This is a genomic window from Pseudoalteromonas sp. ABE4_541 (assembly GCF_056312285.1).
On sequence record NZ_JBSVEM010000015.1, the window covers coordinates 1 to 55,934 of the forward strand.

Consider the following 55,934-nt stretch of genomic DNA (forward strand, 5'->3'; position numbering starts at 1 on the left):
GATATTAAGCGAAATATCATCATTGGATGTCGAAATAGTTGCAATGTTTCTATTGCTAGCTATCAAAACTCTTATCCGCAGCTGAGGTTAATTAGCATCTTTCTACTTCAATTTATCAGTCTCTTTGTCTCTATCACTATTTAAGAGTTCGAGTAAGGGCAATCATTTTTAGTGCTTACTCAGTGGCTTTTCACGTAAACGAAATAACAACATTTTTAAGCTGTCAGTTCTGACACCTCATAACGGCTGGATATGTCATTTCTGACAGCATCCAACTTTTCAATTTCGCGGTATTGTATTTTTAGCGACGCAGGATATGCGCAAAACTTTTGTTTCCACTTTTAGGATTAACGTAATGAATTTCACTGAAAGAACTGAAAACGACATTGTGAAGTTGATAAAGGAACAGGCCAATCAATTAGAGACGCCAGCATATATCTATTCAACCGAGAAAGTCGAGAATAACTACACGCAACTGAAAGCGAATCTAGGCACTCCTTTAGTCGTGTCAATTAAAGCAAACCATTGTCCTGAATTGCTTTCTCGCACTGCGTGTATTTTTGAGGACGGCTATGAGGTTGCTTCACTGGGAGAGTTAAGGTTGCGCTCAGGTACAAAGCAACGTGTATTTGTGAATACTCCAGCGTACACAGAAAAGTTTATTGAAGTGACATCACGTTATAACGCGGTATTGATCATCGATCATGTAGCGCAGTTCGATTTAATTGAGCGTGTTAAGCGTAAGCGTGCCGTCAATAACCCTGTACTGTTACGAGTGAATCTAGATGCAATTAGCAAAGGCGCTGAGGCGGTTCCGGGTGATCATTTCGGTATGGATGAGTCGGGCTTAAGGCAAGCCTTAGAGCGAGCGAAAATGCTTGAAATGAAGGTTGCTGGACTACATGTATTTTGCGGCTCAAATAACTTTGTTAAGCGTGCCCATGACTGTGTTGAAGTCATTAGTAATTTAGTCGATAGAGTGAATGAGTCGTTAGGTTACGAGCTGGAAATATTAAACCTAGGCGGCGGTTTTCCTGCCAATTGGGCATCGTTAGACATTGACTTTGCAGCTTACCGACAAGCCATTGCACCACTGCAAGCAAAAGCCGAAGTAATCCATGAATCTGGCCGCGGTATTTTTGGCTCTGCCGGCTATTTCTTAACTGAAGTGATTAGTCAAAAACAGATCAACCACTCTCACTTTCTCGTCTGTGACGGAGGCATGGCGCAGAATTTTCTACTCGCTAAAACCGAGCATGTTATCCGCAAATTTGATCAGCCAATCGTGCTATCTGAAGGTCAAGCCTGTGCGCCTGTTAGTTATAAGTTGGTTGGTGCATCGTGTAATCGTGACGATGTGATTGGCGAACTAAAGGCTTATTCAAAAACACTTTCGATTGGAGACAAAGTCTTGTTTAAAGACTGCGGGGCATACAACGCGCTGTACACCGTAAATAAGTTTTTGGCACTCAAAGAATACAAAGAATATATCGTTTAATTTAGCAGGTACCGATCGTGAAACTCGAACAAAGCATCATCCAAGGTTTATCTCAATTTGCAGAAATAAGCCCGTATTTAGAAAAACTGATTTACAACGGCGTTGTATCTACCGTGGATACACAAATGATCATTGACCATGATGACTTTCATGGCATTGAGCAAGGCAAAGTAATCGCACTGGAAAAGCAGCAACCACTTTCTGAGGCTGAAACCAACATCGAAAATATTTTAGCGGACTTTCCTCAAAAAGGACTTGTCGATGGCAACTTTCATGAGTTGGTGAGTAGCTTCGGTAAATTATTGTTTTCATATATTGCAAGCAAGGAACAAATTGCTCAGGTTGATGACTGGCATGCGCAAGGAATCGCTCAATATGGGGGCTTTTTAATGGCCGATGCTGGCGGGCCTTCAATTGAGCAATGGAACAGCGTATTTAAAAAAGAGGGGGATGATTTAACGGTCAATGTCGACAAGGTGTGGATCATTGAAGGCCATCGTTTGGACTATGGTTCGGTCTCAGCAGCGTCAACCCAAAAACTTTATCCTTCATCCATTTTGATCCCACCTTCGCAGTTCAAGCATCTGAAGAAAAGTAAAGTGGGTTTACCTTTTCTGGATGGCAGCTTACAGCTGGGTAACGTGAGTGGTGAAGTGACGGTGCATAAAAGCAATATGCTAACAGGTGGAGGATTGGCAGCAACGTCGGTGTTTTTATCGAAAGTTCGTCCTCGTTTTGTGCGTTCACTCATGGGTCATGTGCAATGGTTGCAGTCACAAGGTAGAGCCAACTTAAGCGCCGAACAGCTTGATGCAGTGAAAACCTTAGAAGGCATCGCCAAAAATTACTGTATGAGTCTACTTGAGCGTCAACCAAGTTTGCCATTGGCTTTGGCAATTAAATTTACCTCAAACCGTATTTTACTCGACCTCGTTTTGTCTGGCGCGGTTCAGGGGGTGATGGATCAGCGAGATTTGATGGCTTTCACACGTATGGAAGGTAGTTCCTACCGCTGTCTGTTTGAAATATATGCCAAGGCGAAAGTGAGATAGCTATGCATAGCCTCGAGATAAAAAGTATCCGTATTGAATCTAGTAAAGCCTTGCGAGGGATCACTCCTGAGCAGTTCACTGCACGGCTTTGCGAGCAGATACATGGGCAAATCGAGGCTGCGAAGTCGCTTCATTCTGTGACAAGTGCGGCGCATTACTTATGCAGTTCAACGCTTGATATTGTCAGCTCTGGTGGCTGGATAGAGCCGCATGCAATGTGTCAGCAGCTCAGTAAAAAAACAGCTTTGCCGAGTAGTTTTTCCAACGCGATGCAATGTGCAACTTGGGGGAGTTTAGTGCGTCAACACTTGCTCAATAAGCCACAGATAAAAGATATTTTTTTATCTGTAGTAGATGCAAACCCGCTCCAAATGCGCTTTTGGGAAGAGAACGAATCGTGGGGGAGAACGAGTCACCGAGTCACACTGGTGCATTTACGTCTACCAGAGTTAGAAGGCGCACAAATGCCAGCGCTATTGCAACTGGGCAAGTGCAACCCCGATGTCATGTTGTATGAATATGGCGCTGAATTACAAAAGGCAGCACAGAATAACGAAGGCTTTACGGTATGTGTTCCTTACTTTGCTGAAAAAATGCGAAAGGGTATTAAGCGGGCTCTCAGAGGCTACCCTCTACTGGCTGATAGGTACGAACAGTTCGGCCATGTATGCGGCTCTGATCCTTGGATTTCGGTCGCTTTAGAACAAGTCGATGGCGTGTGTAAAGCGCAGCATTACTTGCTCTCTTCCATCGCATCACACGGGTATTTTTGCTTTTTGAAAGCATGCACCTCAACAACAACACATGTCCAAATAGAAGAGTAATAACACCATGTATATTGAAGGATTTAAAGGAATTTTAAACCGCCATAAGCGAGAGAGAGAAGTGATCCCCGCATTACTAGGCAACGCCTTACTTGCGGAGGACGAGCTGCATATTGCTATGCAATTAGAGTTCAACGAGCGCTTACCCATCGTTATGTCATTTTATGAGTACTACCGTTTTGTTGATACGGCTGTGAACAAAATTCTAGAGGCACAAATTAGCGACAAACTTCTAGTAAGAATAAAAATGCCATCGACCATCGCTTTACCCAAGTCATTGTTAGACCCGCGTGTTGCTCTTTTTCATGATTTGGATGTAGAAAGCGCCGCTTTAATCGAGCTTGGTCATGATCATGTATGCATTGATGCCAACTTTAAGTTGTACTCCTGGTCTGCTGGGGATAATCATTTCGAGATCAAATATGTGAGCCCATCTTCATGTGCATTAAGTGAATCTCAAAAAGACATTTTAAAGTCACTGGTTGCTTTGTTACCGGCTGACACTGAGTACTTTTCGCACTCATCAAAAATGCAAGGATAAAAGTATGTTGGAACTTGTTGATGTGAGTAAAGCGTATCGCAATGGCAGTGTTAAGTCACTGGCTGTTAACCAAGCAAGTTTACGCATCGCCAAAGGTGAGTTGCTGTGCTTAACCGGTAAAAGTGGTAGCGGTAAAAGTACCTTGTTAAGCATGCTGGGATTAATCAATCGCCCAAGTTCTGGAGAGATCTTGTTTAACGACATGGATGTGACAACGCAAAGTGATAGTGCTTTAGCGCATATCCGACGTGACAAAATAGGAATTGTTTTTCAACAGTTCAACTTACATCCGGCGTTGTCGGCGTTAGAAAATGTGATGTATCCCTTGTATTTACTCAAAGACCCTGATGCTAAAGACAAAGCACACCAAGCGCTAAAAGAAGTTGGCATGGAGACGTTTGCAAAACGTCGTCCAAAGCAAATGTCAGGAGGCCAAATGCAACGAGTTTCAATTGCTCGTGCTTTTGTCAAAGATCCTGAATTGATCATTGCCGATGAGCCGACGGCGAATCTGGATAGCGAAAATACGCAGGTGGTGTACCAGCTGTTACAAAAGCTTAATCAAGAAAAGCAAGCCACAGTGGTGGTTGCGACTCATGACCAAGACTTTGCCACTAGTGGCGTGCGTAACGTGATTATGTGTGATGGTCAGATCATTTAAGGAATAAAAAGAATGTTCAAACGAATTGCATTGGCAGCCGTTGTGGTTGCTCTAACAGGGTGCTCGCAACCACAAGTGACGGAGCAAAGTTTTAATCCAAGCAGCTTAATTCAAGGTGAGTTGACAGCACAAAGCTACCTTACCTCAGCACAACAACTCGTTACGCAAGCGAGTCAGTTGATGGTGAATAAGGAGCTCACTTTAACGCAATTGCAGCTGCATATTACAAAGGTGAATGCCTTACTAAAAATGATGGACGAGTTAGAACAAGATCCCGCGCAGCTTTATGGCGCAGAATTGCTGTCAACTTTAGGCTCTCTGTATGCCAAGCAAGCCGTGTTTTACAGCAACAACGCCAAGCTAGCGGGGAGCTCTGCTGCAAAGGGGTTTCGCTATCTTGATAAAGCGGTTAGCCGCTATCCCAACAACATGACTGCGCGACTAAACAGAGGGCTTGTTTCGGCAATGGTACCTGAATTCATGAATAAGACCTCAGTCGCAAGAGCGGATTTAGAGTTTGTTGTGAATAACGCACAGTTTAGTGAATTACACGCTAATACACAGCAATCGGTTCGCACCATGTTGGCAAAAATGAACGCAAGGGTACAAGGATAAAGCGCTTGCTGGCGCAGGAGGTTGTAAATGTATATCACTTTTATCACAAAACTCATTTTACTCAACGTGCTACGAGATTGGCGTAAAAACTCAATTGCCTGTATAGCTATTTTGATTGGCACTGTCAGTTTGGTTTTGTTTGGCGGTTATGTCGCACAGATGTATGAAGGCATTCGCTTAGGCAGTATTTATTCGCAGCTAGGTCATTGGCAAGTCCAAGCACAGAAGCACTCTACAAGCGAGCAAGCATACGCAAAAGTGTTTATTGAGCCTCAGCAAGCGGATGAAGTTGAACGTCGTTTAGGGTCTCTTGATGAAATCAAGTTAGTGAGCCGACGAGTAGAAGCGCAAGGTTTAGTGTCTTTTGGTGACAGCGCCGTTGGTGTTATGGCCTATGGCGTGGAAGCTGATGAGGATGCACAGATCAGCGAGGCCATTTCCATTGTGGCAGGGACTGGACTATTCAGTGAGCAACAAGAAGGTGCCTTGATAGGTAAGGAGTTACTCGAGGAGCTAGGGGCACAGGTGGGTGATGTGCTGACATTCTTAACCACCACAGATTCAGGCGCAATTAATGCGCTAGATATTGTGGTTGTGGGTGTCATGGATACCGGCGCAAAAGAACTCAACAAACGTTTCATCAAGATTAATTTAAGTTTGATGCAAGAGTTAATGTACTCGCAAGCCGTAACTAGCCTTGTTGTACTGGCAGATGAAAATAAGCTGCGCGAAGACAGCGATCAGCGAGTACGAGCAGCGCTGTCAGGTGTCAGTGGCCTAGATGTTAAGTCATGGTCTGAGCTGTCTGATTCATATCATCAAATTGTGGCCATGTTTAACAACATATTCGGTTTTGTTACTGCTTTGGTCATCATCATTATCTTTGCTGCTATTTTCAACACGATGACCATGGGCGTAATGGAGCGCGTTACTGAACTGGCTACAAGCCGAGCGTTGGGGGCATCACGAGCAGAAGTATTATTAATTGTATTAATTGAAGGGCTTGTGGTCGGGGTTCTTGCCATCACGATAGGTGTGCTGGTGGGCGTGTTGATAAGTCAGGGTGTCAATCATGCAAACATCATTATGCCGAAGCCACCAGGGTCAACCTTTTCTTATCCACTGCGCATTTTAATTGATAGCCAAGTGGTGTTACTTCCAGCTGCATTAACGCTTATTGCGACGGCGCTGGGGGGACTTTTCCCAGCATTCAAAGCCGGTCGTTTACCAATCAATGAAGCAATGCAGCGCTAAGGCGACAAAGGAGAAATGTATGAAGATGAAATTATTAACATACGCATGTTGTTATTTCGGGTTTACCGCTTTGCCTGCAATGAGTTTGGCTGACTCATTACCAACTACTGAGCAAGCGGCACAGCATAGCGTTGAACATCAAGCCAGTAGCGAAATTGGTATGGAGAAAATTAGCGAAGTACTAGAGAGCATGGAGTATTTACGTGGATTTAAAGACTCTGGGTTTAGCTTCGTATCGGAAGTGCTGACGGTAAAAAACAACGAAGTAGTTGGCAAGCACCTTTTGGATGTGAAGATCAGTGAGCAAGGATACGCGTTGGTAGAGATTGAATCACCACGCACAGAGCGAGGCCGAAAAACGCTGATCCGTGATTCTGATCTATGGCTGTACTTGCCCTCTAGTTCCAACGTGATCCGTATCGCGCCGCTGCAAAGAGTTTTTGGTTCAGCCTCTATTGCAGACGTGTTGAACACCTCCTTTTTAAATAGCTACGAGGTAGAGCGCTACGAGCTAAATACGCAACGACAACTTGAAGTGACCTTGCTCAGCAAAACTCGGCAAAGTACCTACGCAAAAATAGAGTTGGTTTATGACCTAGATGCAGATCAACCCATTGCCACTCGCCACTTTACGGCATCGGGTCGGCTGTTAAAAACCATTGAGTACAAGTCATTTAAGCGCGGCACTGATGGCCAGAATAAAGTCGAAAAAATAGCAATCTATGACAGTTTGCGAAAGGACTCTGCGGTGTGGATCAAGATGAGTGAATACCAAACAGGTAATTACCCAGATGCATTATTCACAAAATCGGGTTTGACAAAAGTTTAACGTTAGGAGTACCGCACGTGCAAATGAATGAACAAGAATCCCATAGTTATATCAGTGGGTTAGCACAAACTGCGCCATTCAGATTTGTTGATCGCGTGGTATGGAAAACAGAACGTAAAATAATCACAGAACTAAATAAAGGAGGAATGCCGAACAGGTTTGCTGAGGCCGACTGCGTAGATACTTATGTGATGCTGGAGTATGTCGCACAGTCTTCGGGCCTGTTATTGAGAGAGAGAAAAGGCAAGGAACGGGGTGTGATCGCCTCTTTTAAGAAAGTAGAAAGATTGGAATTCAAGGAGATTGCTTTTCCAATTCGCTTGGAGTCCGTCTTAGTAGAAGAACGCGCACCTATGTATACATTTGATTTTACGGTTTTTTCTGAAGAGCAATGTGTTCTCAGAGGAACCACCAGCATATTTATTGGTGGCTAACATGCAGTGCATAGATCTTGATTCTCATTTGAGACAAACCGACCCATTTCGCTTTGTTGACGAGGTGAGCTTTTGTGAAGAACAAGGGTTAATCAAATCAGTGAGGATGTATATGGGTGATGAAGCCTTTTTCGAAGGGCATTTTCCCGGTGATCCCGTGGTGCCTGGTGTGATCTTAGTGGAGAGCATGGCGCAGTCATGTCGCGCTTGGCTCAATTCGCAGGTGGGCGATAAGGCCGGTGGCTTTATTGCGTCAATTGACCGAGCGAAGTTCATTAAGCCAGTCAGACCCGGTGATGTGGTGATCATAGAGTCGAAACCGCTCAATGATGTTTCAGAACTTCAACAAGGCGCAGCTCGCTTTTGTCGCTTTTCGTGTGTATCGAAATGTGGCGGTGAAGCTGTCGCGAAAGTGAGTTTGACACTTTACCAAAGCAACTAACTAAACATATAAAAATTAAGGAAATAATTATGAATATTCAACGTGCAGAAATTTTTGATTTTATCGTCAATTCAGTATTGCTAGATCGTTTAGAACTTGGCGATGAAGGGTACAGCGCTGACGATTTTAATGAAGATACGCTGATACTAAGTGATGAGGGACTGGGTCTTGATTCAGTGGACGTGCTGGACCTTATCGTTGGTGTTGAGAAAAAGTACGGGTTTAAGCCGATCGAAATCGATAGCGGCTACATCGAGGAAACCTGTGAAAAGGTATCAACCGTTATTGATATGGTTTTAGAACGCTTAAATCAGCAAGCGGCGTGATAGGGCAAGGAGCTAACATGTTGGATCTAATCATTAACAGTCAAGGTGTGACAGCCACATCTTTGATTGCCAAGCTGGAATCTAACGGTCATCACGTAGACACTCTGGCGTTGCCAGAGTGTCAGGACGACCTGCAGAGCGTGAAAGCGAAGTTCGATGCAATGACCGAAGCTGGTACTTACTATCGTAATATTTATCTGAATTTGACTGATGGTGTGTGTGAAGTTCAGCAGTTCAATCAAGATTCTGTGACGGCAATCGATGGTTTACAGAATCGGCTTACGCAGATCCTGAAAACATTGAAATACGGATCACAACATTTAGCTCGCACGGATGGGGGTCGAATTTGGGTGATGTGTTACGACCACAGCATTAAAAGCAGTATTGATGCGCCGTGCAACCCTATTGTCAATAACGCGGTGGTGGCGGCTGTGCAAAGTGTTGCCAAAGAAGTTGCGCGTTTTGACGTTAAGGTGAACGTGTTTTTGATCCATCCACCAAAAGAAAGCTTAGAGCCCGCTCAGTGGCGCGCTGCAAAAGGCAACTTGAAGGTCTACAACATGAAATATAAGCCACAAAGTGCCGAGCAGGTGAGTGAACTTATCAACATGTATGGCGAAGTCAGTCAATTGGCTACAACAGGCGGTGTTATTCCAGTGGGTACTGGGATCGCAATGTGCAATATATAGGACGGATCATGAAAAATATCATTATTACGGGTGGAACCCGAGGCATTGGCCGCGCCATTGTCGATACATTGGCTGACAAAATTTGTGCTCCTGACTCAAATTTGCAGCATGCCCAACTAATTGTGACTTATCGCAGTGGTCAAGCGCAAGCTCAAGCATTGGTTAAACAGCTCACTGAGCGTGGCGTAAAAGCGTGTGCGCTTGAAATGAACTTGAGCGACAGGGCATCCGTTGATGCGTTTGTGACTCAAGTAAAGACGCAGTTTTCTCAGATAGATGGATTAATTAACAACGCAGGTATGACCAATGATGGTTCATTCCTTGCGATGCCGGATAACGATTTTGCTCAGCTGTTGGCAACCAATCTATCGGGCACTATTTATCTCACCGAACAGTTATTGCCTTTGTTACGCAAAGCTTCTCAAGCTTCTGTTGTGTTGATGGCATCAGCCGCCGGTGTGTATGGCAAAGAAGGGCAAGTACCGTATGCGACAACCAAAGGTGGGTTGATTGGCTACTGTCAGTTACTGGCTCGACGTTATGGTCGAGAAGGTATTTTTGTTAATGCCGTTGCGCCTGGGTTTATTGAGACAGACATGGTGACAGAACTCGATCCAAGCATGTTTGAGCATACTTTAGAAAATGCATCGATTGGTTGTATGGGGCGTCCAAGTGATGTTGCTGATGTGGTCCATAGCCTATTAACCCCAGGATACATTCAAGCTACCACGATTAAAGTGGATGGCGGTCATTTAAGATAAGGAAGATATGTCATGACTTTTACAGACAATAAAGAACAACAAATTGTAATTTCAGGACTGGGCGTGTTTACGCCACTAGGTCGCGATGCCACGCAAATTGGTGAGGCGGTACTGGCGGAAAAAACCTCTATTGCGGTATCGCGAAACATCGACAGTGACCAGCTTATTAGCAATCTAACTTCAGAATTTTTGAATAACGATACGTTTGGGCTCAATTCGGCATTTACACAAAAAACAGATAGAGGTGTCTGGTTTACTGTCAAAGCGCTTGAAGAAGCGATGCGCAGTGCTGGATTGGATAAACAAGATATAGACCCTGAACGTACCGCCGTTGTGGTGGGCACTTCTCACAGTGGTATTCATCACGTCGAAAAAATTCTAAAAGCCGCAATTAATCAAGATACATCAGAACTCAGTGCCAACGATTTTTATGCCGGATTAACGGATCATGTGGCGACCATCGTGTGTGAATCGCTGGCGCTAAAAAGCATAAAAGTGACCATTTCATCGGCGTGTTCTTCAAGTAACACGGCTATTGGCTACGCAAGAGATTTATTGTTAAGTGGTGAGGCGGATAGGGTTATCGTAGTGGGGACCGATACGCTTTCCGAAAGTATTGCAGCTGGTTTCAACAGCTTAAAAGTGATGAGCAAAGAGCCCGCGGCACCGTTTTCTACGCCATCAGGCATCACCTTGGGTGAAGGCGCAGGTGTATTGATCATGGAATCGTTGGCAAGCACCGAACAGCGTGGGCAAGCGCACCGTGGTGAAGTGTTGGGTTATGCGTTGTCATCGGATGCATTTCATCAAACCTCAGTAGATGATGATGGCACAGGTATTGAGGCAGCAGTGATTCATTCTATGCAAAGCGCGGGGGTAAATGCTGCTGATATTGAGTATATTTCTGCACACGGCACAGGCACCGACTCCAACGATGTGCCAGAGTCAAAAGCCGTCGAAAGAGTGTTTGGTAACGAAGCCAAAATTTCCAGTGTGAAATCAAGCGTTGGTCACACTTTAGGTGCCAGCGGTGTGGTTGAATTAATCATCAGCTTAGTTTGCGCTGAAAAAGGCTATTACCCGCCTAATTGCCACTTTACCGAAGCGAGGGAAGGGTGTGCACCTTTAGACTACGTACATGGAGCACAAACACCGACAGATATAAACACCATCATGTGTAATAACTATGGCTTTGGTGGCAATAATTCGTCGTTGGTACTTTCTCGTGAAGCGGGAAAATATAGTAAAAAGTCATTGGCAGGTAACCGTGTTTTCTTAACTGCCTACGGTGACTTTTTAGGAGAAGATGTTGCTAATCAATGGCAATTAACTGAAGGCATTGAGCAGCGTTTATGTAATAACAATGAGGCGTTAAACACCTATCAAGGCTCGATTAAGTTGCCAAAAGGCTTGAAAGGAGTGTCTAGAAGAAGCTCTCCGAGTATCCAATTTGCACTAAAAGCTATGGCTAAAGCGATAGATGACTTTGCACTTAAGCCGCTGGTCGATAAGCGACTGTATCAAACGGGCGTCGTATCAGGCCTGCTTCATGGCGCACAAAAATCGCTAGAGAAATACATGTCCTCTGTGTTTGAAGATGGCCTTGCGTATGCCAGCTCAACCCAATTCCCTTTAACCACTTTAAATGCAGCTGCGGGCGCAGTGTCGATTGAATACGGTATTAAAGGCTTTAATACCACGCTATGTGGTCCTGTTGGAGCGATGAAATTTGCTTTTGATACTGTTAAAGCAGGCCACCAAGAACGTATGTTCAATTTCTCTACTGATGAATTGACCCCGATGGTTATGCAGTTTGCAGAGCAGTTTGATGTACTTGGCCATTTTGATTCTGGCAAACCGGGACGTGGTTTCTATTTAAGTGAAGGGGCAAGTGTGTGTTTGCTCGAGAGTGAAACCGCGCTTCACGCCAGAGAAGGAAAACCACTGGCTGAAGTGTTGGCGCTTAAAGTTACACAAGATGGTCATGGCCATGCTTTATCCAACTCAGGAGAAGGGTTAGCGCGTGTGGCAAAGCAAGTATTAGCTCAAGCTGGTCTTGCTACGCAAGATATTGATTTAGTGGTTGGTGTTGGGCAGGGCACAGAAACGTTTATGCAGAACGAACAGCATGCACTCGAAACGGTATTTGGTGCAAAACTGCCAGCGCTGACTTCTAGTGCAATGCATCTAGGTTATACACCCAGCGCTATTTTGGCACAAATGGTGAACCTAAGTGCATCAGTGTGTGCAGGCAATCCATGCTGGCAAGCAGATAACAGCGGTGCGATATGGACACCTGCGGAGAAAATGGATGTGCATGAGGTTAAACATATCTTGGTGCTATTCACTTCGGTCACGTTTGAACATTGTGCAATGGTTATAAAAAAGGTGGATTGATCATGAAAAGATATCTTGTGTCATACGCCGATACCGATGCAGGCGGTGTTTTACATCACGCTAAATACATTGAATTAGCCGAACGGGGCCGCCATCAGTGGCTAAAACGCCGCAAGCTGTCCTTCTCAAAGTTGACTAGGAAGTACGGTTTGGCGCTGGTGGTGCATGATATCTCCGCAAAATACAAGCAAGCGGTATTCTTGGAAGATGAAGTAGGGATCCGCACCAAGCTAAAGCACATCAATCGGGCTGGATTGGAGTGGGTGACTTATATCAATAAGTCAGAGCAGTTGTCATGTCAGGTTGTTACTAAGATGGTCTGTCTAAACGCAAAAACGAAATCGATAGTCTCTGTGCCTGAGTTTTTGATCACGAAGTTACAAGCTGAAGAATCACAGTCTTTATAGGAAATTACAATGGCAAAAATATTGTTGAAGGATGCATTTTACACCCCGTTTGATGATGCATTTGCAGATCAATCAATCACCCAATACAAGCAAAAGATCCAGACGGTGATCGAAGCGCATTGTGCTGCTATCGGTGAAAATCAAGCGCATCACTATGGTGATGCTAGCCACCATTACTTTTGTAGCACCATGATGGACTCGGTATTTTCGGCGGGAAGCATCAATAGTGCAGAAGTTTTTCAGTCTCAATACGAGGTGCCACAAAGCTTCAGCAACGCCTATGAATGTGCATGTTGGGGGTATTTACTTCGATATCATGTAACGCACAAACCGCAGCAGCGTTTCCTTGCAATTTCAATCTTGGATGTGAATGCGATGGAGATGAAATATTGGTCTGAGAATGAGCAATGGGGTAAATCAGGGTTTGGGATCTGTACGTTGTTTTTTGAAGTTTGTGACGCGCAAGCGCAAGAACTGCTTCACAATGGTGTTGCAAGTGGCGGCAACAACATTATCAGCTTTGCGAGTTTTGCTAAGCAGGTTGCTAAAAAGTGTAGTTCTAGCACGCTGTCATTGCCGTTTTTTCCTGACAGCATGTCGATCCCAGTCAGGCGCTCATTGAAAGATCTGACAGTATTAACTGAACGCCATTCCTATTATGGTCATGCCTTTGGTAGCGATCCTTGGATTGCGTTTATTCGTGACCATCAACTGCAAAGTTTATCTGGGCAGAACATTTTGTTCGGCTCCTTGGCTTTACGTGGCTATTACTGTTTTGCAGATATCACGATACCAAGCAACGTTAATGCGCACCATTTCCAACAACAAGCATAATAAAGAGAAGATAAAACAATGAAAGACGAAAAAAGCTTTTTAAAGCAGCCTTCCTCATTCAAGTTGGATGAAAGGGATTTACACTTCCAACTATTTGACGTACTGCAAGTAGAACAAAATGTCCTCGACTCCAACATGTTTGCGGGCGTCGATAAAGAAACTTGTATCCAGATCATGGAGTTGGCGATTAAGTTTGCGCGTGAATATTTGGGGCGCAGTTATCAACTTGCGGATAAGCAAGGTTGTACGCAAGTCTCCCCAACCGAAGTCAAAGCGCCGGATGTGTATCATTATGTGTGGAGCAAGTTTCAAGAACTCGGTTTATGTGGTGTATCAGCACCTGTGCAATATGGCGGTTGCGGCACACCGTATGTGATCAATCAGGCAATTTATAGTGTGCTATACGGTGCAGATCCTGCATTTTGTGTCTATCCAGGATTCAATGTTGGTGCCGTTTATCTACTTGAAAAATATGGCACAGAGGAACAAAAACAACAATTTTGCCAAGCACTTACAACACCGACAATGACGGCCGCTATGGTGATGACCGAATCTGAAGCTGGTTCCGATGTCGGCGTGTTGCGCACTCGAGCTATCCGTGAGGAAAACGGACAGTATCGTATAGAAGGCTCAAAAATATTCATTTCCTCTGGAATGCATAATCTAACTGATAATCATGTGTACTTCGTTTTAGCTCGTTTGCCAGATGCGCCTGAAGGCACACGTGGTTTGAGTTGCTTTGTGGTGACTAAATATCGTTTGAACGAAGATGGCAGCCCTGGTGAGTTCAACAACGTACGTTGTGATGTAGTTGAAAAGAAAATGGGTCTTAAGGGCAATGCCACGTCGCAGCTAACCTTTGGTAGTGAAGGGCCATGCTATGGCACGTTATTAGGAGATGCTGAGAATAAAGGCTTGTCTCAGTTGTTCTTATTGATGAACTTAGCCAGGATCGCGACCGGCACGTACGCGCTGGGACTGGCTTCGTCAGCTTATTACCAGTCTGTTGAATATGCGAATGAGCGCGTACAAGGGACCAGCATCCGAGCAATGGCAACACCTGGCGCTAAGCGATTACCCATTATTGAGCATTTAGATGTCAAACGTATGCTTTTGGACATGAAGTCTAAAGTGGAGGGTATGCGCTCGCTCGTGCTTAAAGCCGCCAATTATTCTTCAATGGCGTTGGTCCTACAAGAAAGTGGCGATGAGCAGAAACCATTGCGCCGTCGGTATGAAGCCGTTGCCGATCTTCTTACGCCCGTCGTCAAGGCATACTGCTCTGATCTTGCTTGGCAAGTCTGTGAAACCGCCATTCAAGTTCATGGGGGATACGGCTACATCAGCGACTTTCCGCTAGAGCAACGTGCTCGCGATGTGAAAATCATGAGTATTTGGGAAGGGACCAACTACATGCAGGCAGCCGATCTATTGCGCGGTAAATTATCCCTGGGTAAGAAATCTCGTGCTTTTGATTTTTGGCAAGAAGAACTCGTTGAATTTTATGAATTGAAGCACGAAGTGCCGGAGCTTTCGCCGTTGTTTGAGCAGCTCGCTCAAGTGGCATCGAGTCTATCAAGCACTCTGAGTCGTTATGGAAATTGGTTATCAAGTGGTGAGATGGAGCAGATCTACCTTATCTCGACACGCTTTATGTCATGTTTTGGCGATGTGGTTTTTGCTTGGTTATTGCTTGAAAACGCCGTTGTTGCAAGTAGAGCGTTGCAGCATGGCGAGGGTGACTACGATAGCGCTTTCTACGAAGGAAAAATACACAGTGCGAAGTTCTTTTTCGCCAACACATTGGCGCACGTTGATTCTAAGTTGAGTGCGATAGCGGATATAGATGAAGACTTTAAGTCCTTATCCAAAGAGCATTTTTCGCAAATTTAAGTGTAGGAAGTTGCTGTGATGATCAAACACGTAGTTTTTGGAAGTGTCCTGATAGTGAGCACTTGTGTACAAGCAGAGTCGTTTGATCCATTTGCGCAAATAGACCCTGCAGCCAAAAAAGTGCCTGAGATGTCAAATCTGACAACTAGTATAGATTTCATTTTTCAAGGAACATATACACCAGAAAAAGATTTACGAGCAGATAATGATTTTTATGAAAGCAGCTCGACGATCGATGCAATATTAAAATATGAATTAGATGATGCGAACTTATTTAAATTTCGCGCAATGTCTAATTATACAGAGCTAAAGTATGGAAATGTTAAAAGCTATGAAGATAATTCTTTGATGCTCGAATATTTCTATCGAAGTAGCTTTGCAAATAAAAGCCAATATCTGACGTTGGGTAGAAAGAACCTTGGCTGGAGTTCAGGTTTTCAATGGCGCCCAGCAGATGTTATTGACAATGGTTTTACCACGAAAAACTTCGACTCGATGGACCCGACTCGTTATAGAGGGATCGATTTATTGCAATATGAAGTGATTGGTGAAAGTTACGATTTCTCGGCTTTGCTCACAAATCACAATGAGGATTTTTTTAACGGTAAACAATCGGCGTTCAAGTTGAGTTTTAAAGGTGATTTGGATGGCGCTTTAATCTTGGCTAAAAACGGTAATTACTCAGATAAGGTGGGAATAACGCTGGATGCAAGCCTCCCTTGGGCCACCACTTTTGCTTTAGAAGCCGTGCATGTAGAAGTGGATGCAAATTACCTTTGGTCGCCACAGTATTTTGGTCAAACCCTTGAGAGTCTGAGTGCAAGGAATCGCTATCAAGATATCTACTTGGGTTTGACCAAATTTATTGACGATAAACAAAGGGTGAACTTGGAGTATTTTCACAATGGGCGTGGTTTTGCACATGGAAGATTACAAAACCAAATTGATGACTCGGTAAAGCATTATTTATCTTTGGGTCATGCAGATTTTAATATAAATCAATCAATTTTTAAAAATGAATATCTCGGTGTTAATTATTTATATAGCTCATTTACAGGGTTTTATGAGAGTTACGATGTTCAGTATAAGCCGAGTGTTCTTATTAATGTTGATGATGGTAGTTATATTTTTTCATTTTCGTTGAAAAAAGCAATTGGTGATAACTCTGAGTTATTACTGAAAACAAATTTTTATCGTGAGAATAAAGGTACCGATCTTGGCGAAATATCATCAGGTTTAGGTGTCAATCTCTCATATTTATTACATATATTTTAATAACAACAGGAATATAAAACATGTCTACAACTCAATACCCAGAATTACTTGAAAAACTAATCAATGTAACTGCAGAAGCACTTAAAACAGATACCGTTGATGCCACGGTACCTTTGGCCGATATTGGCATTGATTCACTCAATATTGTTGAGGTGATCATTGCGTGTGAAGAAATTTATAACGATTTTCAAATCGACCCATCGGAGCTTGAATTTGACGAGCTGACGACATTGTCTGATATGCATAATCAAATGATTTCTTTTGAATTGGCAGCTTAAGGGTTACGCCTTAATTTTAAGAGAGCGGATTATGAGTTTGATAAGTATCAATAAGTTAACCAAGCGCTATGCGGATACCCATGCGCTCAAGGGGGTGAGTTTTGAGGTTGGGCGGGGCGAGATCTTTGCCCTGCTTGGTCCAAATGGCTCGGGCAAGACCACCACACTTGAGATTTTAATGGGCCTGAAGTCGTATGACTCTGGAGATCTGCAGTTTTTCTCCGAAAGTGGACGAACCTGTAAAAAACTAAAAATTGGTCCCGTTTTTCAAACGCCAGTGTATTACGATAACCTGACGGTAAAAGAGTTAATTAAATACTACTGTTCATTCTACTCAACTCGAAGTGAACACTTGTCAGAATATCTTGCTTTGGTCAATTTAGATGACAAACAAAATTGCCAGTACAAGGACTTATCTGGAGGTCAAAAGCAGCAATTATCTATTTTATTGTCGCTCGTGAATGAACCAGATGTTCTATTCTTTGATGAGCCTTCGAATGCCTTAGATCCACAGATCCGTTTAAAGATTTGGGAATTAATCCGAGTACTTAAGAAACAAGGTAAAACGATTGTTTTTACTACCCATTATATTGAGGAAGCGGAAGCATTAGCGGATCGTGTGGCTATTTTGAATCGTGGAGAGATCCTCGTCACCGACACGCCTGAGCACATCATTCAAAAGTATAACGAAACCTATCATGTTGAGCTTGCTTTGGAAACGCCTGTTGCCATCGAAGATCTGGAGTTGGTTGGTATTAAAAATCCGCAGCAGCAACATGGCAAGTACTCATTTGATGTGGATGCAATTGATGGCAAAGTGCTCGGGATCATTGAACAAATCTCCCTACGCTTTCCAATTGCCAAGTTCAGTATCGGTAAATCTTCTTTAGAAGATGTTTTTGTTCGTCTTACAGAAGAAGGGAGCGTCGCATGAGCAAGTTAATGTCTTTTTTTCAAATGCAGTGCACGATTGCATCTCGCAGCAAAACAGCTTTGCTTTGGTCTTTTTTATATCCACTCGCCATGTTGGTATTAATGTTATCCGTATTTGGTGGCATGGCATCACAAGTCCCTGGTGGTGATGATCCTCGATTAATGAATGTTGCAGGTGTATTTGTGATCACGGTGATGTCTGGTGGTATCTTTGCCATCACAACAGTGTTGTCAGCTGATTACCAAAGCGGCGTTTATAAGCGCCTTAAGGTGACTGATCTTAACCAGTTTCACGTCATAGCTGGTTTAATCATGCGTCAGTTTGTGATCATTGTGCTAGGTGCATTATTGGTGATTAGCGGTGCATATGTATTTTTTTCAGTAAAACCCAATGGTGATCTGGCCAGCATTGTATTAATTCTTGCTTTGGGAAGCATTTTGTTTTGCTCGATTGGTTTTATTATTGCCAACGTGTGCAGTAGACCTCAAACGGCGACAGCCATCGCTAATGCTATCTTCCTTATTATGTTGTTTCTTAGTGGCTCAACATTTCCAAGAACTTTCTTTCCAGAGTGGCTTGATGCGGTTTCAAAAGTAATACCAGCAAGCTATTTGTATGACTTATTTGAGTCTCAGCTGTATTACAACGAGAGCTTAGCTGATAACAGTCAAACCTTTGTGGTTGTGGCAGTGATGAGCTTGGTAGCAATGATATTTGCGATAAAAACCTTCAAATGGGAATAATCTGGAGAAAGAGTATGGATAATTTGTTTACACTCAAGGACCTGATTGAACCAGTACTACAAGGTCACTGGCAGGGTCAAATTAGTAACGATAAGCAAGATAATGACACGCTACAACAAACACTACAAAATGCGTTAGTCATCTATCAAGGTATCGGTTATCAAGAAAAAGTGGTGGTAAAAGTTTCAAATGACATTGAAACAATTGCAGCGCTACTGAGTGTTTGGTACCAAGGTGGTGTGGTTGTGCCTGCGAAAAGTGATATGGCAAACTCGGCGTTACAAAATATTGTTGAAGATTGTAGTGCAAAGTATGTATTGGATCCGCAAGCGGGCAGCTTATCACGCACGATGAACCTTAACCACAAGCAGCAATCTCAGTTTGAATACCTAACTCCACCTAAACTAACAGGGGTGGATATAGCGCTGATCATTTATACCTCCGGTAGTACAGGGAAGCCTAAAGGGATAATGCTGACGCACAATAATGTGCTGACGGCATTGCGTTCTATAGTGGACTATCTTGGTGTGAAACAATCGGATCGTATTTTACTAATCTCTCCATTGTCGTTTGACTATGGTCTTTATCAGCTATTCTTTAGCCTCGCGACTGGTTGTGAATTAGTCGTGTCGAGCAAGCCCGTAAATGCGATGAGTTTAATTGGTATTGTTAAACGTCAAGGCATTACGATATTGCCGTTGATCCCAGCTTTAGCTACGAATTTAAATAAGTACTTGCAGCACTTTCCTAACTTAATCCCTGGTGTACGCTTAATCACCAGTACAGGGGGGGTGTTCCCTGCACACACAGCCAAAGGACTGGAAGAGAAGTTTGCAGGTTCTAAGGTAGTTAAAATGTACGGTTTGACGGAATCAAAACGTGTTTCATATCTACCACCTGAATATTTACATAGTAAAAGTGACTCCGTGGGTATTCCCATGCCAGGGCTTGAAGCAAAAATATTTTCAGAGCAAGAAGATAGCTCTGGCAATATGCGCTTAGTTGAGCTCGCCGCAGGGGAGATTGGTCAATTGTATGTGCGAGGCTCTTCGGTCTTTCAGCAATACTTTGACGTTAACAGTACTGGCGGTGCGCAGTTGATACGCGGTCAATATCGAGATGACAACTGGCTAGCAACTGGGGATTTATTTTCTCGTGATGCCGATGGTTTCTTATATTTTAAAGGGCGAGTGAAGGATCTCATTAAGCAAAAAGGCTTTTGCATTTACCCAAGAGATATGGAAAGCATTGTTTATCAACATGATAATGTTGAAATTTGTCAGGTTGCTGGCGTTAAAGATGAGTTAGACAATGAAATCGCAAAGCTGTTTTTGGTTTTAGTCGATAAAAGTGAAGCTGCTCAAGATGCATTCAAAGCTTGGTTAGAACAGAAAATAGACTCGGATTATATGTTTGGGGAAATCCAATTCTTATCTGCAATGCCATTGTCTGTGAATGGCAAAGTCGATGTATCACAACTTACCGCTGCTGCGTAGAACATAAAATAAGGAATAGCGTACGATGATTGGTATTGAAGAGTTAGTCCATTTTGTTCCCAAGCGCAGAGTCGCCATTAAAGATTTGCAAGAAGAGCTATCCCTGACGAAAGACGATCTTTTTGTACATACAACGTTTTTAGGTCAAAAGGAAATTGCTTACGACCCAGACCTGCCGTTGCTAGATTTGCTCACCGGTTCTCTGGATCAGTTGTTTGAAAAACCAGTGATGCAAAACTATAAGATAACGCATTTATTGTATACCCATACCGTAGGTGTAAATCAGGCGCCACTGGAGCCTTTGTTAAAGCAAATTGTAGCGCGTTATGGGCTAAAGCAGTGCAATGCAATGGCTGTTACGCAAGTTAGCTGTGCGGCTGCTATTACAGCATTAAAAAACGCACAGACGCTATTGCATGACGCGCCAGATGATGAAGCGGTCATTATTCTGTCCGGAGATAGAAGCTTTGGGAGCTGGCGTAAGCAGCCGGGGACCGCGATCACTGGGGATGCGTCAACTGCAGCTTTGGTGACTAAGCGCTCACCACGATGTCAGGTGTTAAACACCAATATGAAAATTGATAGTCGTTTTCATATGGGGTTTAACGATCCGGCGATACTTGAAGAGTTTAAAAAGGATAGCTTGGATAGACTCAAAGATTTTGTCACTGAGAGTATTGAGCAAGCTGGCTATAAGCTTGATGACGTCAAATTGATTTTGCCACCGATCACCAACAAGTCGTCATGGAAAACCGTGGCTCAGCACCTAGGCGTAGACCGTTCTTTGATATATGTCGACAATGTGCCACGCATCGGTCATTGCTTTACCGCTGACAACTTCTTGAACTATTGCACAGCAAAAAGTGAAGGAAAAATCAAAGCCGGTGATTTGTGTTTGCTGCTTGCTACGGGAACTGGCTTTTTCTATACCTCAGCTTTAATAAAAGAATAAAAGGAAAAGTGACATGTACTTACAAGATATACGTATAGAAAGTTTCCCTGTCGGTCACGGTCGAGTGCAAATGAATTACAGTGGCACCCAGTACTACATGAAGCAGTTGCAAAGCATTGGTACGGCAAAGGTCAGTGATACACCACAAGAAAGCATTGATATTATCAATCGCAGCAAGGTGCCATCGCACACTGAAATGGTTGAGAAACTGGCACCTAATGGTAACCCTGACTTGATCGTTTTGAGCTATTGGATGCCTGACTTAGATACGAGTGTTGGAAATGCATTAGTAACGACTATTTGTGCTATGTGTAATGTGGACGTACAAGAAACATTGGCACTAAGCGAAAATGGGCCTGGCGTGATTTTTAGTGCTTTGGAATATGCACAAAAAGCGCTGGAACGTGGCGATTACGATGAAGTTTGGCTGTTCTATCTCAATCAGTTTCAAGGCGGTAGTGCTGATGATGAGCGCATTTTTTGGCATGAACCAGGGAAAGGCGTTTGGTTGAAATTAACTCGAGAGCCCAGACAATCATCAACGAAAATGCATATTGAACGCGCTGGAGCTTCAATCACACATAAAGGTCATATTGATTTAAGCGATGCTTGGGATGAGATAGCTACGAAACTGAATGAGTTACAAACATTGGGGCAAGGTGATATTTGGCAGCATACTCACCATAATGAATATAGCCAATTGGTGACGTCGTTGAGTGCCGAGAAGTACTAAACCTTTGCAATAAAAAAACCAGCACTCGCTGGTTTTTTTATTTAAATCTATTGCTATCTAGCTCACGGCATCATTGCTGTTTTTAAATATTGGAACAGCTCTTTGTGACCTTTTGCTGGCTTTTCATCCTTGGCTTCTTTCGTCGCTTGGCGCACTAGCTGACGCATCTTTTGGCGTTCTAACGAAGGGTACTCGGCTAATAGTTCGTTGATTTTACTGTCACCTTGGGCGATCAGCTCATTTCTGACTAACTCTATTTTATTGAGCATGACATCCGCTTGATTATTTTTATTAAGCATTAAATCAATCGCGGCTTCAATTTCAGCTACATTGTCAGTCAAACGTAAAGTTTTGGTGATGTAGTTAATATGGCGTCGGTACGCTTCACTTTTTTGGCGGATTTTGTCTGCCACAACCATTGCCTCAAGCAAATCATCACTGAGCGGAAGTTTGTCGCGCTGTTTTTTTGCCATACCAGCAAGGTCTTGGGCCAATTGCTGATACTGTTGCGCGTCGCGTTTTAGCTCACTTTTTGATACGTAGATGATCTCTTCTTCAATGTCAGGTTTGTTTTGCTTAGCCATGATCTGTTTAGGTTTAACCAATTTGTCGTAAGTATATCAATTTTCCGACACAAATGCTTTGCTTGAATGGGGCGATAGTTTCGATGTGTGTTAGCATTAAAAGAGAATAACCATTTTTGAGAGATGATCAGCATGCAGGGATCTCAACATGACCCTATTTATAAGCAAATAGATGAAGTGAAAGAAGCGGTTTCTGAAGTTTTGAGCCTCGCTAAAAAATTAGGAGCAACTTCTGCTGAAGCTGCGATGTCGAGCACGTCGGGACTTTCGGTGAGCACGCGTATGGGTGAGGTAGATACGATTGAGTTCAATCAAGATGGGGGTCTAGGCATCAGTGTGTATGTTGGCAATCATAAAGGTAATGCGTCAACCGCTGATTTAAGTCCACAGGCACTAAAGAGTGTTGTTGAAAAAGCGATAGATATCGCGAAGTTTACCTCGGATGATCCATGCAATGGTGTTGCTGATAAAGCGCTAATGGAGATGAACCCGCCAGATTTAGATTTATATCATCCTTGGGAAGTGACGCCAGAGCAGGGTATTGAGCTGTGCTTGGAAGCTGAAAGAGCGGCGCTAAATGCTGATGAGCGTATTGTAAACTCGGATGGTGCGAGTTTTGCCAGTCATCAAGGTTTAAGGGTCTATGGCAACAGCCATGGTTTTTTAGCTGGTTTTCCTCGTACCCGTCTCACTTTAAGTACCATGGTGATCGGTAAAGAAGGTGAGCAAATGCAACGTGATTCTGCTTACTCAATTTCAAGAGAGCAACAAGGCTTAAAATCGGCGAAAGACATTGGCCTTGAAGCGGCGCAAGCCACTTTAGATAAACTGAATCCCCGCAAGCTCAACACGATGCAAACACCCGTTATATTTCGTGCTGATATCGCGAATAGTTTGTTTGGGCATCTGGTTTCCGCGATTGGCGGTGGCGCTTTATACCGAAAATCGAGCTTTTTACTCGACCAATTGGGCAAGCAAGTATTTAACCCCTGCGTGAATATTTTGGAACGCCCTCATCTACCAAAAGGCCTTGCATCGAGTCCGTTTGATAGCGAAGGGGTAAAAACGGTAGATAGAGATATTATCCACGGTGGTGAATTACGAACTTACCTGCTCGCCAGCTACGCTGCTCGCCGTTTGGGGATGACAGCAACAGGGCATGCGGGAGGTATCCACAACTGGTTAGTGCAACAAACGCATGATGATCTCAACGCGCTGTTAAGAGAGATGGGCACAGGCTTATTAGTGACTGAGTTGATGGGGCAAGGTGTGAGCACGGTGACAGGTGACTACTCTCGTGGCGCGGCTGGTTTTTGGGTTGAAAACGGGCAAATTCAATATCCAGTGAGTGAAATTACTATCGCGGGCAATTTACAAAATATGTTCAAAGGTATTCAAGCTTTAGGTGGCGATATTGAACATCGAGGTGCTGTACAAACGGGATCTGTGTTGATTGATTCGATGCAGGTTGCTGGCGCTTAGAGATAAATATGTCTAGAAAAGGGCCTATCAGGCCCTTTTCTAATGACTATTATATTAGGAACCAAGTAGCGGTGCCGAGGAATGCAAAGATCCCCACGATATCCGTTACCGTTGTAAGAACGACACTGCCAGCTAACGCTGGGTCAATATTCATGCGTTTAAGTATGATGGGAATACTGGCACCAGCGATCCCCGCAGCAAGTAAGTTCATAAACATGGCAAAGGCAATAACGGCACCCAGCACAAAATCCCACTGCCACAATGCGACTACGCCAGCAATCAATATTGACCATAAGACGCCGTTTAGTGCACCGATGGCCAGCTCTTTACCTAAAATAAAGTTTTGGTTGGTTTGGTTGATATGACCAAGTGCAATACCACGAATAACCAAAGTCAGGGTTTGACTCCCTGCAACCCCACCCATGCTTGGTACAATGCCGTTGAGTACCGCTAAGAAAGGCAAAATATCGAGGGTACTCTCGAAAAAGCTGGCGACAAAGGCGGCCAGCAATGCCGTGAGCAAGTTGATCCCTAGCCAAATTGAGCGACGTTTAGAGCTTTTAAAAACTGGTGCAAAGGTGTCCTCTTCGTCATCAAGACCCGCCATGCTCATGAGGCTGTGTTCGGCATCTTCACGGATAACATCAACGATATCATCGATGGTAATACGCCCTAATAGGTGAGCGTTGTCATCCACGACAGCGGCTGAGATCCAATTATGACGTTCAAATAACTGTGCGACTTCGGTTTCATCCATGGTGATTGGGATTGACTCTTTGTCCGTATCCATGAGATCGCGCACCAATTGTTCGGGGGAATTGGTCAATAAACTGTTGAGAGAGAGTGCGCCTATAAAACAGTTATCTTTGTCGACAACGTATAAATCATCAGTTCCGTCTGGCAGTTCTCCTCGAAGCCTTAAGTAACGAAGCACAACATCGAGTGACACGTCTGGACGAATGGTAACGGTGTCGGTATTCATCAAGGCGCCAGCTGAGCGTTCTTGATAGGATAGCGCTTGCGTTGCCCGCTCTCTATCCTGCGCGTCCATGGCCCCGACTACGTCTTGATAAACGGTTTCAGGCAAGCTTCTTAAAACTTCACCAAGGTCATCATCGTCCATGTCTTCCGTTGCTGCGGCGATCAGCTCGGGTTCCATTTGCACGATAATGCTTAAACGCACATCTTCAGATAGTTCTTCTAGAACATCACCTTGAATATCAGGATCAACGAGCTGCCAAAGTTGACGACGAACTTTATGAGGGGATGACTCAAGCAGTAGTGCTGTATCACACGGGGCTGTTTCGGCTAAAATACGCCTGACTTGAACAAATTGCCCACTATTTAGCGCCTGCGTGACCTGTTGCAGTTGTTGTAGTGTGTAGTCTTGTTCAAGGGCTTCAGGCATAGGCTTCCTATTTTTTGTATGTTCTAATTATAAAAATGCCTAATTAAGAAGAAGCTGAAGAAACAGCTATGATTTGAACGGGAAAGTTAGGCACGACATCTTGCATAAGAGTTTAACGTAAATTTAAATGCCTTACCAAGTATCTGGGAGGGAATTTATATTTGTTATCGAATCGCTAACTTATTCTTGCTCATGAAACTTTTGCGCAATTAAATCGCCAATCGCAGCGAGTGCACCTTGTGCATCAGGGCCATCGCACACGACTTTAATTTCCTTTCCTTGGCTACTTTCAAGTAGTAACAATGCGAGTACGCTGTTTCCATCCGCTGATTTATCATCTTGATATAGGGTGATTTGCGCATCAAACTTGTCGGCAAGTTGTGCAAGTACCGAAGCTGCACGTGCGTGTAAACCGCATTTATTCTGAATTAAAAAGGTGTCTTGGCAACGCATAATTCTACTTGTCTTGTTCTCTATGGCGGATCTTAATATTCGGGTGGGTGCGCGCAAAGCTCTCACCAATTGTTTGTGCTAAATAAACGGAGCGATGTTGTCCACCGGTACAACCAATTGCAATGGTGAGATAGCTGCGATTATTACGCTCTAAATGTGGTAACCAAGTTTGCACAAAGGTTTGAATTTGCCAAGTAAACTTTTGCACTATGCTATGGCTTGCTAAGTAATCTTTGACGGGTTGATCAAGGCCAGTTAGTGGTTTTAGCTCAGGCTCCCAGTGAGGGTTGGGTAAAAAGCGTGCATCAAATACATAATCCGCTTCCTTTGGAATGCCGTGTTTGAATCCAAAAGACTGAAAGGTAACGATGAGCTGTTTGTCTTTTTTACCTAGAATACGTTCTCTAATGGTTTCCGCTAATTGGTGAACACTGAGGTCAGTTGTATCGATAAGTACATCGGCACGTGAAGTGAGCACATCTAGTAGCTGTTTTTCTTCACGAATGGCTAAATCTAATGGCAAATCGTTCATCGACAGCGGATGTAAGCGACGAGTCTCAGAAAATCGCTTGATCAAGGTGTTATCATCACTGTCTAGGTAGAACAACATCGGATTAGCAAAGCCCGGTAGATACTCTAGAATATCGTTGAAATCTTGCTGCTCTTTTGGAAGGTTGCGCACGTCTATACTAACCGCAATTTTATCGAAGTTGTCAGATACGCTTCTAACTAATGAAGGTAGTAAGTTAACGGGGATATTATCGACGCAATAATAGCCTAGATCTTCAAGTACACGTAGCGCCACTGATTTTCCTGAACCAGAGCGGCCACTGACAATGATTAATTCCATAATGCTTCTCTTAGTTACCTAGTGTGCTGAAGCAATAATCTCATAAAGTTCATCATCATTGCTAGCGTTCCTTAGCTGTTTACAAAACTCTTTATCGTTGAGCTTGTCTGCAATTTCAGCCAACGTTTTAAGATGTTGTTGGTTATCGCCTTCAGGCACAATGAGCGCGAGAAAAATATCTACGGGCCTATTATCAATCGCATCGAATGGAATACCTTGCTGGTTGACTAACAGCATTGCTGTTACTTGTTCAATACCTGCCATTCTGCCATGAGGGATTGCGATCCCTTTGCCGATCCCTGTACTGCCCAACTTTTCTCTGGTCATTAATGCGTTCAAAATATCGTGCTGATTTAGTTGAGGCAACTGCTCATGCGCCAGTTCACTGATATATTCAAGTACACGTTTTTTGCTATTAAAAAGGACCGCAGCTTTACTGCAGTCCTTGTTTATAATCGAGCTTAGTTTCATGATTAGTGTCGAGTAAGCTTCTCTTTGTGTTTGATCACTTGACGATCTAGCTTATCAATAAGCCCGTCGATCGCCGCGTACATATCCTGATGTTCTGTTGAAGCAAATAATTCTCCACCATTTACGTGCAAGGTGGCTTCGGCCTTTTGGACCAGCTTTTCAACATCTAAGATCACATGTACATTATTGATGTGATCAAAATGCCTTTCTAGCTTCGCAAACTTGTTGTTGACATAGTCTCTTAATGAATCAGTGATTTCTACATGACGACCAGTTAAATTTAGTTGCATAAGCATTTTCCTTCTTTAGTAATACGTCTAAATCAAGCTTTTACGCTGGTTAGACGGTGGAATGGCTAACGACTCCCGATATTTTGCTATGGTGCGTCGGGCCACCTTAATTCCTTGCTCTGCTAATATGTCTGCTATTTTGCTATCGCTCAGCGGCTTGGCTGTATTTTCAGCAGCTATTAACTTTTTGATAAGCGCTCGAATCGCTGTTGATGAGCACTCACCTCCGTTTTCGGTACTTACATGGCTAGAGAAGAAATACTTCAGCTCAAAAATGCCCCTAGGTGTGTGCATGTATTTTTGTGTTGTTACGCGAGAGATAGTTGATTCGTGCATTTCGACCATCTCTGCAACATCGTTTAACACCATAGGTCGCATTGCTTCAGGGCCATGCTCAAAGAATGCCTGTTGTTGTTGCACAATGCAATTGGTAACTTTCATTAAAGTTTCATTTCTGCTCTCTAAGCTTTTAATAAACCATTTAGCTTCTTGTAAATGCGAGCGGATAAACTGACTATCTGAGCTTGATTTTACAGAGCGAGACATGGAGGCATAGTGGTCATTAACGCGAATTTTTGGCATGCATTCTGGGTTGAGCTCCACCACCCAGCGACCTTTCATTTTTTTCACGGATACGTCAGGAATGACGTACTCAGACTCTTCTCGAATGATACTGGCTGCTGGTTTTGGGTTTAAGCTGTGAATGAGTGTCATGACTTCTTTTAACTCGGCTTCTTTAAGCTTTGTTTTTTTCATCAACGTTCGATAATCACGGCTAGCGAGCAAATCTATGTGCTCGTTTAGAATCATTTTTGTTTCATTCAGCCAAGGAGTTGTCTTTTGGTCAAATTGGTTGAGCTGAATACACAAACATTCTTGCAGGTTGCGCGCACCAATCCCGACAGGGTCAAATAATTGAATGCGTTTAAGTACGGCTTCAACTTCATCAAGTTCTATGGGCTCACCAGAATGACCATCATTAATGCTGTCGAGTATTTCTTCGGTGCTTAAGGTTAATGTCCCGTTATCATCAATGGCCTCAACGATAGCCACTGCGATACCATGGTCAATAGGGCTAAATGGCGTTAATTCTAACTGCCACATAAGGTATTCATGCAAGGTTTCGGTGGTTTCACCTTGATAAATTGTTTCATCTTCAGGCATTGGGCCACTGCTAGCGGCTGGTGCCGCACTCATGTATTCGTCCCAAGTGACATCCATAGCCAATTCATCACTAACGGTATCTTTACTTAATGCCGCATCAGAGTCCATTTCATAATCGCTTACCGACTCACTGTCTAGGCCATCGTTATGCCCATCATCTTGGCTGTTATCTTTACCGTTTTTTTCTTGTAACGAGGTATCGAGATCCGCGTCAGATTCTTCTACTTCCAAAAGAGGATTACTGTCCAGTGCTTCTTGGATTTCCTGCTGAAGATCTAGCGTACTTAACTGCAACAGACGTATTGCCTGCTGTAGTTGTGGTGTCATGGTAAGTTGCTGCCCCATGCGCAGCTGTAACGATTGCCTCATGTACCTTTAACAATCCTTCTAATCTCTATTATTATTGTGACCTAGAATGTTTTAACTATAGCCTGAATTGCTCACCAAGGTAGACATCTCGCACGGTTTGATCCGCCAAAACATGCTCTGGCGTGCCCGAGGCGATAAGCTCACCATGTGATACAATATAAGCTTTTTCACATACATCAAGGGTTTCCCGAACATTGTGGTCGGTGATTAGTACACCAATGCCACGATTTTTTAAATGTTCGATAATTTTCTTTATATCTAACACTGAAATTGGATCAACACCAGCAAAAGGCTCATCTAATAGGATAAATTTAGGATTTGCGGCTAAAGCGCGAGCAATTTCTACTCTGCGACGCTCACCACCAGACAGAGCCATACCTAAACTATCTCTAATGTGTTGAATATTAAACTCATCTAACAACTCGTTCACTATTTGCTCGCGTGCTTCTTTATTAAGCGAGTTACGAGTTTCTAAAATAGCCATGAGATTTTGATAAACGGTTAGCTTTCTAAAAATGGATGACTCTTGAGGAAGATAGCCAATTCCAAGTCGAGCACGGTTGTGCATCGGCAGTAAGGTGATGTCGTGGTCATTGATGCATACAGAGCCATGATCGCTGGGTACTAATCCAACGATCATATAAAAGCTCGTTGTTTTTCCTGCACCATTTGGACCGAGCAGCCCAACAATGCTACCAGCTTCAACACTTAGGCTTACATTTTTAACGACCTGTCGCCCTTTATAGCTTTTTGCTAAAGCAGTTGCTGTTAACACGCTCATGCTTAATTACCTTTGCCTGTTTGCTTTGGGGCTTTTTCTGGAACCAAAATCGTGTGGACTCGCGCGTTGTCTTGCTCACCACGTTCTGCACTGATCAGCTGTTTTTCCATATCATATGTTATTGACTGTGCGCGAATAATTTGACCAGCTTGGTTGATTTTGGCATCTCCTTTGATCACTAAAGTGCGGTTGGCTACGTCATAGCGAATTTCTTGCGCACTTGCGGTCAGTTCTGTTCCGTCCGGCTGTTTTTCCGAAAATCGAGCAGGAGAACCCGTTGCCACCAGTAACTGTTTATTGTCACCAAGCTCTTCTCTTCGATGTACTTCTAGCTTATCGGCATTGATTTTTCGACTGCCGTGAATGATCTCGACATTTTGCTCGAAAATGCCAATATTGGTTTTCAATTGAGCTTGTTGTTTGCCTGCTTTAATTGATACCTCATTGACAGGGTTTGTTGATTGAGCTAGTGCGAGCTGGCCGAATAGTAGGCTGACCACCGCGAGAGAATACATGAGTTTATTGGTCATAATAAATAGTTCGAGTATGGTTAATTAGTTCGATAATATCTGTGTTTAAATCGGCGTAAAGGCCTTTGCCGTTAATTTTCAGGCTAGGTCCTGTGATCTCTACGGGTCGCTCCGATTGCATCAAACGTTCTTTTATTTCAACACGGATATTGTCTGCTTTTATCAAGTTAATCATTGCACCTGTCGTTAGGTTTTTTGCCTCAACATTGCCTTCCAACATAAGCGTATTATTTTCGTATAGCGTTGCTTCCGTTGCTGATATCAGCCAATTCTGTGGGCCGTTATAGAGCGTAAAAACGGGTTTAGTAAAATGACTAAAGCCCAGCTCTTGATACAATTCCATTTTGTCTGCAGTCACCGTGTAACTTTTGACGCCTGTTTCATTGTATGATGTTTGCTGTAATTGCATTGCGATGTAGTCGGGCTTAGCGATAACATCATTTTGCTTATTGTCTTGGCTATCATTTTGCGTCAAGTAAGGATACCAAAGCCATGTCATTGCGATGACAAAAATCGCGAATATGAGCACCCGAGTGTTACTCATAATACATATCTCAACATGAAAAGCTGCCAAATGCTGCACATATTATCACCATAGTCGTGGCGTTCTGAACTATTGATGAATGATTTCACTGTGTTTATAACGCGTGACATCATGCTAGAGCACTCCTGCACGTAACAAATCCTGTGTGTTTAGGGCCCCAATGGGACGCTTTTCATCATCTATGACTACCAAACCATTAATTCGTTTCGTTTCCATAATATTAAGTGCCTCTGCAGCTAACATGTGCTCTGTTGCTGTGGTGCAGTTAACTGTCATGGCTTTATGAATAAGTGTGGCATGTAAATCGATGCGTTGTTCGATAATACGGCGTAAATCACCATCGGTAAAAATACCGAGTAGCTGTCCTTGTTCATTGATGATGGTGGTCATACCAAGCCCCTTGGAAGACATTTCAAATAGGGCGTCCTTGATGCTACTTAAATGGGAAACTTTTGGGACTTGTTCATCTGTGTGCATGATATCACCCAGTGTGAGTAGTAAACGTTTGCCTAATGAGCCACCTGGATGAGAAAGGGCAAAGTCATCTGCCGTAAACCCTCTGGCTTCTAAAAGCGCGACGGCCAATGCGTCGCCCATTACCAGTGTTGCAGTCGTGCTGGCTGTTGGAGCAAGTCCAAGAGGACATGCTTCTTGGGATACGGCAATGCATAAATGAATATCAGATAATTTTGCCATCGAAGATTCAGTGTTTCCTGTCATAGAAATGGTTTTGGCACCAATGCGTTTGATGACAGGAATGATATTGAGTACTTCGCTTGTTTCACCCGAGTTTGAGATGAGCAGCACAACGTCTTGTTTGGTGATCATACCTAGGTCGCCATGACTTGCTTCACCCGGGTGAACAAAAAAGGCTGGGGTGCCGGTGCTAGCAAAGGTCGCTGCAATTTTATTGCCGATGTGGCCCGATTTACCCATACCTATAACTATGGTTCTGCCTTCACAATCAAAGATGGCCTGACATGCGGCAGCAAAATGTTGATCTATATATTGGCCAATTTCTTGGATCGCTTGACGCTCTATATCAATAACGCGTGTGGCTGTATCTTTAAACTGCTTAGATAGCATGGCTAAGATCCTAGATAATGTAATACATGTAACCAATAAAGCAGCCCAGTAACAAGGCCCCTTCAAAACGATTAATACGACGTGTCCCCGTCAAACTTAAGCTCATTAGCACTAGCGCTAATGTCGCTGTGAGCATTATATATATATCTCTTGTGGCAATATTGGCGTCGATAGTTGCAGGATTGATAATGCCAGCGATAGACAACACTGCGAGAATATTGAATATATTAGAGCCAATAATGTTGCCTAGTGCAAGATCGTCTTCTTTTTTTAACACGCCCGCCACACAGGCGGCTAACTCGGGCAAGCTGGTTCCAACCGCGATGATGGTTAAACCAATCAACAAATCGCTCATACCAAAATACTTGGCAATATCAACGGCTGCATCAACTAAGTAGCCTGAGCTTAAAGGCAAAAGCACCATACCAACAATAAGCCAAAACAGTGCTGTAGAGGTTGGCACATCATTCGGTACTTCGTCGCACGCTTCGCTAACGAGTGGGTCATCCCCACCATAGCCTTTTTTAGTGATAACTATCAGTGCAACAAGGAAAGCAATAAAGCCTATCAGCAGTGCTATACCTTCGTAAAAGCTAAAGTGGTTATCACTGACAATAAACCAAGCGGCCAGCGACACTAATATGAGTAATGGCATTTCTCTTTTTAAGATACCAGAACTGACTGACAGAGGCCTCAGTAGCGCTGTTATGCCCAAAACGAGTAATATATTAGCGATATTAGATCCTATCGCATTCCCTACAGCGGTGTCCGTTTTGTCAGCAAGCGCAGCCTGCCCAGCAACCATCATCTCAGGTGCTGACGATCCCATTGCTACGATTGTTAAGCCGACGATTAGGGTTGGCACGCCAAAGTTTTTAGCTAAGGCTGCTGCTCCGTATACGAAACGATCGGCGCTCCAAACAAGTGCTGCAAATCCAAGGATCAAAATGACAAAAGATAAAACCATAAAAAGAGAAGCCGATTGATTAACTAACGTTGGCGCAAATAGTATCAAATACACTTGCAAAAGTATAAGTAATTGAAGGCTTTTAGGGGGGAAGTGACAAGTTATTCAGGATTTACTCAGTCACGCTATATTACAAAATTTTACGAAAACTTTTTTCCTTAAAAGGGCAAAAAATCGTATTATGACAAAATCAGAAAAAGTAGATGTGGAGAGCGACTTGTCGCAAGCAATTGTAGAAATCAAGGATGTGACGTTTTCACGCGGTGATCGGATCATCTATAAAAACATGAGTTTCTCCGTTCCAAAGGGAAAAATCACGGCCATTATGGGCCCAAGTGGCATAGGTAAAACCACCATGCTGCGTTTGATTGGTGGGCAATTGAAGCCCGATCAAGGTGACATTCTTTTTGAAGGGCAAAGTATTCCCAGTATGTCGCGAAAAGCGCTATATGATATTCGCACCAAAATGAGTATGTTGTTTCAAAGTGGCGCATTGTTTACCGATATGTCGGTATTTGACAATGTGGCTTTTCCACTGCGTGAGCATACCAAGTTAAGTGAAGAATTAATCCGCCTTGTTGTATTGATGAAACTACAGGCAGTGGGGTTGCGCGGTGCTAAAGATTTAATGCCATCAGAATTGTCTGGAGGTATGGCGCGCCGTGCAGCATTGGCAAGAGCAATCGCCCTTGACCCTGAACTTATCATGTATGATGAGCCCTTTGCTGGGCAAGACCCAATTTCAATGGGGGTTTTGGTAAAGCTAATAAAATCACTTAATGAAGTACTTGGACTATCATCGCTTATCGTTACCCACGATGTGACCGAAGTATTGAGTATCGCGGATCATGTCGTGATCATCGCTGAGCAGGGCGTAATAGGTAGCGGTACACCAGAACAGATGCTTCAGCATGAATCTGAGTTGGTGCAGCAGTTTTTACAAGGTCTTTCAGATGGCCCGGTACCATTTCACTATCGCGCGAAAGGTTACGAAGAGGAGTTGTTATCGGGAGTGGCATCGTGATTAATTTATTACAAACCATCGGTCACAAAACGCTTAGTCGTTTTGCTTCTCTTGGCCGTGCTACACGTATGTTACTTGGTGCTCTGGTGAGTGTGCCTAATTTACGTAAAGGACCTGCTTTATTAATCCGTCAACTTTATATGGTAGGCCATCAGTCATTGCTGATCATCATGGTATCGGGTTTATTCATTGGCATGGTGTTAGCACTTCAGGGCTATACCGTATTAGTCGGTTACGGCGCTGAGGATAGCTTAGGGCCTCTGGTTGCATTGAGTTTGTTACGAGAGCTTGGCCCTGTGGTAACGGCATTATTGTTTGCAGGCCGAGCTGGTAGTGCTCTGACTGCAGAAATAGGCTTGATGAAAGCAACGGAACAGCTCTCTAGCTTAGAGATGATGGCAATAGACCCATTGCGTCGCGTGATTTCGCCACGTTTCTGGGCTGGCTTTATCAGTATGCCATTACTGGCACTAATATTTTCTGCGGTTGCTATCTTAGGGGCTCATTTGGTTGGAGTTGATTGGTTAGGTGTTGATTCAGGTAGTTTCTGGTCAATTATGCAGTCGCAAGTTTCGTTCGAAAAAGATATTTTAAATGGCATGATTAAGAGCTTTGTGTTTGCCCTTATCGTGACGTGGATAGCGCTCTATAAAGGCTATGATTGTATTCCCACATCGGAAGGGATCAGCAAAGCAACAACAGAGACTGTGGTGCATTCTTCATTGGCGGTATTAGGGTTTGACTTCCTACTAACTGCTGTGATGTTTTCAGGTTAAAAGGTTTTAAATACAAATGAATACACGGAAAATTGAAATATTAGTAGGGTTGTTTGTGGCGCTTGGTGTTGCTGCTTTTGCTGTTTTAGCACTTAAGGTCGCTAACTCAGGCATCAGCGGTAATGGAGAGACTTACACGTTAAACGCCAAGTTCGAAAATATTGGTTCATTAAAAACACGCGCACCGATAAAAGTCGGTGGTGTGGTGGTCGGCCGAGTAGATGGCATTAGCATTCATCCACAAGAATTTGTGCCTGTGGTGTCAATGAGTATCGATGCAAGCTATGAATGTCAGTTTTCAGATACGACGTCAGTGTCTATTCTTACTTCAGGCATTTTAGGTGAACAATACTTAGGTATTTCTCCTGTTATTGCCTCAGAGTCGGCAAAACAAACTTGTTTAGGTAATGAAGTATCTGGAAACGCTGGCTCTGAGCTAGATGACTTGTTTGGTGTTGAAAGTAAGGCGTTGAAAGATGGTGATCTTGTGACAGATACGAAATCAGCGCTAGTACTGGAAGAGCTAATAGGCCAGTTCTTATTTAACCAAGGTAGTGAGTAATAGTGATGATTGTTAGATTATTTTTTGCTGTTGTGGCGCTTGTAGCAAGCTCGTTTGCAATTGCTAAAGCTCCAGTTGATTTAAATGATCCTTATAAGATGGTGCAGCAAGTTGCGGACAATACCTTCAAACGCATTGCCAAAGATCAAGCTATCATTACGCAAGATAAAGAACACCTGAGAGTGATTGTAGAGGAAGAGCTTTTACCCTACATAGACTATAAATATGCATCGTATCGTGTGTTGGGAAGCTACATTCAAAAGGTGAGAAATATCACAAACAAAGAAGAGAAGCGCCAAGCTGTAGAGCACATCAAAACCTTTATCGAGGTATTTAAAAATTATCTTGTAGCCACGTATGCTGGGGTGTTTACTCAGTATACAAATCAACAAGTTGAATTTGGACAAGCCAAAGACTTTGCTGATGATCAAGTTGCGATAGTTAAGACCAAAATTGTTGAAGCGGGCAAGCCTGACATTAAAATAGACTTTAAAGTTCGACGTGGCTCAGATAACGAATGGCGCGCTTACGATATGATGGCTGAAGGGATCAGTTTACTCGACGCAAAACAAAGTGAGTTACATGGCATATTGCGCCAGCAAGGTATAGAACATGTGATTGATTTACTCGATAAAAAAAGCCAACTTCCTGTGCAATTTAGGGGGGATGATGGCAGTAAATAAGTTAGAGTTTGTTCGACAAGATGAACAGCTCGTTGTTATTAAAGGTGAGCTGACACGAAATAGCTTGGTGGATGAACGCCTTCTTAATCAACAGATAGAAAATGTGCAGTCAACACGCTATTTTGACCTTTCTGAGGTCTCAAGGGTTGACACAGCGGGCTTAGCTTGGTTAATTCACTCTTTAGGTCAATTGCAGCGTCAAGGTAAACGCCTTGAGCTTAAAAATATCCCTGAACAGCTCCATAATTTGATGGCACTGGGTCAGGTATCTAATTTATTTGAGTGAGTCTAATGGAAACAAACCAAGTCGAAACTTTACTACGTGATGCACTATCACTTGAAGAAGTTATAGTTAAAGCGAATGGCAATCACTATGAAGTGATTGCAGTTGGAGAGTGCTTTGACGGTTTAAGCCGAGTGAAAAAGCAGCAGCTTGTGTATGGACCATTAATGAGTACTATTTCAGATGGCACGATCCACGCGGTGAGCATTAAAGCTTTTACACCGACGGAATGGCAGCGCGAGCGCAAATTTATTCTTCCACAATAATGGAGCCACGATGGATCAGTTTGTTATCCAAGGTGGCACCACTTTAGCCGGTGAAGTCACTATTTCAGGTGCCAAAAATGCGGCACTGCCTATTTTATTCGCCGCTTTGCTAGCAGATGGGCAAAGTCGTTTTTCTAACGTTCCTCAACTTCGTGACATTGGTACCACCGAAGCGCTTTTGAAAACGCTCGGTGCAGGTATCAAATGGCAAGGCGATGTATTGCTAGTAGATGGGAGTACGGTGGATAAAGTGCTTGCACCGTACGAGCTTGTCAAGCAAATGCGTGCATCTGTATTGGCACTAGGCCCTCTTTTAGCTAGGTTTGGGGAAGCGCAGGTTTCGTTACCTGGTGGTTGTGCTATCGGCGCTCGTCCAGTTGATATACATATTAGCGGACTTGAGCGTATGGGCGCTCAGATCAGCGTAGATAATGGCTACATTAACGCACAAGTTAATGGTCGTTTAAAAGGCGCTGAAATTTATATGGAAACGGTGAGTGTAGGTGCGACGGAAAACCTGCTCATGGCAGCGACCCTTGCTGAAGGTACAACTGTACTAGAAAATGCTGCTCGAGAGCCAGAAATTATTAATTTAGCCGAGTGTTTAATGGCTATGGGTGCAAAGATTTCGGGTGCTGGTACAAACCGAATCGAAGTGCAGGGTGTTGAGAAATTGACCGGTTGTGAGCACAAAATTTTGCCTGATCGCATCGAAACAGGGACTTTCCTTGTTGCAGCTGCGATGACGCAAGGGGAGGTGCTGTGTCAAAATACCGATCATACTAGCCTAGAGCCAGTGTTGGATAAACTCAGAGCAGCTAATGCTAAGTTGGAAATAACCCAAGACAGTATTTATCTGGATATGCGTGGCCGTGAGCTTAAAGCTGTTAATATTAAGACTATGCCGCACCCAGGTTTTCCAACTGACATGCAAGCCCAGTTCACAGCAATGAATGTAGTTGCTCAGGGTAGTGCAACGATCACAGAAACTATCTTTGAAAACCGCTTTATGCACGTACCTGAGTTGCAACGTATGGGTGCAAACATTCGCTTAGAAGGTAACACCGCTATTTGTGGTGATACTGATAAGCTTAGTGGTGCTCAGGTTATGGCGACAGATTTACGCGCTTCTGCCAGCCTGATCCTAACGGGAATTGTCGCCAGTGGTGAAACGGTTGTAGACCGCATTTATCATGTCGATCGTGGTTACCAGCGTATTGAAAACAAGCTCAGTAAGTTGGGTGCGAAAATAAAACGTAAGCATAATTAAGCTACTGAATTATTGAAAAAGCGAGTAAGATGTTTACTCGCTTTTTTGTATCCGCTTGGCTGAATTTCGCTGGTCAATTTGCTCTGGTTTCAAGCTCTGCTACTACCAAGGTAAAAGTACGTAACGCATCCCCTCGGTACACTTGGAACTCAAGACGTGTTCCAGGTCTAGTATTACCAATAAACTTCAATGTTCGTTGTGGGTTAGTTACAGGCTCGCCTGCTACTTTTACTATGATATCTCCCTCTTGCATACCAGCTTGCCAAGCTGGCCCTAACGGATCTAAATCACTGATCCTCAAGCCTACAATGCGGGTATATAAATCGGTAACTTCTTTTCCTGTGTTGTCAACCGCAGAGCCGGTAAAACCGAGGTAGCCACGTACAACGCGTCCATCTCGGATCAATTTTTCCATGACTTCTTTGGCGAGTTTATAAGGTACTGCAAATGAAATACCTTGAATATCAATATTGTATCGAGTTCTAAATTGAGCTGAAGTGATGCCAACAAGTACTCCGTTTGAGTTGACCAGCGCGCCACCAGAGTTACCGACATTCACCGCAGCATCCATTTGTAGCAAGTTATTGTAGGGGCTGTCTGTAAGCGCTTGTTTACCCGTTGCACTGATCACGCCTTGGGTAATTGTTTGACCTAAATTAAGCGGGTTACCAATAGCAAGCACAACATCGCCAACGCGGGGGCTGAATGTGTCATCGATAGGGATGACAGGAAGGTGTTGGGCATCAATTTTCAATAAGGCTAAATCTGAAATGGTATCATAACCAATCACCTGTACATCATCAAAGCGGCGCCCATCGGTTAAGATCACCATGATCTGATCGGCATCATTGACGACATGATAATTAGTTAAAATATAACCATCAGCAGACATGATCACGCCTGAGCCTAGCTCTTGAGTGGTATTGGCGCGCATGTAGCGTGGTACAGAGGTAATGCTTTCGGAAAAAATAGTCGCTACAGCTGGAGAGGCTTTTTGTACCGCGTCAGCAAAGCTCATATGCCGACTGGTGTAATGACTGGAAACATCCAGCTTAGGTAAGATGGAATGCTTCAAACTAGGCGTAAACCAAATGATTAAAAACGCGATAAATAGGCCGCCTACAAAAGGCGGAAGTAGAAAACGAATTAGCTTAAACACGAGCGCAGTCTTTATGAATTAAAGTTTGTAGTTTTATGATGCACAAAGAAAAACACAGCGGCAAGGGCCACTGTGTTTTTAATGTTAATTTATTTTATTGAATGAGTAAGAATACCGAGTCTCGGCCTCGCTTAATTCCTAACACGATATTCCCCTGAATATCTTCAATCAGGTTGCTCATGTCGCGAATACTATCTACTCGTTGGCGATTAACCTGCATAATCACGTCGCCTTCTTCTAGCCCAACGCGAGCTGCTGGAGAGCGTGGCTCTACGGAAGTTACAACCACGCCTTTATTACCGTTTCGCTCACCACTTTCAAGTACTGCGCCACGGAGCATAGGGTGTACTTTATCTGCTGGGGCCTGAGCTTCCCCTTGACCTTTGAGGGTTACTTTAATTGTGCGTTCTTTACCATCGCGATATACACCCAGTTTTACGGTGCGGCCTTCACCTATTGTAGCTATTTTGCTTGCTAGTTCCGCAAAGCTATGAATTTCATCACCATTCACGCTCACAATAACATCATTCGCCTGAATGCCGGCTTCTGATGCCGCAGAGTCATTAATGACACGCGCAACATAGGCACCTTGTTTAACATCAAATCCTTGCGCTTTCGCGATACCGGCATCTAACGTGCGGCCTTCAATGCCCAAAGAACCACGTCGAACTTGGCCGAATTCAACAATTTGATCCACTAGGTTCTTCATCATGTTAGATGGGATCGCAAAGCCAATACCTACGTTACCGCCAGATGCACCTAAAATGGCTGTGTTGATACCAATCAGTTCGCCTCGCAAGTTAACAAGTGCACCGCCTGAGTTACCTTGGTTAATTGCAGCATCTGTTTGAATAAAGTCTTCGTAACCTTCAATATTCAATCCACTTCGACCTAGCGCACTGATAATCCCTGAGGTGACTGTGTGGCTAAGACCAAATGGATTGCCAATTGCGACAGAGAAGTCACCCACTCGCAACTTGTCTGAATCGGCTAACTTCACTTCAGTCAGATCATCGCCGTCGATTTCAAGTAAGGCGATGTCCGACTCTTTGTCTGTTCCAACCAGCTTGGCTTCAAACTCACGACCATCTTCTAAAGTAACAATGATCTTTTCGGCATCGGCAATAACGTGATTGTTGGTAACGACATAACCTTCATCTGCATCGATAATAACGCCTGAGCCTAGTCCACTAAATTGACGCTTTTGGCTACGCGGTTGTGGGTTGCCAAAAAAGTAATCAAATGGATCAACTCGGCGTCTCACTTCTTTCGCACCTGACACTTGAATGCTGACGACACCCGGTGTGACGCGCTCAAGCATCGGTGCTAAGGTTGGAAGGCTTTGCCCATCTACTGCAACGGGTAATTTTGCAAGGGCTACGTTAGAGCCTAGTAATAATGAAGTGGAAAGAATAGCTGCTGTTAATAACGAGTGTTTCAATTTCATAGTCAGTAAATACTCCGCAAAAGCGTTAAAGCATTGAAAAAGCGAGCGTAACTTAAAAGAGCTACGCGCTATTTCGCTATTGTAAAAAACTATATTTACTGACTATGGGGTCAAAAAAAAGTTCATCAAGAGGCTTTTGATTGCTCAACGTTTAACCGTTCACCCGAAAATAAGCCGCTTTCGCCGTCAACGTAATCGGTTGGCTGAGCGACGCCTTCATTGTTTCTGTCGCTGCGACGGCGCTCGGGACGACTTTTTAATGATGCATGAAGTTGTTCCGTAGTCTCTTTTGAGAAAAAAGGCTCACTAGGATGGCTTGGCTTCTCTGTAAGTAGTACCTGATTAGTTTCTTCAAAATGGTTTAATAGCTGGCCGTAGCTGTCCTGCATTTTGCTCATTAACTTTTTAGTACTGGCTAAATGATCGGCAACTTCTTGGCGGTATTGCTCGAGCTCATGTTTTGCTTGTTGCGTTTGTTGTTCCAGCTCTCCATGCTTGAACTGCTTTTTAGTCCATATAGAACCAATAAAAAAGGCCGCTACGGCAACGATAATGATAAGTCCTACCCAAGCTAATGAAGTCATGTATTTCTCCTAATAATCGCGAGGCGCTGTGAAATGCAGGGCTAGAATGCGATAAATGCTAAATTCAATTGGTAACCTAAATATACGCTTAGAATCGATGCGTGTTAATATAGCAAGCAAATAAAAACGTAGAACTATGTAAATTGTTATGACACCTTGGGAAAAATATCAACAAGACTTGTTACGCGAAGACTTTCAATATGATGCTGCTCAAGAAAATGCGGTAAAGCATTTACAGCGTCTGTATGATGATTTAACTGCACCAAGCATTAAACCAAGTGGGCTGTTTGCAAAGCTATTTAACAAGCCTAAGGAATTACACGTAAAGGGTCTATACTTTTGGGGCGGTGTGGGTCGTGGCAAAACCTACTTAGTTGACACTTTTTACGAAGCATTACCAACAGAGCGCAAAATGCGTGTGCACTTTCACCGCTTTATGCACCGAGTTCATGATGAACTTACACTACTCAAAGACGTTAAAAATCCTCTAGAAACCGTCGCAGATAAATTTAAGCAAGAAACCGACATTATTTGTTTTGATGAATTTTTTGTCCAAGACATCACTGACGCCATGTTATTAGGTGGCTTAATGCAAGCATTGTTTGCTCGAGGCATTGTACTGGTTGCAACGTCCAACATTGTGCCTGATGAGTTATACCGAAATGGCTTGCAGCGTGCTCGTTTCTTACCCGCCATCGAACTTGTAAAAGCGAATACCGAAGTGGTTAATGTAGATTCAGGTATTGATTACCGTTTACGTACACTTGAACAAGCTGAAATTTTCCACAGCCCGCTAGACACGCAAGCAGATCAAAATTTATTTGAATATTTTGATAAACTTTCGCCTGAACCAGGTCGTTTGAATGAGAAAATAGAGATTGAAGGTCGCTTGATCCAAACACGTAAAGTGTCTGATTGCATCGTGATGTTTGATTTCAGCCAACTATGCGAAACCGCACGTTCGCAAGTTGACTATATGGAAATCAGTCGTCTTTATAACACGGTAATTTTGTCGAACGTTAAGCAATTGGGGCAGCATAATGATGATGCCGCAAGGCGATTTATTGCGCTGGTTGATGAGTTTTACGAGCGTAATGTCACTTTAATTATCTCAGCTGCGGCACCTATCACTGAATTGTATACGCAAGGTACACTCAATTTTGAGTTTAAACGCTGTATTAGCCGTCTTCAGGAGATGCAATCTCTTGAATATTTGGCGCGTGAGCACCTTGCATAGAAGATAGCCGGTTAATGGATAAGCACTTAACAATTAATTTGTAGAAAAAACAGTCTCGCGCTAGTCAAGCCAAGATAGAGTTGCTATAATCCGCGGCCTGCCACGTTGCGTTCTATTGCCCTCGTCGGCTTAGCCACTGACTTGAGCGGCAAAAAAGTCTTAAACTCGAAGGGGTTAAAGCACTCATATAGTAAGCGGTAATCATTCGATTACCTGTGGTTTTAAATTGAAAACATTGGATTTTTAAATGAAAACGTTTGTTGCTAAACCAGAAACTGTAAAACGTGACTGGTACGTAGTTGACGCTGAAGGTAAAACTTTAGGTCGCATCGCTACTGAAATCGCTCGTCGCCTTCGCGGTAAGCATAAAGCTGAGTACACTCCTCATGTAGATACTGGTGATTACATCATCGTTATCAACGCTGAAAAAGTTACTGTAACTGGTAACAAAACTCAGGACAAAATGTACTACGCTCACACTGGCTTCCCTGGCGGTCTTAAGTCTGTGAACTTCGAGAAACTTCAAGCTAAAAAGCCTGAAATGATCATCGAAAAAGCGGTTAAAGGCATGTTACCTCGCGGTCCTCTAGGTCGTGAAATGTACCGTAAACTTAAAGTTTACGCAGGTAGCGAGCACAACCACGCGGCACAACAGCCGCAGGTTCTAGACATTTAAGGAGCACACTCATGGCAAATCAATACTACGGTACAGGTCGTCGTAAAAGTTCAAGTGCTCGCGTATTCTTACGCCCAGGCACTGGCAGCATCGTAATTAATCAGCGTTCTATCGAAGAATACTTCGGTCGTGAAACTTCTCGCATGGTTGTTCGTCAGCCTCTAGAGCTAGTTGAAATGACAGAGAAGTTTGACCTTTACATCACTGTTGAAGGTGGTGGTATGACTGGTCAAGCTGGCGCAATCCGCCACGGTATCACGCGTGCACTAATGGAATTCGACGAGTCACTTCGTCCTACTCTTCGTAAAGCTGGCTTTGTTACTCGTGACGCTCGTAAAGTTGAGCGTAAGAAAGTTGGTCTTAAGAAAGCACGTAAGAAGACACAGTTCTCAAAACGTTAATTTTTTACGTTTCAAGAATTCAAAAACCCAGCTTATGCTGGGTTTTTTGTTTTTTAATGCTTTTAATAACAGTGATAAATATTTCTTACATCTTGCTCTCTTCGCTCAATTAACCATCGTTTTTGCTAATCCTCAGATTTGCTAATAAAAAAAGTGCAATATTTAGCGTATTTAGTGCAAATCGGGCGATAACTCAGCGTATTTTTTTGCTACAATTGCAGGGCAAGTAAAGTGAGCGAGTTCAAACCTACTCATGTGATGGGTTTTGGGCCTCAGTGGAGGTTGATCTTGGTCAGTATATTGTTTTTTAGATTAGCGTATCATATACCATCGGCCTCATGCTCAAAGTAACCTAACCAAGTTTGGGTTTATTGGGGCATGGGTCTGTAATAACCTTGTTTTAATCAAGGGATTTATTTATGATCGCTTCTATTTTGTAGTTTCTTAAAATTAACCTGCTGTAACTGATGTTCTCAATATAGCAAGTGTTGAGAATCATAGTGGAGATAAGTGGATGAGCAATGCGCCTGTAGACAATGGCCGACGTCGCTTTTTAACCATAGCTACCTCTGTTGTTGGTGGTGTTGGTGCGGCTGGGGCTGCTGTTCCTTTTATTGCGTCTTGGAATCCAAGTGAGCGAGCTAAATCTGCAGGTGCGCCTGTAGAAGTAGATATCAGCAAGCTTGAACCTGGACAATTAATTCGTGTTGAGTGGCGAGGCAAACCAGTTTGGATTGTATCTCGTACACCTAAGATGCTTGAGCAAATGAAAGCTCACGAAGGTCAACTTCGTGATCCAGCATCTGAAGAACCTCAACAGCTAGATTCAGCTAAAAACCCATATCGTTCTAAGCGTCCAGAAATATTTGTGGCGGTTGGTATCTGTACTCACCTTGGATGCTCACCTAGTTTCCTACAAGGTGGTTTTGGTGAAAAGGTTGAAGGCACTGAAGATGGTTTCTTCTGTCCATGTCATGGCTCTAAGTTTGATATGGCAGGTCGAGTATTCCAATCTGTTCCGGCTCCATTAAACCTAGAGATCCCGCCGTATACCTTTATTGATGAAACAACCATTATGGTTGGTGAAGAAGAAGGGGTTGCGTAATGTTCGGTAATCTTATTAATTGGATTGATGAACGTATTCCAATGACTCGCGTCTGGAATATGCACATTGCTCAATATCCAGCACCAAAAAACTTTAACTTTTGGTACCTGTTTGGCTCACTTGCCATTCTTGTTCTAGTTAACCAAATTTTAACTGGTATTTGGCTTACTATGAACTTTGTTCCTTCAGCTGAAGGAGCATTTGCCTCTGTAGAATACATCATGCGTGATGTTGAGTATGGTTGGTTACTACGCTACTTGCATTCAACTGGCGCTTCTGCGTTCTTTATCGTTGTTTACTTGCATATGTTCCGTGGCATGATCTACGGCTCTTACCAAAAACCGCGTGAACTACTGTGGTTATTCGGTATGTTCATTTTCTTAGCATTGATGGCTGAGGCGTTTATGGGTTACCTACTTCCTTGGGGACAAATGTCGTTCTGGGGTGCTCAGGTAATTATCTCGCTATTTGGTGCTATTCCAGTTATTGGTGATGACTTAACACTTTGGATCCGTGGTGACTATGTTATCTCAGGTGCGACGCTTAACCGTTTCTTTGCGCTTCACGTAATCGCGTTACCGCTTGTTTTGGTTATCTTGGTGTTTTTACACATTGTTGCGCTTCATGAAGTGGGCTCAAATAACCCTGACGGCGTTGAAATCAAACGTAAAAAAGGCACTGTGGCTGAAGAAGATAAGCCTAAGTTCCAATTCCATGAGTATTACACCAGCAAAAAAGACATTGTTGATGCAATTCCGTTCCACCCATACTACACCGTAAAAGATATCTTGGGTGTTGCTGGATTTTTGATTATTTTCTGTTGGGTTGTGTTCTTTGCTCCAGAGATGAATGGTTTCTTCTTAGAAGCGCCTAACTTTGAAGCGGCTAACCCACTGAAGACGCCAGAACATATTTTCCCTGTTTGGTATTTCACACCTTTCTATGCAATCTTACGTGCTATTCCTAATAAGTTATTAGGTGTTGTAGCTATGGGTGCGTCAATTGTAGTACTTGCCCTATTGCCTTGGATTGACCGTGGTAAAGTGAAGTCGATTCGTTATCGCTGTGGTTTGCACAAGCTTAATATCGCACAGTTCGTCGTTACATTTGTGATCTTAGGTTGGATTGGTGCAACGCCTCAAACAGACTTTAAGACGCTGTTGTCTCAAATCACGACAGTAACGTACTTTATGTTCTTTGTGTTACTATTCTTCTACTCGAAGAATGAAAACACTAAACCATTGCCAACGAGGTTGACGAAATGATGAAAAAGCTAGTTATCGGTTTATTCGCATTGTTGCCAACGTTTGCAATGGCAGCAGGACCTTCTGTGCCAACTTTAGATGCTAATATAGATTTAACAGATAAGGCATCTTTGCAACGTGGTGCAAAGTTATTTATGAACTATTGCCTTGGTTGTCACCAAATGCAATACCAGCGCTATGAGCGCACGTTCAGAGACATCGGAATTCCAACTGAAGTTGGTAAAGAGCAACTGATTTTTGATGACTCAAAAGTGGGTAGCCACATTTTGAATGCCATTGAGACTGATGATGCAGCGAAATGGTTTGGTGCTGCGCCACCTGATCTAACATTGGTTGCTCGTGTTCGTGGTGCTGATTGGATTTACACTTATCTTAAGTCTTTCTATAAAGATGAGTCTCGTCCATTTGGCGTAAATAACATCATCTTCCCTTCGGTAGGTATGCCTCATGTACTTCAAGAGTTACAAGGTTTACCAATGCCAATCACTGAAGAAGTGGAAGAACATGGACAGACGGTAACTAAAGTTGTTGGTGTTGAAACCGATGGTTCAGGCGAGATGAGTACTGATGAGTATGATCAAGCTGCACGTGACCTAACAAACTTCTTGGCATATGTAGGCGAGCCATCTCGCTTAGAGTCGGAAGCACTAGGTATGAAGGTGTTAGGATTCTTAGTTATTCTATTTATCTTGGCATTCTTATTGAAAAAAGAATACTGGAGAGATGTTCACTAAGTTGAGCAAATCTAAAGTAATTTTGTAATAGGGGCATTTGCCCCTATTGCTGTTTAAAGTGATTTATTACTTTTGTAATTATTAATGGAGGTAGGCATGGCCGTTGCTGCCAATAAGCGCCCTGTAATGACTCTTTTCTCTGGTGCAAACTGCATGTATAGCCACCAAGTACGTATCGTATTGGCTGAGAAAGGGGTAAGTGTTGATATTCATCTAGCAGAGAAGGATAACCTGCCAGAGGCTTTACATGAGATTAACCCATATGGCACTGTGCCAACGTTAATTGACCGTGAGTTGGGTTTATATGAAGCGAATATCATCAATGAGTACCTTGATGAGCGTTTCCCGCACCCACCACTTATGCCTGTCTACCCAGTAATGCGTGGCCGTAGCCGTCTAATGATGCATCGTATTGATACTGACTGGTATAGTCTTGCTGCGAAAATTATGCAAGGTGGTGCTGAAGAAGTACAAGCTCGTAAAGAGTTAACAGAAGCTTTACTTGCGGTTGCTCCTATCTTTAATGAAGCTCCCTATTTTATGAGCGAAGAATTCAGCTTAGTTGACTGCTACCTTGCACCTCTGCTTTGGCGCCTGCCTCAATTAGGCATTGAGCTAAATGGTGCCGGTGCGAAAGAGCTGAAAGACTATATGCTACGTTTATTTGAACGTGATTCATTCCAAGCTTCACTAACCGAAGCAGAACGTGAGATCCGCGCATAATGACACCTAATCGCCCATACTTACTGAGAGCCTTCTATGACTGGATAGTAGACAACGAGTGTACACCACATCTTGTTGTTAACGCTGAATATCCAGCGGTTCAAGTGCCGATACAGTTTGTGCAGGATGGGCAGATTGTGTTGAATATTAGCCCGTCAGCGGTTACACAGTTTGCAATGGATAATCACCAGCTAAGCTTTAATGCACGCTTTAGTGGTCAGCCTATGCAAGTGTATGTACCAATCGGTGCGGTATTAGCGATTTATGCACGAGAGAATGGCGAAGGCACTGTCTTTACTCAAGAAGAGTTTCTAGAGGAAGAACCACAAACGCCAGAAATTGAAGAAGTATCACCGAGTGATGAACCTGAGAAGAAAAAAGGTTCCCACTTGCGCGTAATAAAGTAAGCTTCAATTCAATCGAATAATAAAAAACCTGCCAATTGGCAGGTTTTTTATTAGCTCTTATAGGTATTCAAATGCCTTAACGACACGTGCCACGCCATTGATGTGGCGCGCGATTTCGACCGCTTTGCTCGCTTCTTTTTTGCTGACCAGACCCATCAAAAAGACTTCGCTATTTTCTGTCACGACTTTGATGTTATTGCCACTCACTTCCTCATTGGTGAGTAAGCGAGTCTTCACTTTTGAGGTAAGCCATACATCATGAGTTTGTGTCGTGATACTGATGTTGCTGCCGATACGGATTTGATTATGTATCTGGCGAATCGCTGGTACTTGCTTGAGTGCATTTTGCGCCTCTTGGCGCATTTCTTCATTGGCAACTTGGCCGACTAATAACACAATACCATTCACACTGATCAGGTTGATATTGGCATGTTCTTTTAAACGTTCAACATCTCTAATGGCCATCATGCCTTTAATTTCGATGTTGTTATCATCAATTTGAGTGCCAATGGTACGGCGGTCATCTGCGGCTGAAATAGCGCCAGCCGTTCCAGCTACCACTGCAGCTGCACAACCTTGAAGTAAAGAAACACATAACAGCAGCGCTACTGGTTTTATACTCATTACTGCTCCCCTTGTGGAAATAGAGTATTGTCTATTAGTTGGCTTAAACAGTGGGTGATAAATAAATGAGATTCGACAATGCGGCTAGGACGCTTGCTCGGTACACGTATTTCCACATCATTAGGGCCTAGTAACCCAGTCAGTTCACCGCCATCATCGCCCACCAATGCTATTACTTTCATATCTTTGGTTAAGGCGGCCTCTGTGGCGCTTACCACCTCCTTTTCATTGCCGTTTACAGCAATGACCAGCAGCAAGTCACCTTGTTGTGCAAAGGCCCTTACTTGGCGAGCGAATCGATCCGCATCGTCATAATTTGACTGGCCGCCCAGTTGAATGCTCGACTGGCTTAACGCCACTGCCGGAAGGCAAGGGCGCTCAGTTTCATAAAAGTTTACCAACAGGCCTGCCATATGCTGTGCCAGCATATGGCAACTTTCTACACCACAGCACAGAAGTTTATTGCCGTTAATTAAACCCTGCACTATGGTGAGGGCTGAAGCCTCTAGTGCATCGGGCAGTACTTCACCAGCGGCTATTTGCGCTTGGATACTTTCTGTAAAAATGCTTTTAATAGATTCTTGCATACTAAAAAACGCTCTTAATCCATTGTATATTTGGAGGATTTTGGCCCTCAATTGCGATAAAGTCTACGCGTAATGGCACATTATGCAACTTTTGCTCGGTGAGGTAATGATAAATACTTCGTTTCAAGCGCTGTTGCTTGGTGCGCCCCAGCGCTGATAAGGCACCGCCAAAGTGGCTAGACTGTCTGTATTTTACTTCCACAAAGACCCATTGCTTAGCGTCTTTCATGATCAAATCAATTTCACCAAATTTGCAATAATAATTACGAGCAACGCAACGCATTCCCTGTTTCTTCAAGAAGGACTCTGCAAGTTGCTCGTAATAATTGCCTTTTTCTTTACTGTTATTGAATAATCCTTTAAACATTGGCTTCCTGCCTTAATCTAGTAATTGCTCCTTAGACAGCGTTTGCTTCATAAACAAAGGTGTAGGAGGCGTTTCATCTAAATTCACAAGACGGATCTGGTTCTTTTGGTATCGAGCCCAACGAAGCTGTCTTGTTAATGTATTATTTTGTTTAATGCTCAGTTGTCCTGTTAGGCCCTTAAACTCTTTACCTGGGATATGTGCTAATTGCTTTATCTCTGGAATGAGTGTGAGTGCATCGTATGCCATTGCGAATAGACGTTGCTCAATATCTGCCTGTTCAGGCCAAAGTGACACATATTCTTCGCGTAATGTCTTATTATGTAGCGCTTCGGGTAGCATCCATGGCTGCTCGGTAAAATACAAACCTTCTAGGTCGCCTTTGTCAGTGCTATCAATTCGACGACTATAGCTTCTAGAAGTCGCGTATAGAGGAATGCGCGGCGCAAATGTACTTACGTTGACATCTAAGTAAGGTTTAAGTAAGCGAGTTTCTATGGCGTCACCAAGAATGTACACCACGTCAATATCGCCTCGAGAGCGTGTTTCACTTTCAACCTCTTGAGTGAAAAGTTTTTTAACTGTTTTTATTCGTTGTTTCGATTCGTCTACTTCAAGCAAGTCCGCAACAACTTCAGCCATATTTTTGCTGTCTGTATACAAGCCTACCTCGGGTTGCGCTTCGCTATAACGTTGCCATTGTTGTTGAAAATGAGCGATCAAGCGGTGGCCCGCATTATTGTCGGGCGCAAGTAACATTGGCTTTTGATACTCTTTGGCGAGGAAATGCACTAGCGCTTGCTCTACTTCGTGCTCAGGGTTAAGAGCGAAAGAGTAATGTTCAGGTGCTTGAATTGCATTGCTTGGTGTATTTAGGAATATGGTAGGCAAAGCGTTAAGTACGGCATTATGGGCCAATTTATCAATGTTGTTTTTTAATAATGGGCCTATTACAAAATCCGCATGATGTAGGGCAAGCGCGCGCTCAATTTCTTCGACACTTTGCATTTCGTCAATAAAAAAGACTTCATCAATGGCGCTTTTGTCTAATGCCGCCAAAAAGCCATTTTTCAAGGCAATGCCAAAACGTTCACTACTGCCTGACTGCGGGAGTAAAATAGCCAGTTTTTGGGCTTGATAAGGGACTAAATTGACAGAAGTTGCCACTTGCTCTGGTAGCAGATAGCTTGCAGGGTGATTGATAAATCGGCGCTGCCAGTTATTTAATGCTTGGTGTAATTGTACACCTGCCCCCAAATAAATTTGCTGATATTTAGCCAGCTTAACCCAGCCTTGCTGGATCACCGTCCCTGTATCTATGCGTTCGAGTGCATAAGAGGAAAGTTGCTGTAAGGCATGCCATATATCGTCATTGAGGTTAGGAATGCTCAAGTTATTTTGCGCGCTAATATCAGCCGCATTGAAATAGTATTGCAGAGCTTGATTAGGGAGCTGCTCAGACGCGTATATGCTACCAGTAAGAAATTGATGCCAAGCTTCGTGTTCTGGCAAGCTGAGCTGTGTTTCAATGGTGCTAAGCGTAGCTAAAGCGGCACTCGCTCGCCCTTGCTCTTTTCTCGCGAGTGCGGCGTAAAGCTTGTTTTGAACGTGATCGACACTTGCTTTACTTTCAAGCGCTAAGCAGACCTGTTCAAGAACTTGCCAGTCTTTGTTTTTGATCGCCGCTTCACGGGCCAAGTAGAGCAGCTGAATTTTATTAATGCCTTGTTTTAATAAAGCTTTTTCGTACAAGGTGTGGGCGTTAGAGGTATCCAACGTTTCCTGAACTTGTACTTTATTTAGCTTAGCATTTGTCACGGGGGCTTTTTCGGTTGTACTACAAGCCGATAACCCCGACAATATGGCAATTACAAGACTAATTTTTTTCAGTCGCACAATAACGGCCCTAGTTGAATTATGTTCTGAGGGCTATCTTACCTGACTGAACTTGGAGAGCTCAATGATAAAAGCACAGAACCCGGATAAAATAGGCACACTCTACGTGGTCGCAACACCCATTGGCAACCTTGCTGACATCAGTGAGCGTGCATTGAGCACCCTAGCAGAAGTAGACTTAATCGCTGCTGAAGATACGCGCCATACTGGAAAACTACTGAGCCACTTTAACATTAAAGCGAAGACTTTCGCCTTACATGATCACAATGAGAAGCAAAAAGCTCAGCAAGTTGTTGATTGGTTGAATGAAGGGTTAGACATTGCGCTGGTATCCGATGCGGGCACGCCGCTGATTAGTGATCCTGGTTATGCCGTCGTTAACTTATGTCGTGAGCAAGGCGCCAATGTTACACCTGTACCGGGCGCTTGCGCTGCGATCACCGCGCTTAGTTGTTCTGGGTTACCAACAGATCGTTTTCAATTTATTGGCTTTACGCCGGCAAAAAGCCAAGCAAGACAGCAGTTTTTTGTAGATGCATATGAAAGTGGTATCACCAGCATCATGTATGAAAGTACCCACCGTATTATGGCCAGCCTCAACGACTTACTCGCTGCTCTTGGGGAAGAACAACAGGTTGTGTTTGCCAAAGAACTAACCAAAACCTATGAAACATTTTTCAGTGGTTCGGTGGGCCAGTTAATTGAATTTCTAACCGAAGAGCCAGAAAAGCAACGAGGTGAATTGGTGTTGATGCTGCCGGGTAAGCCGAAGCAGCAAGAAGAAATTCCGGCCGACGCCAAACGTATGTTGTCACTGCTAGAGCGTGAAATGCCACTTAAAAAAGCGTGTGGTGTGGTGGCAGATTACTTCAATTTAAAGAAAAATGCCCTTTATAAATCGGCAATTGCGGAAAAAGACGCGTAAAAAGCGTGAGCTTTACTCGATAATCCTGTATTATCGCCGCCCTGAGTCAGCCGGATAATCGCTGCCTGTGACGAAAATGATCAGGGGGAGGAAAGTCCGGGCTCCACAGGGCAGGGTGCCAGCTAACGGCTGGGGGGCGTGAGCCTACGACAAGTGCAGCAGAGAGGAGACCGCCAACTTTCGAGTTGGTAAGGGTGAAAGGGTGCGGTAAGAGCGCACCGGGCCACTGGTAACAGTTGGTTGCAAGGTAAACTCCACCCGGAGCAAGACCAAATAGGGTTCCTTATGGTGTGGCCCACATCGGAACCGGGTAGGTTGCTTGAGCCTAGGAGCAATCCTAGGCCTAGACGAATGATTATCGCTCGCAAGAGTACAGAACCCGGCTTATAGGCTGACTCACCAATTTTTAGCAGCCGCTTGCTTTACTGATGTAAATCAAGCGGTTTTCTAAACTCCTTTGAATCATTCCATTAATGAATGAACATCAATAAACTATTTGGTGACGATATTATTGTCAAAGCGAATATCGAAACTTTGAATGGCTTTTCTGCACATGCAGGACAGGCCGCACTCATTCGTTGGGTTAACCATTTTAAAAGCTGCCCTAAAGTCGTGTTGTTACATGGCGAACCAGATGCTTTAACGACTTTGGCTGTGAGGCTGGAGCAGTTGCATGGTATTAAAGCAGATATTCCGATCCTAGGCGATACAATTGAATTCTAGTCAGTACTTTGGTTGTCTAATTACACGTGTTACTGGCACTCAGCCCTAATTAAAAAGTAGCTTGCCCCCAAAGACGTTTTAACTGGTTTCTGAAGATTATTGCATTTTTGTTATGATACACTGCCTAAGTTTACTTGCTCTTGGCTTAAGGGCGCAGTACGGATAATGGAAGCCTTATGAATAAAAATTATAAATCGCTCTGGTCAATTATTTGCTCTAGCACACTCTTTAGTTTGTTACTTGCTTCGTCGCTTGTTTATGCGGATCCCATTGATGAACTCATTAGAAGTAAAATGAGTGAAAGGCACATTCCTGGTGTACAGCTTGTTGTTATTAAAGGAAATAAAGTGGTGAAGCAAGCTGAATATGGTTTTGCGGATCTTCAGCATCAAGTGCCAGTGACAGAGAAAACACTATTCCCTATTAATTCAATGACCAAAGCTTTTACAGGTGTGGCAATTGTACAATTGGCTGAAAAAGGTGTTTTGAAAATTGATGATGAAGTGGGTAAGCACCTGCCTGATTTACCCGTAGCTTGGAAAGTTCTAAAAATCCATCAATTGATGGGGCATAGCACGGGCCTTCCTTATATTTTGGAATCAAATTATCCGGTGGATACCATAGTTGCAAATGATGCTGAAGCATCTTGGCAGGCAGTGCAAAAAAGGCCATTTCAGTTTAAGCCAAATTCTCGCTTTGCATATAACCAAACGGGCTATGTGATCTTAGGTAAAATCATTGATAAGTATGTGCCTGAAGGCTTTCCTAGCTATATCACCAAAATGCAGTTAGATGTGTCAAACATGAAGCAAACAGCTCAGGCAGGTTTTGATAATTTAGAATTGATGGTTCCGCATCAAGCTCGTCAATATATTCACCTTGGGGATGGCAAATATAAAAATGTCTACATAGAGTTTCCATATATGCTGAGAACCGCAGCAGGTATGAGTTCAACGGCGACTGAATTGGCAAATTACCTGATGACTTTACAACAAGAAAAGTTAGTAAAGAACCTTGATTCGTTATGGACACCAGTTAAGTTAGACAGTGGTCGCACAGAAGGGTTTAACAATTTAGAAAATGGTTATGCCATGGGGTGGCAAGTAGTCCAGCGGAAGTATCATCCTGCCATTAGCGCCAGTGGCGCCAATGCGGCAACGATGATCACATATCCACGAGATAAGGTGTCAATTGTTGTACTGACGAACTTGTTAGGTGGAATGCCAATAGAGTTTGTTGATGAAATTGCAGCGCACTATATTCCCGACTTTTATTCTGAAGCTAAGAAAAAAGCTTACCAGCCAATGGATTACCTTAAAGAGTTGACGAAAAAGCAAGGCTTTGAACACTTTGCACGGACGTTTGCGCAAGCGCAAGCTGATACCGGTGTGATGTACGACTTAGAAATTTTGACTGGCTGGGGCAATCAATTACTTGAAAAAGATCAAGTTGATGATGCCATTGCAGTATTTAAGGTGGCGCTTTCATTCAACGAAGCGCAGCCTTATTTTCTAAGCAGCTTAGCCGAAGCTTATGAAATGAAGAAAGAATACGATGTAGCACTCAACTATTATCAGCGCATTTTGAACATTAATCCCAACAGCAAGTATGCAAGTGAGCAAATTACTCGAGTAAAAGGCCTTTTATAAGTTTTTAATCAGTGCCAACAGGTTGCATGTTGGCACTGATTTATTAGCGTGAATATCGCTTAGGCTAAGTTAACGGCAACCATAGTCACGCTCAATATGACCAACCCTTATTCGGTAACTTTCAAATAGTTGTGTTTTCCCTAGTTGTTGTGCCGTTTGATGCGCTTCAAATTCGCGCCATGTTTTAATGGCTTGCTCCGTTTGCCAAAACGACAAAGAAAGAAATTTGTTAGGGTCAGTTAAACTTTGAAACCGCTCAATACTAATAAAACCATCAATTTGCTCTAGTGCGCTTTTGAGTGATTGTGCGAGCTGAAAATAGTCTGTTTTGCCTGTGGCCGTTGGTGTTACTTCAAAAATAACGGCAATCATTATTTGGGCTCCGTCAGTTTTAAATAACTTTCTGGCAGCGCTTTTAAAAAAGTGCGCTTTTCGCTGATGATAAATCGAGCTTGCTTGGCGAAATCGAAGTTATTTGCACCCTGTGTAGATTGACGCAACGTTGCGCGATATTGTTCATAGTGAGCGAGCGATTCAAAACTGATCAATCCATAAGCAATATTGTTAGTACCTTCATGGGGAAGAAAATAGCCCAATAGCTCACCGCCACATTGAGGAATGATTGTTCCCCAATTTTTTGCATACGCTTCAAATTGCGCGATTTGAAAAGGATCGATTTGGTATTCAATGAAGCATGTGATTTTCATAATAGTTGTCTCTTGTGTTGTTTTACGTCAGTCTACGGAAAATCAAAATGCTTGCTTCGATGATGGTCGAAGTATGGAGTCAAAGTTGGAACCAAACATTGCTTTTGTCGCGAGCCTAATCGCCGATAACGCACGCGCTAAAATGCTGACTGCGCTCATGAGCGGTAAAGCTTTAACAGCCACTGAGTTAGCTTTGGAAGCGGATATAACCGCACAAACGGCAAGCAGTCACTTATCAAAGCTGTTGGATGGTGAACTACTTATCGTTCGAAAGCAGGGGCGACACAAATATTTTCAATTGAAGAATAGCTATGTTGCTGAGTTAATAGAAAAACTACTGAATGTCAGTGCAACGCTGGTAAATGAACGGGCAAAAACCGGACCTCAAGACCCAAGCTTAAGAAAGGCGCGGGTATGTTATGACCATTTGGCGGGTGAAATAGGCGTTGTTTTATTTGATTCTTTAATTGCACGTGAAGTTTTACTTGAGCGAGATGGACTGGTCATCGTGACGCAAACGGGCGTGGATTTTTTTAGTCAGCTAGGTGTAGATTTTGATGAAATTAATAAGTCGCGTAGACCGCTTTGTAAAGCGTGTTTAGATTGGAGCGAACGCAGAAGTCATCTTGCAGGCAGTTTGGGTAAGTGGATCTTGGAACAAGTTATTCACAAAGAATGGGCGAAAAGGGTAAATGATTCGAGAATGATTAGCTTTTCGGTATGTGGAATGGCGTTATTTAAAAAGACTTATGGTATAAAAATAGAACACTTTTAATATTTACTTTTAAGCATACTGTGGCATTAGCTCGTTTTTTTACTTTATCCGAGAGTGACGGGAGAGTTACTTTACAAGTACCTAAGTATTCGATTAACCCTTTAGTCTCTTATGCATAAAGAGGAGTATTTTTATCCACCAATCTGCCTTTTTAAGCGGTGCTGTATCTGTCGATAAACAATAGAAACGACGGTTCTCTTAGTGCTTACTGATTGTTTTTTATACGGATGGA

The 55,934-nt window shown here is 43.3% G+C and carries 65 protein-coding genes and 1 other RNA gene; 45 read left to right on the forward strand and 21 right to left on the reverse strand.

Translation table 11 applies throughout. The features are described 5' to 3' along the window. The first annotated feature begins 355 nt into the window (after positions 1-355). Genes ACW689_RS14485 through ACW689_RS14600 form a run of 24 tightly spaced genes read left to right on the forward strand, consistent with a single transcriptional unit; the run spans position 356 to position 21,868 of the window. Positions 356-1,498: a type III PLP-dependent enzyme domain-containing protein gene (locus ACW689_RS14485; RefSeq protein WP_476292586.1), complete on the forward strand. Its 1,143-nt coding sequence runs from the start codon at positions 356-358 to the stop codon at positions 1,496-1,498. 17 nt (positions 1,499-1,515) lie between these two features. Further along, a complete protein-coding gene (locus tag ACW689_RS14490) occupies positions 1,516-2,550 on the forward strand; it encodes a hypothetical protein (protein ID WP_476292588.1) in 1,035 nt (344 codons plus the stop codon). A gap of 2 nt (positions 2,551-2,552) precedes the next feature. Beyond that, a complete protein-coding gene (locus ACW689_RS14495) occupies positions 2,553-3,374 on the forward strand; it encodes a hypothetical protein (protein ID WP_476292590.1) in 822 nt (273 codons plus the stop codon). A gap of 7 nt (positions 3,375-3,381) precedes the next feature. Then, complete coding sequence (locus tag ACW689_RS14500; protein ID WP_476292592.1) at positions 3,382-3,915, forward strand: hypothetical protein; 534 nt, start codon at positions 3,382-3,384, stop codon at positions 3,913-3,915. A gap of 4 nt (positions 3,916-3,919) precedes the next feature. Further along, on the forward strand, positions 3,920-4,576 hold the full coding sequence (locus ACW689_RS14505) for an ABC transporter ATP-binding protein (protein WP_476292594.1): 657 nt from the start codon (positions 3,920-3,922) through the stop codon (positions 4,574-4,576). 12 nt (positions 4,577-4,588) lie between these two features. Continuing rightward, positions 4,589-5,191 (forward strand): hypothetical protein, encoded by a 603-nt coding sequence (locus tag ACW689_RS14510; RefSeq protein ID WP_476292596.1) that lies wholly within the window; start codon positions 4,589-4,591, stop codon positions 5,189-5,191. 27 nt (positions 5,192-5,218) lie between these two features. Continuing rightward, a complete protein-coding gene (locus ACW689_RS14515; protein WP_476292598.1) occupies positions 5,219-6,445 on the forward strand; it encodes an ABC transporter permease in 1,227 nt (408 codons plus the stop codon). Positions 6,446-6,464: 19 nt separating this feature from the next. Beyond that, the gene (locus ACW689_RS14520; RefSeq protein ID WP_476292600.1) at positions 6,465-7,274 is read left to right on the forward strand and encodes an outer membrane lipoprotein-sorting protein; all 810 of its coding nucleotides are present in this window, start codon (positions 6,465-6,467) and stop codon (positions 7,272-7,274) included. Between the two features lie 23 nt (positions 7,275-7,297). Next, on the forward strand, positions 7,298-7,708 hold the full coding sequence (locus tag ACW689_RS14525) for a hypothetical protein (protein ID WP_476292602.1): 411 nt from the start codon (positions 7,298-7,300) through the stop codon (positions 7,706-7,708). Position 7,709: 1 nt separating this feature from the next. Next, entirely contained in the window at positions 7,710-8,150 is a 441-nt protein-coding gene (locus ACW689_RS14530; RefSeq protein ID WP_476292604.1) for a 3-hydroxyacyl-ACP dehydratase FabZ family protein, read from the forward strand. Between the two features lie 29 nt (positions 8,151-8,179). After that, entirely contained in the window at positions 8,180-8,476 is a 297-nt protein-coding gene (locus tag ACW689_RS14535) for an acyl carrier protein (protein ID WP_476292606.1), read from the forward strand. A gap of 17 nt (positions 8,477-8,493) precedes the next feature. Then, a complete protein-coding gene (locus tag ACW689_RS14540) occupies positions 8,494-9,165 on the forward strand; it encodes a hypothetical protein (protein WP_476292608.1) in 672 nt (223 codons plus the stop codon). A gap of 8 nt (positions 9,166-9,173) precedes the next feature. Beyond that, positions 9,174-9,926 (forward strand): SDR family NAD(P)-dependent oxidoreductase, encoded by a 753-nt coding sequence (locus tag ACW689_RS14545; RefSeq protein ID WP_476292610.1) that lies wholly within the window; start codon positions 9,174-9,176, stop codon positions 9,924-9,926. Positions 9,927-9,938: 12 nt separating this feature from the next. Next, entirely contained in the window at positions 9,939-12,323 is a 2,385-nt protein-coding gene (locus ACW689_RS14550) for a beta-ketoacyl synthase N-terminal-like domain-containing protein (RefSeq protein WP_476292612.1), read from the forward strand. A gap of 2 nt (positions 12,324-12,325) precedes the next feature. Next, the gene (locus ACW689_RS14555) at positions 12,326-12,730 is read left to right on the forward strand and encodes an acyl-CoA thioesterase (protein WP_476292614.1); all 405 of its coding nucleotides are present in this window, start codon (positions 12,326-12,328) and stop codon (positions 12,728-12,730) included. 9 nt (positions 12,731-12,739) lie between these two features. Continuing rightward, entirely contained in the window at positions 12,740-13,564 is an 825-nt protein-coding gene (locus ACW689_RS14560) for a hypothetical protein (protein ID WP_476292616.1), read from the forward strand. Between the two features lie 18 nt (positions 13,565-13,582). Further along, entirely contained in the window at positions 13,583-15,457 is a 1,875-nt protein-coding gene (locus tag ACW689_RS14565; RefSeq protein WP_476292618.1) for an acyl-CoA dehydrogenase, read from the forward strand. Positions 15,458-15,472: 15 nt separating this feature from the next. Next, a complete protein-coding gene (locus ACW689_RS14570) occupies positions 15,473-16,732 on the forward strand; it encodes a hypothetical protein (RefSeq protein ID WP_476292620.1) in 1,260 nt (419 codons plus the stop codon). Between the two features lie 20 nt (positions 16,733-16,752). Next, complete coding sequence (locus ACW689_RS14575) at positions 16,753-17,010, forward strand: acyl carrier protein (protein ID WP_476292622.1); 258 nt, start codon at positions 16,753-16,755, stop codon at positions 17,008-17,010. A 31-nt stretch (positions 17,011-17,041) separates the two neighbouring features. Further along, a complete protein-coding gene (locus ACW689_RS14580) occupies positions 17,042-17,944 on the forward strand; it encodes an ABC transporter ATP-binding protein (protein WP_476292624.1) in 903 nt (300 codons plus the stop codon). Continuing rightward, on the forward strand, positions 17,941-18,687 hold the full coding sequence (locus ACW689_RS14585) for an ABC transporter permease (protein ID WP_476292626.1): 747 nt from the start codon (positions 17,941-17,943) through the stop codon (positions 18,685-18,687). The genes ACW689_RS14580 and ACW689_RS14585 overlap by 4 nt, the downstream gene beginning before the upstream one ends. Positions 18,688-18,701: 14 nt before the next feature. After that, a complete protein-coding gene (locus ACW689_RS14590) occupies positions 18,702-20,183 on the forward strand; it encodes a class I adenylate-forming enzyme family protein (protein WP_476292628.1) in 1,482 nt (493 codons plus the stop codon). Between the two features lie 25 nt (positions 20,184-20,208). Next, the gene (locus ACW689_RS14595) at positions 20,209-21,135 is read left to right on the forward strand and encodes a 3-oxoacyl-[acyl-carrier-protein] synthase III C-terminal domain-containing protein (protein ID WP_476292630.1); all 927 of its coding nucleotides are present in this window, start codon (positions 20,209-20,211) and stop codon (positions 21,133-21,135) included. Between the two features lie 13 nt (positions 21,136-21,148). After that, positions 21,149-21,868: a hypothetical protein gene (locus ACW689_RS14600; protein ID WP_476292632.1), complete on the forward strand. Its 720-nt coding sequence runs from the start codon at positions 21,149-21,151 to the stop codon at positions 21,866-21,868. Positions 21,869-21,930: 62 nt separating this feature from the next. Here ACW689_RS14600 and yjgA read toward each other — a convergent pair whose 3' ends face one another. Beyond that, complete coding sequence (yjgA, locus tag ACW689_RS14605; RefSeq protein ID WP_476292634.1) at positions 21,931-22,452, reverse strand: ribosome biogenesis factor YjgA; 522 nt, start codon at positions 22,450-22,452, stop codon at positions 21,931-21,933. Positions 22,453-22,584: 132 nt separating this feature from the next. Between yjgA and pmbA the strand changes: the two genes are divergently transcribed. After that, positions 22,585-23,934 carry a metalloprotease PmbA gene (gene pmbA / locus ACW689_RS14610; RefSeq protein WP_476292636.1) on the forward strand — a complete coding sequence of 450 codons (1,350 nt, stop codon included), beginning with the start codon at positions 22,585-22,587 and terminating at the stop codon, positions 23,932-23,934. A 49-nt stretch (positions 23,935-23,983) separates the two neighbouring features. On the opposite strand, the gene mgtE is transcribed toward pmbA, so the two are convergent. From mgtE to ACW689_RS14665, 11 genes are all read right to left on the reverse strand, one after another. Then, positions 23,984-25,342, reverse strand: coding sequence for a magnesium transporter (gene mgtE, locus ACW689_RS14615; RefSeq protein ID WP_476292638.1), 1,359 nt, complete (start codon positions 25,340-25,342; stop codon positions 23,984-23,986). Positions 25,343-25,522: 180 nt separating this feature from the next. Next, entirely contained in the window at positions 25,523-25,795 is a 273-nt protein-coding gene (locus ACW689_RS14620; RefSeq protein ID WP_476292640.1) for an HPr family phosphocarrier protein, read from the reverse strand. A gap of 4 nt (positions 25,796-25,799) precedes the next feature. Further along, positions 25,800-26,645, reverse strand: coding sequence for an RNase adapter RapZ (rapZ, locus tag ACW689_RS14625; protein ID WP_476292642.1), 846 nt, complete (start codon positions 26,643-26,645; stop codon positions 25,800-25,802). Positions 26,646-26,663: 18 nt separating this feature from the next. Further along, complete coding sequence (ptsN, locus tag ACW689_RS14630; protein WP_476292644.1) at positions 26,664-27,116, reverse strand: PTS IIA-like nitrogen regulatory protein PtsN; 453 nt, start codon at positions 27,114-27,116, stop codon at positions 26,664-26,666. A 2-nt stretch (positions 27,117-27,118) separates the two neighbouring features. Next, positions 27,119-27,406, reverse strand: coding sequence for a ribosome hibernation promoting factor (gene hpf, locus ACW689_RS14635; RefSeq protein WP_476292646.1), 288 nt, complete (start codon positions 27,404-27,406; stop codon positions 27,119-27,121). A gap of 27 nt (positions 27,407-27,433) precedes the next feature. Continuing rightward, positions 27,434-28,939 (reverse strand): RNA polymerase factor sigma-54, encoded by a 1,506-nt coding sequence (locus tag ACW689_RS14640; RefSeq protein ID WP_476292648.1) that lies wholly within the window; start codon positions 28,937-28,939, stop codon positions 27,434-27,436. A 55-nt stretch (positions 28,940-28,994) separates the two neighbouring features. Then, a complete protein-coding gene (gene lptB / locus ACW689_RS14645; RefSeq protein WP_476292650.1) occupies positions 28,995-29,720 on the reverse strand; it encodes an LPS export ABC transporter ATP-binding protein in 726 nt (241 codons plus the stop codon). A gap of 2 nt (positions 29,721-29,722) precedes the next feature. Continuing rightward, the gene (lptA, locus tag ACW689_RS14650) at positions 29,723-30,250 is read right to left on the reverse strand and encodes a lipopolysaccharide transport periplasmic protein LptA (RefSeq protein ID WP_476292652.1); all 528 of its coding nucleotides are present in this window, start codon (positions 30,248-30,250) and stop codon (positions 29,723-29,725) included. Then, the gene (gene lptC / locus ACW689_RS14655) at positions 30,240-30,794 is read right to left on the reverse strand and encodes an LPS export ABC transporter periplasmic protein LptC (protein WP_476292654.1); all 555 of its coding nucleotides are present in this window, start codon (positions 30,792-30,794) and stop codon (positions 30,240-30,242) included. Before lptC ends, lptA begins: the two co-directional genes overlap by 11 nt. Before the next feature lie 114 nt (positions 30,795-30,908). Beyond that, entirely contained in the window at positions 30,909-31,880 is a 972-nt protein-coding gene (locus ACW689_RS14660; RefSeq protein WP_476292656.1) for a KpsF/GutQ family sugar-phosphate isomerase, read from the reverse strand. A gap of 10 nt (positions 31,881-31,890) precedes the next feature. Then, the gene (locus ACW689_RS14665) at positions 31,891-32,847 is read right to left on the reverse strand and encodes a calcium/sodium antiporter (RefSeq protein ID WP_476292658.1); all 957 of its coding nucleotides are present in this window, start codon (positions 32,845-32,847) and stop codon (positions 31,891-31,893) included. Positions 32,848-33,028: 181 nt separating this feature from the next. Between ACW689_RS14665 and ACW689_RS14670 the strand changes: the two genes are divergently transcribed. From ACW689_RS14670 to murA, 7 genes are read left to right on the forward strand one after another with little or no spacing between them, the layout of a single operon-like run. Next, the gene (locus tag ACW689_RS14670) at positions 33,029-33,871 is read left to right on the forward strand and encodes an ATP-binding cassette domain-containing protein (protein WP_476292660.1); all 843 of its coding nucleotides are present in this window, start codon (positions 33,029-33,031) and stop codon (positions 33,869-33,871) included. Then, positions 33,868-34,647 (forward strand): lipid asymmetry maintenance ABC transporter permease subunit MlaE, encoded by a 780-nt coding sequence (gene mlaE / locus ACW689_RS14675; protein ID WP_476292662.1) that lies wholly within the window; start codon positions 33,868-33,870, stop codon positions 34,645-34,647. Before ACW689_RS14670 ends, mlaE begins: the two co-directional genes overlap by 4 nt. A gap of 16 nt (positions 34,648-34,663) precedes the next feature. After that, entirely contained in the window at positions 34,664-35,209 is a 546-nt protein-coding gene (gene mlaD / locus ACW689_RS14680; RefSeq protein ID WP_476292664.1) for an outer membrane lipid asymmetry maintenance protein MlaD, read from the forward strand. A gap of 8 nt (positions 35,210-35,217) precedes the next feature. Further along, positions 35,218-35,892 carry an MlaC/ttg2D family ABC transporter substrate-binding protein gene (locus tag ACW689_RS14685; RefSeq protein ID WP_476292783.1) on the forward strand — a complete coding sequence of 225 codons (675 nt, stop codon included), beginning with the start codon at positions 35,218-35,220 and terminating at the stop codon, positions 35,890-35,892. Next, positions 35,879-36,178, forward strand: coding sequence for an STAS domain-containing protein (locus ACW689_RS14690; protein WP_476292666.1), 300 nt, complete (start codon positions 35,879-35,881; stop codon positions 36,176-36,178). Before ACW689_RS14685 ends, ACW689_RS14690 begins: the two co-directional genes overlap by 14 nt. A 5-nt stretch (positions 36,179-36,183) precedes the next feature. Next, positions 36,184-36,441 (forward strand): BolA family iron metabolism protein IbaG, encoded by a 258-nt coding sequence (gene ibaG / locus ACW689_RS14695; protein ID WP_476292668.1) that lies wholly within the window; start codon positions 36,184-36,186, stop codon positions 36,439-36,441. A gap of 10 nt (positions 36,442-36,451) precedes the next feature. Continuing rightward, on the forward strand, positions 36,452-37,711 hold the full coding sequence (gene murA / locus ACW689_RS14700) for a UDP-N-acetylglucosamine 1-carboxyvinyltransferase (protein WP_476292670.1): 1,260 nt from the start codon (positions 36,452-36,454) through the stop codon (positions 37,709-37,711). A 73-nt stretch (positions 37,712-37,784) separates the two neighbouring features. Here murA and ACW689_RS14705 read toward each other — a convergent pair whose 3' ends face one another. From ACW689_RS14705 to ACW689_RS14715, 3 genes are all read right to left on the reverse strand, one after another. Next, positions 37,785-38,870 (reverse strand): trypsin-like peptidase domain-containing protein, encoded by a 1,086-nt coding sequence (locus tag ACW689_RS14705; protein ID WP_476292672.1) that lies wholly within the window; start codon positions 38,868-38,870, stop codon positions 37,785-37,787. A gap of 94 nt (positions 38,871-38,964) precedes the next feature. After that, positions 38,965-40,317: a DegQ family serine endoprotease gene (locus tag ACW689_RS14710; RefSeq protein WP_476292674.1), complete on the reverse strand. Its 1,353-nt coding sequence runs from the start codon at positions 40,315-40,317 to the stop codon at positions 38,965-38,967. Positions 40,318-40,442: 125 nt separating this feature from the next. Beyond that, positions 40,443-40,901, reverse strand: a complete 459-nt coding sequence (locus tag ACW689_RS14715; protein WP_476292676.1) for a Z-ring associated ZapG family protein — start codon at positions 40,899-40,901, stop codon at positions 40,443-40,445. A 148-nt stretch (positions 40,902-41,049) separates the two neighbouring features. Here ACW689_RS14715 and zapE point away from each other — a divergent pair, with 148 nt between their 5' ends. The 8 genes from zapE (at position 41,050) to ACW689_RS14755 (ending at position 47,449) form a co-directional block, all read left to right on the forward strand. Next, the gene (zapE, locus tag ACW689_RS14720; protein WP_476292678.1) at positions 41,050-42,138 is read left to right on the forward strand and encodes a cell division protein ZapE; all 1,089 of its coding nucleotides are present in this window, start codon (positions 41,050-41,052) and stop codon (positions 42,136-42,138) included. A gap of 247 nt (positions 42,139-42,385) precedes the next feature. After that, positions 42,386-42,814 carry a 50S ribosomal protein L13 gene (gene rplM, locus ACW689_RS14725; RefSeq protein ID WP_070983177.1) on the forward strand — a complete coding sequence of 143 codons (429 nt, stop codon included), beginning with the start codon at positions 42,386-42,388 and terminating at the stop codon, positions 42,812-42,814. Between the two features lie 11 nt (positions 42,815-42,825). Next, a complete protein-coding gene (rpsI, locus tag ACW689_RS14730) occupies positions 42,826-43,215 on the forward strand; it encodes a 30S ribosomal protein S9 (RefSeq protein WP_070983178.1) in 390 nt (129 codons plus the stop codon). Between the two features lie 514 nt (positions 43,216-43,729). After that, positions 43,730-44,320: a ubiquinol-cytochrome c reductase iron-sulfur subunit gene (gene petA, locus ACW689_RS14735; RefSeq protein WP_476292680.1), complete on the forward strand. Its 591-nt coding sequence runs from the start codon at positions 43,730-43,732 to the stop codon at positions 44,318-44,320. After that, the gene (locus ACW689_RS14740) at positions 44,320-45,585 is read left to right on the forward strand and encodes a cytochrome b (RefSeq protein ID WP_476292682.1); all 1,266 of its coding nucleotides are present in this window, start codon (positions 44,320-44,322) and stop codon (positions 45,583-45,585) included. Before petA ends, ACW689_RS14740 begins: the two co-directional genes overlap by 1 nt. Continuing rightward, a complete protein-coding gene (locus ACW689_RS14745; RefSeq protein ID WP_476292684.1) occupies positions 45,582-46,319 on the forward strand; it encodes a cytochrome c1 in 738 nt (245 codons plus the stop codon). Before ACW689_RS14740 ends, ACW689_RS14745 begins: the two co-directional genes overlap by 4 nt. 96 nt (positions 46,320-46,415) lie before the next feature. Beyond that, positions 46,416-47,042, forward strand: a complete 627-nt coding sequence (gene sspA, locus ACW689_RS14750) for a stringent starvation protein SspA (protein ID WP_476292686.1) — start codon at positions 46,416-46,418, stop codon at positions 47,040-47,042. After that, positions 47,042-47,449: a ClpXP protease specificity-enhancing factor gene (locus tag ACW689_RS14755; RefSeq protein ID WP_476292688.1), complete on the forward strand. Its 408-nt coding sequence runs from the start codon at positions 47,042-47,044 to the stop codon at positions 47,447-47,449. The genes sspA and ACW689_RS14755 overlap by 1 nt, the downstream gene beginning before the upstream one ends. Before the next feature lie 57 nt (positions 47,450-47,506). On the opposite strand, the gene dolP is transcribed toward ACW689_RS14755, so the two are convergent. From dolP to ACW689_RS14775, 4 genes are read right to left on the reverse strand one after another with little or no spacing between them, the layout of a single operon-like run. Next, a complete protein-coding gene (gene dolP, locus ACW689_RS14760; RefSeq protein WP_476292690.1) occupies positions 47,507-48,073 on the reverse strand; it encodes a division/outer membrane stress-associated lipid-binding lipoprotein in 567 nt (188 codons plus the stop codon). Next, on the reverse strand, positions 48,073-48,660 hold the full coding sequence (locus ACW689_RS14765) for an SIS domain-containing protein (RefSeq protein ID WP_476292692.1): 588 nt from the start codon (positions 48,658-48,660) through the stop codon (positions 48,073-48,075). The genes dolP and ACW689_RS14765 overlap by 1 nt, the downstream gene beginning before the upstream one ends. Before the next feature lies 1 nt (position 48,661). Then, complete coding sequence (locus ACW689_RS14770; RefSeq protein WP_476292694.1) at positions 48,662-49,027, reverse strand: YraN family protein; 366 nt, start codon at positions 49,025-49,027, stop codon at positions 48,662-48,664. A 12-nt stretch (positions 49,028-49,039) separates the two neighbouring features. Continuing rightward, positions 49,040-50,923, reverse strand: coding sequence for a penicillin-binding protein activator (locus ACW689_RS14775; protein ID WP_476292696.1), 1,884 nt, complete (start codon positions 50,921-50,923; stop codon positions 49,040-49,042). 64 nt (positions 50,924-50,987) lie between these two features. Between ACW689_RS14775 and rsmI the strand changes: the two genes are divergently transcribed. The 4 genes from rsmI (at position 50,988) to ACW689_RS14795 (ending at position 54,220) form a co-directional block, all read left to right on the forward strand. Then, positions 50,988-51,848 carry a 16S rRNA (cytidine(1402)-2'-O)-methyltransferase gene (rsmI, locus tag ACW689_RS14780; RefSeq protein ID WP_476292698.1) on the forward strand — a complete coding sequence of 287 codons (861 nt, stop codon included), beginning with the start codon at positions 50,988-50,990 and terminating at the stop codon, positions 51,846-51,848. A 42-nt stretch (positions 51,849-51,890) separates the two neighbouring features. Beyond that, positions 51,891-52,251, forward strand: an RNA gene (gene rnpB / locus ACW689_RS14785) — RNase P RNA component class A. Positions 52,252-52,325: 74 nt separating this feature from the next. Then, positions 52,326-52,571 (forward strand): MBL fold metallo-hydrolase RNA specificity domain-containing protein, encoded by a 246-nt coding sequence (locus tag ACW689_RS14790; protein WP_476292700.1) that lies wholly within the window; start codon positions 52,326-52,328, stop codon positions 52,569-52,571. Positions 52,572-52,747: 176 nt separating this feature from the next. Beyond that, positions 52,748-54,220, forward strand: coding sequence for a serine hydrolase (locus ACW689_RS14795; RefSeq protein WP_476292702.1), 1,473 nt, complete (start codon positions 52,748-52,750; stop codon positions 54,218-54,220). A 69-nt stretch (positions 54,221-54,289) separates the two neighbouring features. Here ACW689_RS14795 and ACW689_RS14800 read toward each other — a convergent pair whose 3' ends face one another. Both ACW689_RS14800 and ACW689_RS14805 read right to left on the reverse strand, forming a co-directional pair. Further along, complete coding sequence (locus ACW689_RS14800) at positions 54,290-54,592, reverse strand: antibiotic biosynthesis monooxygenase family protein (RefSeq protein WP_476292704.1); 303 nt, start codon at positions 54,590-54,592, stop codon at positions 54,290-54,292. Next, the gene (locus ACW689_RS14805; protein WP_476292706.1) at positions 54,592-54,927 is read right to left on the reverse strand and encodes an NIPSNAP family protein; all 336 of its coding nucleotides are present in this window, start codon (positions 54,925-54,927) and stop codon (positions 54,592-54,594) included. The genes ACW689_RS14800 and ACW689_RS14805 overlap by 1 nt, the downstream gene beginning before the upstream one ends. Positions 54,928-55,000: 73 nt before the next feature. Here ACW689_RS14805 and ACW689_RS14810 point away from each other — a divergent pair, with 73 nt between their 5' ends. Next, positions 55,001-55,702 carry an ArsR/SmtB family transcription factor gene (locus ACW689_RS14810; RefSeq protein ID WP_476292708.1) on the forward strand — a complete coding sequence of 234 codons (702 nt, stop codon included), beginning with the start codon at positions 55,001-55,003 and terminating at the stop codon, positions 55,700-55,702. Positions 55,703-55,934: the final 232 nt, after the last annotated feature.

Coding starts and splice junctions, on each gene's coding strand:
- ACW689_RS14485 (WP_476292586.1), top strand. CDS start 356: ATGAATTTCACTGAAAGAACTGAAAACGACATTGTGAAGTTGATAAAG.
- ACW689_RS14495 (WP_476292590.1), top strand. CDS start 2,553: ATGCATAGCCTCGAGATAAAAAGTATCCGTATTGAATCTAGTAAAGCC.
- ACW689_RS14500 (WP_476292592.1), top strand. CDS start 3,382: ATGTATATTGAAGGATTTAAAGGAATTTTAAACCGCCATAAGCGAGAG.
- ACW689_RS14505 (WP_476292594.1), top strand. CDS start 3,920: ATGTTGGAACTTGTTGATGTGAGTAAAGCGTATCGCAATGGCAGTGTT.
- ACW689_RS14510 (WP_476292596.1), top strand. CDS start 4,589: ATGTTCAAACGAATTGCATTGGCAGCCGTTGTGGTTGCTCTAACAGGG.
- ACW689_RS14515 (WP_476292598.1), top strand. CDS start 5,219: ATGTATATCACTTTTATCACAAAACTCATTTTACTCAACGTGCTACGA.
- ACW689_RS14520 (WP_476292600.1), top strand. CDS start 6,465: ATGAAGATGAAATTATTAACATACGCATGTTGTTATTTCGGGTTTACC.
- ACW689_RS14525 (WP_476292602.1), top strand. CDS start 7,298: ATGAATGAACAAGAATCCCATAGTTATATCAGTGGGTTAGCACAAACT.
- ACW689_RS14530 (WP_476292604.1), top strand. CDS start 7,710: ATGCAGTGCATAGATCTTGATTCTCATTTGAGACAAACCGACCCATTT.
- ACW689_RS14535 (WP_476292606.1), top strand. CDS start 8,180: ATGAATATTCAACGTGCAGAAATTTTTGATTTTATCGTCAATTCAGTA.
- ACW689_RS14540 (WP_476292608.1), top strand. CDS start 8,494: ATGTTGGATCTAATCATTAACAGTCAAGGTGTGACAGCCACATCTTTG.
- ACW689_RS14545 (WP_476292610.1), top strand. CDS start 9,174: ATGAAAAATATCATTATTACGGGTGGAACCCGAGGCATTGGCCGCGCC.
- ACW689_RS14550 (WP_476292612.1), top strand. CDS start 9,939: ATGACTTTTACAGACAATAAAGAACAACAAATTGTAATTTCAGGACTG.
- ACW689_RS14555 (WP_476292614.1), top strand. CDS start 12,326: ATGAAAAGATATCTTGTGTCATACGCCGATACCGATGCAGGCGGTGTT.
- ACW689_RS14560 (WP_476292616.1), top strand. CDS start 12,740: ATGGCAAAAATATTGTTGAAGGATGCATTTTACACCCCGTTTGATGAT.
- ACW689_RS14565 (WP_476292618.1), top strand. CDS start 13,583: ATGAAAGACGAAAAAAGCTTTTTAAAGCAGCCTTCCTCATTCAAGTTG.
- ACW689_RS14575 (WP_476292622.1), top strand. CDS start 16,753: ATGTCTACAACTCAATACCCAGAATTACTTGAAAAACTAATCAATGTA.
- ACW689_RS14580 (WP_476292624.1), top strand. CDS start 17,042: ATGAGTTTGATAAGTATCAATAAGTTAACCAAGCGCTATGCGGATACC.
- ACW689_RS14585 (WP_476292626.1), top strand. CDS start 17,941: ATGAGCAAGTTAATGTCTTTTTTTCAAATGCAGTGCACGATTGCATCT.
- ACW689_RS14590 (WP_476292628.1), top strand. CDS start 18,702: ATGGATAATTTGTTTACACTCAAGGACCTGATTGAACCAGTACTACAA.
- ACW689_RS14595 (WP_476292630.1), top strand. CDS start 20,209: ATGATTGGTATTGAAGAGTTAGTCCATTTTGTTCCCAAGCGCAGAGTC.
- ACW689_RS14600 (WP_476292632.1), top strand. CDS start 21,149: ATGTACTTACAAGATATACGTATAGAAAGTTTCCCTGTCGGTCACGGT.
- yjgA (WP_476292634.1), bottom strand. CDS start 22,452: ATGGCTAAGCAAAACAAACCTGACATTGAAGAAGAGATCATCTACGTA.
- pmbA (WP_476292636.1), top strand. CDS start 22,585: ATGCAGGGATCTCAACATGACCCTATTTATAAGCAAATAGATGAAGTG.
- mgtE (WP_476292638.1), bottom strand. CDS start 25,342: ATGCCTGAAGCCCTTGAACAAGACTACACACTACAACAACTGCAACAG.
- ACW689_RS14620 (WP_476292640.1), bottom strand. CDS start 25,795: ATGCGTTGCCAAGACACCTTTTTAATTCAGAATAAATGCGGTTTACAC.
- rapZ (WP_476292642.1), bottom strand. CDS start 26,645: ATGGAATTAATCATTGTCAGTGGCCGCTCTGGTTCAGGAAAATCAGTG.
- ptsN (WP_476292644.1), bottom strand. CDS start 27,116: ATGAAACTAAGCTCGATTATAAACAAGGACTGCAGTAAAGCTGCGGTC.
- hpf (WP_476292646.1), bottom strand. CDS start 27,406: ATGCAACTAAATTTAACTGGTCGTCATGTAGAAATCACTGATTCATTA.
- ACW689_RS14640 (WP_476292648.1), bottom strand. CDS start 28,939: ATGAGGCAATCGTTACAGCTGCGCATGGGGCAGCAACTTACCATGACA.
- lptB (WP_476292650.1), bottom strand. CDS start 29,720: ATGAGCGTGTTAACAGCAACTGCTTTAGCAAAAAGCTATAAAGGGCGA.
- lptA (WP_476292652.1), bottom strand. CDS start 30,250: ATGACCAATAAACTCATGTATTCTCTCGCGGTGGTCAGCCTACTATTC.
- lptC (WP_476292654.1), bottom strand. CDS start 30,794: ATGAGTAACACTCGGGTGCTCATATTCGCGATTTTTGTCATCGCAATG.
- ACW689_RS14660 (WP_476292656.1), bottom strand. CDS start 31,880: ATGCTATCTAAGCAGTTTAAAGATACAGCCACACGCGTTATTGATATA.
- ACW689_RS14665 (WP_476292658.1), bottom strand. CDS start 32,847: ATGGTTTTATCTTTTGTCATTTTGATCCTTGGATTTGCAGCACTTGTT.
- ACW689_RS14670 (WP_476292660.1), top strand. CDS start 33,029: ATGACAAAATCAGAAAAAGTAGATGTGGAGAGCGACTTGTCGCAAGCA.
- mlaD (WP_476292664.1), top strand. CDS start 34,664: ATGAATACACGGAAAATTGAAATATTAGTAGGGTTGTTTGTGGCGCTT.
- ACW689_RS14690 (WP_476292666.1), top strand. CDS start 35,879: ATGGCAGTAAATAAGTTAGAGTTTGTTCGACAAGATGAACAGCTCGTT.
- ibaG (WP_476292668.1), top strand. CDS start 36,184: ATGGAAACAAACCAAGTCGAAACTTTACTACGTGATGCACTATCACTT.
- murA (WP_476292670.1), top strand. CDS start 36,452: ATGGATCAGTTTGTTATCCAAGGTGGCACCACTTTAGCCGGTGAAGTC.
- ACW689_RS14710 (WP_476292674.1), bottom strand. CDS start 40,317: ATGAAATTGAAACACTCGTTATTAACAGCAGCTATTCTTTCCACTTCA.
- ACW689_RS14715 (WP_476292676.1), bottom strand. CDS start 40,901: ATGACTTCATTAGCTTGGGTAGGACTTATCATTATCGTTGCCGTAGCG.
- zapE (WP_476292678.1), top strand. CDS start 41,050: ATGACACCTTGGGAAAAATATCAACAAGACTTGTTACGCGAAGACTTT.
- rplM (WP_070983177.1), top strand. CDS start 42,386: ATGAAAACGTTTGTTGCTAAACCAGAAACTGTAAAACGTGACTGGTAC.
- rpsI (WP_070983178.1), top strand. CDS start 42,826: ATGGCAAATCAATACTACGGTACAGGTCGTCGTAAAAGTTCAAGTGCT.
- petA (WP_476292680.1), top strand. CDS start 43,730: ATGAGCAATGCGCCTGTAGACAATGGCCGACGTCGCTTTTTAACCATA.
- ACW689_RS14740 (WP_476292682.1), top strand. CDS start 44,320: ATGTTCGGTAATCTTATTAATTGGATTGATGAACGTATTCCAATGACT.
- ACW689_RS14745 (WP_476292684.1), top strand. CDS start 45,582: ATGATGAAAAAGCTAGTTATCGGTTTATTCGCATTGTTGCCAACGTTT.
- sspA (WP_476292686.1), top strand. CDS start 46,416: ATGGCCGTTGCTGCCAATAAGCGCCCTGTAATGACTCTTTTCTCTGGT.
- ACW689_RS14755 (WP_476292688.1), top strand. CDS start 47,042: ATGACACCTAATCGCCCATACTTACTGAGAGCCTTCTATGACTGGATA.
- dolP (WP_476292690.1), bottom strand. CDS start 48,073: ATGAGTATAAAACCAGTAGCGCTGCTGTTATGTGTTTCTTTACTTCAA.
- ACW689_RS14765 (WP_476292692.1), bottom strand. CDS start 48,660: ATGCAAGAATCTATTAAAAGCATTTTTACAGAAAGTATCCAAGCGCAA.
- ACW689_RS14770 (WP_476292694.1), bottom strand. CDS start 49,027: ATGTTTAAAGGATTATTCAATAACAGTAAAGAAAAAGGCAATTATTAC.
- rsmI (WP_476292698.1), top strand. CDS start 50,988: ATGATAAAAGCACAGAACCCGGATAAAATAGGCACACTCTACGTGGTC.
- ACW689_RS14790 (WP_476292700.1), top strand. CDS start 52,326: ATGAACATCAATAAACTATTTGGTGACGATATTATTGTCAAAGCGAAT.
- ACW689_RS14795 (WP_476292702.1), top strand. CDS start 52,748: ATGAATAAAAATTATAAATCGCTCTGGTCAATTATTTGCTCTAGCACA.
- ACW689_RS14800 (WP_476292704.1), bottom strand. CDS start 54,592: ATGATTGCCGTTATTTTTGAAGTAACACCAACGGCCACAGGCAAAACA.
- ACW689_RS14805 (WP_476292706.1), bottom strand. CDS start 54,927: ATGAAAATCACATGCTTCATTGAATACCAAATCGATCCTTTTCAAATC.
- ACW689_RS14810 (WP_476292708.1), top strand. CDS start 55,001: ATGGAGTCAAAGTTGGAACCAAACATTGCTTTTGTCGCGAGCCTAATC.